This is a genomic window from Kitasatospora sp. NBC_01300, assembly GCF_041435235.1.
GTDB lineage: Bacteria > Actinomycetota > Actinomycetes > Streptomycetales > Streptomycetaceae > Kitasatospora.
Genome location: NZ_CP108408.1, coordinates 4273644 through 4331314, shown reverse-complemented (window position 1 = coordinate 4331314; position 57671 = coordinate 4273644). Strand labels below are relative to the sequence as shown.

The following is a 57671-nucleotide window of genomic DNA, read 5'->3' as shown; positions in this document are numbered from 1 at the left end:
CGGGCGCTGCAACGCCTCGGCCACGAGGCCGAGGGACTGCGGGTGCAGTTCGTCGAGGAGGACGGCGCCCCCGGCCAGATCATCCGCCCGCTCGCCCAGCTCCCGCTCAGGACGCTGGACTTCAGCGGCGAGGCGGAGCCGTCGGAGGCCGCCGAGCGGTGGATGCGGGCCGACCACGCCGACCCGATGGAGGTCACCGACTTCCCGCTGTTCCGCGGCGCGCTGATCAGGCTCGCCCCGGAGCACCACCTGCTCTACCTGTGCATGCACCACATCCTCGCGGACGGCTTCAGCCGCTCGCTGCTCTACCCCAAGCTGTCCAGCGCCTACACCCGGCTGGCCGCCGGCGAGGGCCCGGCCGAGCTGGACGCCGACGCCATGCCGGCCTTCCACCGGCTGCTGGACGCCGAGCGCAAGTACCTCGACTCGTCGATGGTCGAGAAGGACCGCGCCTACTGGACGGACCGCCTCACCTCCGACCGGCACGGCCCGGTGCCCGAGCTGGTCTCGCTCTCCGAGCAGGAGCCGGCCCCCGGCCGGGTCGCGCTGCGCGAGACCGCCCGGCTCTCCCCCGCGACCACGGCCGCGCTGCACGCCCTCGCCCAGGACGGCAAGGTCACCATGCCGGTCCTGATGGTCGCCGCGATGGCCGCCTACACCCAGCGCGTCACCGGGGTCCCGGCGCCGCTGCTCACCCTGCCGGTCACCGGCCGGGTCGGCGCGGTCAGCCGCGAGATCCCCGGCATGCTCGCCAACTACCTGCCGCTGGCCGTCCGGGTGCGCCCGGAGATGACCCGCACCGAACTGCTGCGCGCGGCCTGGGTCGAGGTCGCCGGCACGCTGAAGCACCAGCGCTACCGCGGGGACAGGGTCCGCCGCGACATCGGCCTGCGGATCGACGACCAGCGTGCCTTCGGCCCGTTCATCAACGTGCTCAACCAGGACCCGGAGCTGGCCTTCGGCGACTGCCGCGGGGTCGTGGTCAACCTGTCCACCGGCATCGTCAAGGACCTCATCATGACGGTCCTGAACGCGGACGACGGCACCGTCGAGATCCACCTCGACGGCAACCCCGAGCTGTACGAGCCGGCCGAACTCGCCACCCACCTCGCCCGGTTCGCGACCTTCCTCGGAGCCCTCGCCACCATGCCCGCGGACCGTCCGCTCGGCCAGGTGGGCCTGGGCGCGACCGGCGAACCGCTCGGGCTGCTCGGCGCCTGGGATCCGGCCGCCGCCGCCGACCAGGGCCTGGTCGAGCGGGTCCGCGCCGTCGCGGCCGGTACGCCCGACGCGGTGGCCGTGGCCGACGGCGCCGAGCGGATCGACTACCGCGAACTGGTCGCCCGGGCGGCGGGCCTGGCCGCCCGGCTGACCGCCGCCGGGGTCACCACCGGTTCGGTGGTCGCGATGTTCGCCGAGCCCGGCGTCCCCTTCGTCACCGGCGTGCTGGCCGTCCAGGCCGCCGGCGGTGCCTACCTGCCGCTCGACCCGGCCGCCCCCGCCGCCCGCAACACCGGGCTGCTGGAGGACGGCGGCGCCCGCCACCTGCTGGTCGGCGCCGGGTACGAGGCCCCGGCCGCCGAGCTCACCGCCGGGGCGACCACCGTCCTGCCGCTGACCGACCCGTCCGACTCCACCAGTGGCGCCGAACTCACCGCTGTCGGAGGCGGGTTGGACCTGGCGTACGTGATGTTCACCTCCGGCTCGACCGGCAAGCCCAAGGGCGCGATGGTCCAGCGCTCCGGCATGATGAACCACCTCTGGGCCAAGGTCGGCGACCTCGACCTGGCCGCCGGGGAGGGCGTCGTCCAGAACGCGCCGCTCACCTTCGACGTGTCGGTGTGGCAGATGCTCGCCCCGCTGGTCGTCGGCGGCACCGTCCGGGTCTCGGGGACGGAGATGGCCGCCGACCCGGCCGCCCTGTTCGGGATGGCGCGGGACGAGAAGATCGCCGTGCTGGAGGTCGTGCCCTCGCTGCTGCGCGCCGCCCTGGACGCCTGGGACCTCGACGGCACCGCCCCCGAACTCCCGGACCTGCGCTGGCTGATGGTCACCGGCGAGGCCCTTCCCGCGGACCTGTGCCACCGCTGGCACGCCCGCCACCCGCACGTCCCGATGATGAACGCCTACGGCCCCACCGAGTGCTCCGACGACGTCACCCACGCCGTCATCCGCGCCGGCGACACCCTCACCGCCCGCGTCCCCATCGGCACCGCCGTCCGCAACACCCGGCTGTACGTGCTCAGCGACGAGCTCCAGCCCGTCCCCGTCGGCGTCCCCGGCGAGCTCTACATCGGCGGCGCCGGAGTCGGCCGCGGCTACCTCCACGACCCCGCCCGCACCGCCGGCACCTTCATGGCCGACCCCTACGCCGGACCCGGCACCCGGATGTACCGCACCGGCGACCGCGTCATCCAACGACCCGACGGCCAGCTCGAGTTCATCGAACGCCGCGACCACCAGGTCAAGATCCGCGGCCGCCGCGTCGAGACCGGCGAGATCGAAGCCGTCATCCGCTCGCTGGACACCGTCGCTGACACCGCCGTCGCCGTCCTCCCCGACGCCTCCGGCAACCCCCGCCTCATCGGCTACCTCACCGGCCCCGGCGTCGACCCCGCGCAGGTCCGGGCCGAACTCTCCCAACTGCTGCCCGGCTACATGATCCCGGCGTCCTGGCTCGTCCTCGACGCCATGCCGCTCACCCCCAACGGCAAGCTCGACCGCAAGGCCCTGCCCAAGCCCGCCCTCGCCGAGCAGGACACCCTCCGCGGCCCCCGCACCGAGCGCGAGCGGGTCCTCTGCGACATCCTCGCCGAGGTCCTGGGCACCGGCCGGGTCGGCATCGACGAGGACTTCTTCGCCCTCGGCGGCGACAGCATCCGCTCCATCCAGGTCGTCAGCCGGGCCCACAAGGCCGGACTCACCCTCACCACCCGCGACATCTTCACCCACAAGACCGCCGCCGCCCTCGCCCGGGTCGCGGGCGGCGCGGACCCCACGGCGGCGACCGCGCCCGCCGAGGACGCCGGCGGCACCGGCCCGTACGAACTCACCCCGATCATGGGCCAGTTGCACGACGACACCACCAGCCTCACCGGCCCGGTCGTCAAGTACAGCCAGCACGTCGTCGTCCGGGTCCCCGCCGCCCTGGACGCCGACCTGCTCGACGCGGCCCTGCACACCCTGGTCGACCACCACGACGCGCTGCGCACCCGGGCCACCGAACCCGCCCCCGGCCTGTGGCACCTGGAGGCACTGGCCCCCGGCGCGCTCGCCGGCGTCCGCCTGGTCGCCACCGCCGAGAACGGCGCCGGCAGCGGCGCCGACGACCAGGACGCCCTCGGCTTCGCCGAGCGGCAGGCCGCCGCCGCCCGCGCCCGGCTCGACCCCGCCGCCGCCGTGATGATCCAGGCCGTGCTGATCGGCGCCGCGACCGGCGCCGACACCGCCCTGCTGGTGCTCTCCGCCCACCACCTGGTCATCGACGGCGTGTCCTGGCGGATCCTGCTGCCCGACCTCGCCGCCGCCTGCGAGGCGCTGGCGGCCGGCCGCGCCCCCGCCCTCGACCCGGTCGGCACCTCCTACCGCGCCTGGTCCCAGCTGCTCGCCGCGCAGGCCCGCACCCAGGTCCGCGGCCCCGAACTCGCCCTCTGGCAGTCGATCCTGACCGGCCCCGACCCGCTGGTCGGCACCCACCGGCTCGACCCCGAGACGGACGTCTACGGCACCCAGCGCACCCTGCGCCTGGAGCTCGGCCCCGAGGTCACCGGCCCGCTGCTCACCGACGTCCCGGCGGCCTTCCACGCCGAGGTCAACGACGTCCTGCTGACCGGCCTCGCCCTCGCCGTCGCCGACTGGCGCCGCCGGCACGGCCGCGCCGACTACGCCCAGACCCTGATCGAGCTGGAGGGCCACGGCCGCGAGCAGCTCAGCGACGGCCTCGACCTGTCCCGCACCGTCGGCTGGTTCACCAGCGCCTTCCCGATGCGCCTCGACCCCGGCACGCTCGACTGGGACGAGCTCTGGGCCGGTGGCCCCGCCCTCGGCGCCGCCCTCAAGCGGATCAAGGAGCAGTTGCGCGCGCTGCCCGACCGCGGCGTCGGCTACGGCCTGCTGCGCTACCTCAACCCGCACGCCGCCCGCGCCCTGGCCGGCCACCACAAGCCGCAGATCGGCTTCAACTACATGGGCCGCTTCGACGCCCGCGAGGCCCGCCTCTGGGAGCCGGCCGGCGGCGACGGCGTGGTCGGCACCGGCGCCCACCCCGGCATGCCGCTGCCGCACCTGCTCGACGTCACCCCGGCCACCGAGGACCGGCACGACGGCCCGCACCTGATCGCCAACTGGTCCTGGGCCGGCCGGACCGTCGCCGAGGAGGACGCCCAGGACGTCGCGGCCACCTGGTTCCGCGCCCTCGAACTGCTCGCCCGGCACGCCACCGCCCCCGGTGCGGGCGGCCGCACCCCCTCCGACCTGCCGCTGGTCGCCCTGGCCCAGGACGAGATCGAGGAGTACGAGGCCGAGCTCGCCGAGGCCGGCACCGCCCTCGCCGACGTCCTGCCGCTCACCCCGCTCCAGCAGGGCATGCTCTTCCACGCCGACTACGACACCGCCGCCGGGGGCGGCGCGGACGCGGTCGACGTCTACACCCTGCAGATCGTCGCCGACATCGAGGGCGACCTCGACGCCGACGCCCTGCGCGCCGCCGGACAGGCCCTGCTCGACCGGCACCCGAACCTGCGCGCCGCCTTCCGCGCCCGGGCCACCGGGGAGCCCGTCCAGGTCATCGCCCAGCACGCCGAACTGCCCTGGCTGGACGCCGACCTGACCGACCTGCCGGAGCCCGCCCGGGCCGCCGAGCTGAGCCGCATCACCGAGGCCGAGCGCACCCGCCGCTTCGACCTGGCCGCGCCGCCGCTGCTGCGCTTCGCACTCGTCACCCACGGCGAGGGCCGGCACCGGTTCATCTGGACCAGCCACCACATCCTGGTCGACGGCTGGTCGATGCCGCTGCTCGTCCGCGAGCTGTTCGCGCTCTGCGCGCCCGGCGCGGACGTCGCGCTGCTGCCCGACCCGGCCCCGTACCGCTCGTACCTGGCCTGGCTGACCGCGCAGGACCGCACGGCCGCCCGGGCCGCCTGGCACGAGGTGCTGGCCGACGTCGACGAGCCCACCCTGCTCGTCCCCGCCGACCCGAGCCGCCTCCCGGTGCTGCCCGACGCGGTGCTCGCCGAGGTGCCGCGCGAGCTGACCGCCGCGCTCGCCGGCTGGGCCCGCACCCAGGGCCTGACCGTCAACACCGTGGTGCAGGGCTGCTGGGCGCTGCTGCTCGGCCGGCTCACCGGCCGCCAGGACGTGGTGTTCGGCGCCGTCACCTCCGGCCGCCCGGCCGAGGTCCCGGACGTCGAGTCGATGATCGGCATGTTCCTCACCACCGTGCCGGTCCGGGCCCGGCTGCGCCCCGAGGCCACCCTCGCCGAACTGCTGCACGCCCTCCAGGACCAGCAGACCGCGCTGCTCCCGCACGAGCACCTCGGGCTCGCCGCGATCCACCAGGCCGCCGGCCTGTCCGGCGAGGTCTTCGACACCGTGGTGCTGTTCGAGAACTTCCCGCTGGACGAGAACGGCCTCGACACCGGCGTCGCCGACGGCCCGCGCATCGTCCGCACCGAGGCCCTGGACGCCCGGCACCACCCGCTGAGCCTGGTGGTCCACCCCGGCGACAGCCTGCACCTGCGGCTGGACTACAACCCCGGCCTGTTCGGCCGGGCCGAGGTCGAGCGGGTCTCGGCGATCTTCCAGCACCTGCTGCGGACCGTCGCCGAGCGGCCCGGACTGCCGCTCGCCCAGGTCGACGTGACCGGCCCGGCGGACCTCACCGGCACCGGCACCCCCGGCGAGCTGGGCGGACTGCTCGGCGCCTGGGACCCGTCGATCCCCGAGGAGAGCCTCGGCGTCGTCGAGCGGGTGCGCGCCGTCGCCGCCCGCACCCCCGAGGCGACCGCCGTCACCGACGGCGCCGGCTCGCTGAGCTACCGGGAGCTGGTCGAGGCGGCCGGCGGCCTGTCCGCGGGCCTCGCCGAGGCCGGAGTCACCACCGGCTCGGTGGTCGCGATGCTCGCCGAGCCCGGTGTCCCGTTCATCACCGGCGTGCTGGGCGTGATCGGCGCCGGCGGCGCCTACCTGCCGCTCGACCCGGCCGCCCCCGCCGCCCGCAACACCGGGCTGCTGGAGGACAGCGGCGCCCGCCACCTGCTGGTCGGCACCGGGTACGAGGCGCAGGCCGCCGAGTTCGCCGCCGCCGTCCAGGGCGGGCCGGTCACCGTCATCGGCCTGGAGCAGGCCGCTGGCGCGCGGGCCCTGCCCGACTGCGTGGGCACCGGGCTGGACCTGGCGTACGTGATGTTCACCTCCGGCTCCACCGGCAAGCCCAAGGGCGCGATGGTCCAGCGCTCCGGCATGATGAACCACCTCTGGGCCAAGGTCGGCGACCTCGATCTGGCCGCCGGGGAGGGCGTCGTCCAGAACGCGCCGCTCACCTTCGACGTGTCGGTGTGGCAGATGCTCGCCCCGCTGGTCGTCGGCGGCACCGTCCGGGTCTCGGGGACGGAGATGGCCGCCGACCCGGCCGCCCTGTTCGGGATGGCGCGGGACGAGAAGATCGCCGTCCTGGAGGTCGTGCCCTCCCTGCTGCGTGCCGCCCTGGACGCCTGGGACACCGAGGGCGACGCCCCCGAACTCCCGGACCTGCGCTGGCTGATGGTCACCGGCGAGGCCCTTCCGGCGGACCTCTGCCGACGGTGGCACGCCCGCCACCCGCACGTTCCGATGATGAACGCCTACGGCCCCACCGAGTGCTCCGACGACGTCACCCACGCGATCATCCGCGCCGGCGACACGCTCACCGCCCGCGTCCCCATCGGGACGGCGGTGCGCAACACCCGGCTGTACGTCCTCAGCGACGAACTCCAGCCCGTCCCCGTCGGCGTCCCCGGCGAGCTCTACATCGGCGGCGCCGGAGTCGGCCGCGGCTACCTCCACGACCCCGCCCGCACCGCCGGCACCTTCATGGCCGACCCCTACGCCGGACCCGGCACCCGGATGTACCGCACCGGCGACCGCGTCATCCAACGACCCGACGGCCAGCTCGAGTTCATCGAACGCCGCGACCACCAGGTCAAGATCCGCGGCCGCCGCGTCGAGACCGGCGAGATCGAAGCCGTCATCCGCTCGCTGGACACCGTCGCCGACACCGCCGTCGCCGTCCTCCCCGACGCCTCCGGCAACCCCCGCCTCATCGGCTACCTCACCGGACCCGGCGTCGACCCGGATCTGATCCGCCGCCAACTGGCCGCCCTGCTGCCCGGGTACATGATCCCGGCGTCCTGGCTCGTCCTCGACGCCATGCCGCTCACCCCCAACGGCAAGCTCGACCGCAAGGCCCTGCCCAAGCCCGACCTGGGGGACCAGGAGGAGGCCCGCGCGCCGCGCACCGAGCGCGAGCAGGTGCTGACCGAGATCCTGGCCGAGGTCCTGGGCACCGGCCGGGTCGGCATCGACGAGGACTTCTTCGCCCTCGGCGGCGACAGCATCCGCTCCATCCAGGTCGTCAGCCGCGCCCGCAAGGCCGGACTCACCCTCACCACCCGCGACATCTTCACCCACAAGACCGCCGCCGCCCTGGCCCAGGTCGCCGAGGAGCAGGAGCAGAGCCCCGCCGAGCCCGCCCCGACGGAACCCGAAAGCAGTCTGATCACCCTGTCCGACGAGGAACTGGCCGATCTGGAATTCGAGTTGAATGAGGAACTTTCGTGACTACCGCCCCCAGCACCGGGTCGAAGATCAGCGAAGTACTTCCGCTCTCCCCCCTCCAGCAGGGGCTGCTGTTCCTGTCCTCGTACGACCAGGCCTCGCCCGACCTGTACACCCTCCAGTTCGTCGCGGAGATCGACGGGCCGGGCGCGGGTGACGGCGAGCAGCTCGCCGCCCGGCTGCGCGCGGCCTCGGCCGCGCTGCTGCGCCGGCACCCCAACCTGCGGGCCTGTTTCCGCAACCGCAAGACCGGCGAGCCCGTCCAGGTCGTCCTCAAGGAGACCGAGGTCGAGCCGGAGTGGCAGCTGCACGACCTCACCCACCTGCCCGAGGCCGACCGGGAGGCGGCGGCGCAGCGGCTGACCCGCGAGGACCGGCTGCGCCGGTTCGACCTGGCGCGGCCGCCACTGATGCGGTTCACCCTGATCCGGCTCGGCGCGGGGCACCACCGGTTCCTCTGGTCGGTGCACCACATCGTCATGGACGGCTGGTCGTTCCCGCTGGCCGTCCGCGAGCTGGTGCTGCTCGGCGACGAGGCGGGCGCGGCGGCGCTGCCCGCGCCCGCGCCGTACCGCTCGTTCCTGACCTGGCTGAACGGCCGCGACCGGGACGCCGCGCGGGCGGCCTGGGCGCAGCTGCTGGACGGCCTGGACGGGCCGGTCCGGGCGCTGCCCGGCGCCGGCGACGGCGACTCCCTCGAACTGCCGTCGCTCGTCCGGGGGTTCCTGTCGCCGGAGCGCACCGCGGCGCTCGCCGGCTGGGCGCGCGGCCGGGGCCTGACCCTCAACACCGTGGTGCAGGGCTGCTGGGCGCTGCTGCTCGGCCGGCTCACCGGCCGCGAGGACGTGGTGTTCGGGTCGGTCACCTCCGGCCGCCCGGCCGAGGTCCCGGACGTCGAGTCGATGATCGGCCTGTTCGCCAACACCCTGCCGGTCCGCGCCGACCTGCGCCCGGACCAGCGGGCGAGCGAGCTGTTCGAGGCGCTGGCCCGCCAGCAGCTCGCGATGATGCCGCACGAGCACCTGCCGCTCGCCGAGGCGCAGGCCGCCTCCGGCGTCCAGGGCGAGCTGTTCGACACCGTCCTCGCCTTCCAGAGCTACCCGCTGGACGAGGCCGCGCTGTTCCGCGAGTCGGGCGGCACCGTCAGCACCGCCCAGGTGCTCTCGGCCACCCACTACCCGCTGAGCCTCACCGTCTTCCCCGGCGAGCGGCTGGACCTGCACCTCGCCTACCGGGCCTCGGCCTTCGCCGCGAACCCCACCGCAGGCCCCGCCGAGGACCCCGCCGAGGGCCCGCGGCCGTCCGCGCAGCGCGTCCTGGACCGGCTGGTCCGCGTCCTGGAGCAGGTCGCCGACGACCCGCAGACCCCGCTCGCCCGGCTCGGCGCGCCCGAGCCCGCCGAACTGGCCCGCATCCTCGGCGAGTGGAGCGGTGCCTCGGCCGCCCCCCGGGAGCCCGCGCGGCGCGCCACCGTCGCGGAGCTGTTCGCCGAGCAGGCCGCCCGCACCCCGGACGCCGTCGCGGTCACCGCCCCCGGCGAGGCCGCCCTCAGCTACCGCGAGCTGGACGAGCGGGCCAACCGGCTCGCCCACCTGCTCGCCGCCCGCGGCGCCGGCCCGGAGAGCCTGGTGGCCGTCGCGCTGCCGCGCGGCACCCAGCTGATCGTCGCCGTCCTGGCCGTCCTCAAGGCGGGCGCGGCCTACCTGCCGCTGGAGCCCGGCCACCCGGCCGACCGGATCGGCTACACCCTGCGCGACGCCCGTCCGGCGCTGCTGCTGACCGCCGGCGGCGTGCTGCCCGAACCGCCGGAAGCCCCGGACCTGCCGCGCCCGGACCTGCCGCGTCTGGACCTGGACGCCCCGGAGACGGCCGCCGCGCTGGCCGCCCACCCGGCGACCGCCCCGGACACCGCGGCCACCCCCGAGCACCCGGCCTACGTCATCTACACCTCCGGCTCCACCGGCCGCCCCAAGGGCGTCGTGGTGCCGCACCAGAACGTGGCGCGGCTGCTGGAGGCCACCGACGACTGGTTCGACTTCGGCCCCGGCGACGTGTGGACGCTGTTCCACTCCATCGCCTTCGACTTCACCGTCTGGGAGCTGTGGGGCGCACTGCTGCGCGGCGGCCGGCTGGTCGTGGTGCCGTACGACGTGTCGCGCTCCCCCGACGCCTTCCTGGACCTGCTCGCCGAGGAGCGGGTGACCGTCCTCAACCAGACGCCGTCCGCCTTCTACCAGCTGATGCGCGCCGACGCCGACCGTCCGCGCCCGCTCGCCCTGCGGACCGTGGTGTTCGGCGGCGAGGCGCTGGACATCGGCAGGCTCGCCGACTGGTACACCCGGCACGCCGACGACGCGCCGCGCCTGGTCAACATGTACGGCATCACCGAGACCACGGTGCACGTCTCCTACCAGGAGCTGGACGCCCCGACGGCCGCCGCCGGCGGCGGCAGCGTGATCGGGCGCGGCATCCCGGACCTGCGGGTCTACCTGCTCGACGGCGCCCTGCGGCCCGTCCCGGCCGGCGTGCCCGGCGAGCTGTACATCACCGGCCCCGGCCTGGCCCGCGGCTACCTGCGCCGCCCCGACCTCACCGCGGCCCGCTTCGTCGCCTGCCCGTTCGAGCCCGGCGGCACCCGGATGTACCGCACCGGCGACCTCGGCCGCTGGCGGGCCGACGGCACCCTGGAGTACCTGGGCCGCGCCGACGAGCAGGTCCAACTGCGCGGCTTCCGGATCGAGTTGGGTGAGATCGCGACCGTCCTCGGCCACCACCCCGCGGTCGCCGAGGCCGCCGTGGTCGCCCGCGAGGACCGGCCCGGCGACCAGCGCCTGGTCGCCTACGTGGTGCCCCGCGACGGCGCGGACCCGGCCGGGCTGCGGGAGTTCGCCGCCGAGCGGCTGCCCGAGTACATGGTCCCGGCGGCCGTGGTCCCGCTCGCCGCGCTGCCGCTGACCGCCAACGGCAAGCTCGACCGCCGCGCCCTGCCCGCCCCCGCGTACACCACCTCGGCCCGCGGCCCGCGCACCGCCGAGGAGGAGCAGCTCTGCGGCGTCTTCGCCGAGGTGCTCGGACTCGACCGGGTCGGCGTCGACGACGACTTCTTCACCCTCGGCGGCCACTCGCTGCTCGCCACCCGGATCGTCAACCGGGTCCGCGCCGGACTCGGCGCCGAACTCCAGGTGCGGGACCTCTTCGAGGCCCCCTCCCCCGCCCGCCTCGCCGAACGGCTGGCCGCCGCCGCACCCGGCCGCGCCCCGCTCGCCGCCGGGCCCCGCCCGGCCGTGCTGCCGCTGTCGTACGCGCAGCAGCGGCTCTGGTTCGTCGAGCACCTGGGCGCGCCCGGCGGGCTGTACGCCATCCCGCTGGCGATCCGCCTCTCCGGGCGGCTCGACGTCACCGCCCTGACGGGCGCCCTGCACGACGTGGTCACCCGGCACGAGGCGCTGCGCACCGTCTTCCCGCAGCGCGCGCCCGTCGGGGCACCCGAGGCCACCGGCAGCGGACCGGCCGAGCAGCGGGTGCTCACCCCGGCCGAGGCCGCCGTCCCGCTCCCGGTGAGCGAGACCACCGAGGCGGGCCTGCCCGCCGCCCTCGCCGCCGAGGCCGCGCACGGCTTCGACCTGGAACGCCACCTCCCGCTCCGCGCCCGGCTGTTCCGGCTCGGCCCGGACGAGCACGTGCTGACGATCGTCCTGCACCACATCGCCGGCGACGGCTGGTCGCTCGCCCCGCTCACCCGCGACCTCACCGCGTACTACCGGGCCCGGGTGGCCGGCATCCCGGCCCCACTGCCGCCGCTGCCCGTCCAGTACGCCGACTACGCCCTGTGGCAGCGCGCACTGCTCGGCACGGAGGACGACCCGCGCAGCGAACTCACCCGCCAACTCGGCTACTGGACCGAGACCCTGAAGGGCCTGCCGGAGGAACTGGCGCTGCCCTTCGACCACCCGCGCGGCACCCGGGCCGAGCACCGCGGCGACGTCGTGCGCACCACCGTGCCGCAGCCGGTCACCGCCGAGCTGCACCGGCTCGCCGCCGCCTGGGGCGTCAGCGTCTTCATGCTGCTGCGGGCCGGGCTCGCCGCCCTGCTCACCCGGCTCGGCGCGGGCACCGACATCCCGCTCGGCAGCCCCATCGCCGGCCGCACCGACGAGCGGCTCGACGAGCTGGTCGGCATGTTCGTCAACACCCTGGTGCTGCGCACCGACACCTCCGGCGACCCTGGTCTGCGCGAACTCGCCGAACGGGTCCGGGCCTACGACCTGGCCGCCCACCAGCACCAGGACGTGCCCTTCGAGAAGCTCGTCGAGGTGCTCAACCCCGAGCGCTCGATGGCCCGGCACCCGCTGTTCCAGGTGATGCTCGGCTTCCAGCAGGCCGGCCCGGCCCCGGCGCCCGAGGACGACCCGGAACTCGCCGTGGCCGAGCAGCCGGTGCCCGTCCGGACGGCCAAGTGGGACCTGTTCTTCCAGCTCACCGAGCAGGCCGGCGGCGCGCTCGCGCTCGCCGTCGAGTACCGCACCGACCTGTTCGAGCCCGCCACCGCCCGCCGGATCACCGACGCCTACCTGCGGCTGCTCGCCGCCGCCCTCGCCGAGCCCGCCCGGCCGCTGTCCCGGCTGGACCTGCTCGGGCCCGAGGAGGAGGCCGAACTGCTCGCCCTCGGCACCCACCGGGCCGGCACCCCGCGCAGCACCCTCACCGCCCTGGTGGACCGCCGGATCGCGGCCGCCCCGGACGCGGTCGCGCTGGTCCACACCGAGCCCGGCCACCCCGACCGGCTGCGGCACACCAGCTACGCCGAACTGGACGCCGAGGCCAACCGCCTGGCCCACCTGCTGACCGCGCGCGGCGCCCGCCGGGGCGACCTGGTGGCGCTGCGCCTGGAGCGCGGCCCGGCCGTGGTGAGCACCCTGCTGGCGATCGCCCGCACCGGCGCGGCCTACCTGCCGATCGACCCGTCCTACCCCGACGAGCGGGTCCGCGACATGCTGGCCGACAGCGGCGCCCGACTGCTCGTCACCGAACGGTCCCTGGCCGGGCGGGAGCTCCCCGCCGGGGTCGTCACGCTGCTCCTGGACGCCCCCGAGACCCTGGCCGACCTGGCCGGCCGGCCCGTCACCGCCCCGGTGCCCGCCGCCCCGATCGACCCCGACGACCTGCTGTACGTCATCTACACCTCCGGCTCCACCGGCAAGCCGAAGGGCGTCGCGGTCCCGCACCGCGCCGCCGTCCGCCTGGTCCTGGGCCTGCCGGAGCTGGCGCCGACCGCCGCGGACACCTTCCTCTACTTCGCACCGGTCGCCTTCGACGCCTCCACCTTCGAGATCTGGGGCGCGCTCGCCCACGGCGCCCGGGTGGCGGTCCACCCGCCCGGCCCGGCCGACCCGCAGGCCCTGGAGTCCTTCCTGGCCCGCGCCCGGGTGAGCGTCGCCTTCCTCACCACCCAGTTGTCCAACACCATCGCCGACACCCGGCCGCGCGCCCTGGCCCCGCTGCGGGCGCTGCTCACCGGCGGCGAGGCGCACTCCCGCGACCACCTGGACCGGCTGCGGGCCGCCCTGCCGGACACCACGGTGTTCAACGTGTACGGCCCCACCGAGACCACCACCTTCGCCACCGGCCAGGACCTCGGCCGCGCCGAGGGCACCGTCCCGATCGGCCTGCCGATCGGCGACACCTCCGCGTACGTCCTGGACGAGGCGCTGCGGCCGGTGCCGCGCGGCGTGGTCGGCGAGCTGTACCTGGCCGGCGAGGGCCTGGCCCGCGGCTACCTCGGCCGGCCCGGGCTGACCGCCGCCCGCTTCACCGCCTGCCCGTTCGGCGCCCCCGGCGAGCGCATGTACCGCACCGGCGACCTGGTCCGCTGGGACCGGCACGGCCGGATCGAGTACGTCGCCCGCGCCGACCAGCAGGTCAAGATCCGCGGCTACCGGGTCGAACTCGGCGAGATCGAACGGCTGCTGGCCGCGCACCCGGCCGTCGCCCGGGCCGCCGTCCTGGCCGCCGCCGACGCCGCCGGCCAGCGCCGCCTGGTCGCCTACCTGGTGCCCGCCGACGGCCGGCCGGCCCCCGGACCGGCCGAGCTGCAGGGCCACCTGGCCCGCTCGCTGCCCGGCCACATGGTGCCGGAGAGCTACACCGCGCTGCCGGAACTGCCGCTGAACGCCAACGGCAAGCTGGACGTCAAGGCCCTGCCCGCCCCCGCGGCCACCCCCTCGGCCCGCGCCCCGCGGGCACCCCGCACCGAGCCGGAACGGCTGCTCTGCGCCGCCGTCGAGGAGGTCCTGGGCACGGGCCCGGTCGGCCCCGAGGACTCCTTCTTCGCCCTCGGCGGGGACAGCCTGAAGGCGATCCGGCTGGTCAACGCGGCCGGCCGGGCCGGACTGCCGATCAGCCTCGGCGCGGTCTTCGAGCACCGCACCCTGGAGGCGCTGGCCTCGGCCGCCACCACCGGGGGCGGCGCGGTCGACCTGCTCGGGCCCGTCCTGCCGATCCGGCCCACCGGCGGGCGGCCCCCGCTGTTCTGCGTGCACGGCGGCCTGGGCTTCGCGATCCCGTTCGCGGCGCTCGCCGAGCACCTCGACCCGGAGCAGCCGGTCTACGGCCTCCAGGCCCGCGGCCTGTCCGACGACGGCCCGCTGCCGACCGACCTGGGCGACGTCGCCCAGGAGTACCTGGCCCGGGTGCGCGCCGTGCAGCCGCACGGCCCGTACCACCTGCTCGGCTGGTCCTACGGCGGCGTCGTGGCGCACGAGATGGCCGTCCGGCTGCACGCCGCCGGCGAGCAGGTGGCGTTCCTGGCCAACCTGGACGCCTACCCCGACGACGCCCTCGGGGCCCGGCCCAGCGACGCCGAGTTCCTCGCCGACTTCCTGGCCGAGGCCGGGGTCGACGCGGCGGAGCCGGAACGGCTCACCCCGCAAGGCGTCGCCGCGCACCTGGCCCGCACCGAAGGCCCCCTCGCCGCGCTCGAACCGGGTACGCTGGAACGGCTGCTGGGGGTCATGCGGAACAACCTGGAGCTGTTCCAGCGGTTCACCCCGGGCCGCTTCGACGGCTGCCCGATGACGCTCTTCGTGGCGGCCGGCGGCGATCCCCGCCCCACCCCGGAGGAGCGCGCCCTCAAGGTCAAGAGCTGGGAGCCGCACGTCGGTTCCGCCGTCCTCGCGCACGACGTGGACAGCGGACACCAGCAGCTGCTGCAACCCGCCCCGGCGGCGGCGATCGGCGCGGTCGTCGAACACGCCCTCGCCGCCCTGGCCGCGAGCCCGACCGGCACCCCGACCGGCACCCCGACCACCTGACGCCCGGTCACCCCGGCACGTCCCGCGAACCCGAGATCTGGAGAACAGTCATGGCGAACCCCTTTGACCGCGAAGACGGCACCTTCCTCGTCCTCGTCAACGCGGAGGGGCAGCACTCCCTGTGGCCGTCCTTCGCCGCCGTCCCGGAGGGCTGGTCGGTGACCCTGGAGGCCACCGACCGGGCCACCGCCGTCGCCCACATCGAGGGCAACTGGACGGACATGCGCCCGCTCAGCCTCCAGCAGCAGGGCTGACCGGCCGGGCCCGCGCCCGGAATCCGGAAGAACGCCGCCGGACGGCTCCGACCCCGCCGCCCGCCGCACCCCCAGGGCCTTCGCCCGACGGTGCGGCGGGCGGTCGTTTTATCCCCGGCACCCCTCCCCACCAGGCACGCGACACCCCGCCAGGACCCGTCAGTGAGCGGTCAGTTGGACGTCATCGACCCGTCATCGGGCCTGACTAATTTGCTGCTCAGAGGCCCGGTTTCCGGGCACCCCAGGGCACCCGCGCAGGGAACCCGCGAAAACGGAGGAAAACGAGCATGACGACGGTAGCGCCGGAGCGTCTCACCCGGATCCGCGAAATCATCGCCGAGAACATCGACGTGCACACCGAGTTCGCCGACACCGCGCTGTTCGTCGACGAGCTGGGCGCCGACTCGCTGAAGCTCATCGACGTGCTCAGCGCCCTGGAGATGGAGTACTCCATCGTCATCGACATGAACGAGCTGCCGAAGATGGTGAACGTGGAGGCCACGTACCAGGTGACCGCGACGGCCGCCGGCTGGTGATCGGGGCGGGTTCCGGGACCGGAACCCCCGTCCGCAGGCATCCCACTGCTTAAGGAGTCCCATGTCCACCGCACAGTCACCAGCGGCACCCCGCGCCGGCGTGCCCGCCGACCGCCGCCGGGTCGTCCTCACCGGCCTCGGGGCGATCTCCAGCATCGGCACGGGCGTCGAGGAGTACACCGCGGGGCTGCGGTCCGGCCGCTCCGGTGCGCGGCCGATCACCCGGTTCGACACCGAGGGGTTCGGCCAGAACGTCGCCTGCGAGGTCCCCGACTTCGAGCCGGAGCGCTGGATCCGCAACGTCCCCCTCGACGACATGGGCCGCGCCGGGCAGTTCGCCGTCGCCGCCGCCCGGATGGCCGTGGAGGACGCCGGGCTCACCGAGTCCGACCTCGGCGAGCGCCAGGCCGTCATCAGCGTCGGCACCACCGACGGCGAGGGTCACGACATCGGCGTGCTGGTCGAGCAGGAGCTCGCGGCCGGGGACCCGGAGGCCATGGACCCGGTGCTGTCCCGCCGGATCAACGCCGGCCGGCTCACCACCGTCATCGCCCGCGAGCTGCGGATGCCGAACGTGGAGCCGACCACCATCACCACCGCCTGCGCGGCGGGCAACTACTCGATCGGCTACGGGCTGGACGCGATCCGCTCCGGCGAGGTCGACATCGCGCTGTGCGGCGGCGCCGACGCCGTCTGCCGCAAGGCCTTCGCGCTGTTCAAGCGCTTCGGCGCGCTCACCCCGGACGTGGTCCGCCCGTTCGACAGGAACCGCCAGGGCATCCTGACCGGCGAGGGCGCGGGCATCCTCGTCCTGGAGAGCCTGGAGTCCGCCCTCGCCCGCGGCGCGCACATCTACGCCGAGGTGCTCGGGTACGGCCTCAGCTGCGACGCCGCCCACCCGACCGCGCCGAACCGCGACGGCATCGCGCGCGGCATCCGGCTCGCCCTGGACGACGCCGGGGTCGAGCGGGACGAGATCGACTTCATCTCCGCGCACGGCACCGGCACCAAGGCCAACGACAAGACCGAGTCGGCCGCCATCGTCGACGTGTACGGCGACGCACCGCCGCGCACCGTCGCGGTGAAGTCGATGCTCGGCCACTCGATGGGCGCGGCCAGCGCGCTCGGCGCGATCGCCTGCAGCCTCGCCATCGAGCACCAGTTCATCCCGCCGACCATCAACCACGTGGAGACCGACCCCGACTGCCCGCTGGACGTCGTGCCCAACCAGGCCGTCGACGCGGAGGTCCGGATCGTGGAGAACAACTCCAGCGCCTTCGCCGGCAACAACGCCATCCTGATTCTGGGCACGTACGGAGAGCGAGTCTGACGATGACCACCGCAGCCACCCCGGCGGCCCTGCCGCCGGAGACACTCGTCATCACCGGCTGGTCGGCCGTGTCGCCGTACGGCCTGACCCGCCAGGACTTCGCGTCCGGCGTGCGCGCCGGCGCCAAGACCGCCGTCAAGGCGGACGCCGCGCTCGGCACGCTGCCGTCGCCCGACGTCTGCCTGGTGCCCGGCTTCGACATCAAGGGCCTGCTCGGCCCCACCGGCACCGCCAAGATGGACCGGCTCACCGCGCTGGCCCTGGTCGCCTCCGACGGCCTGCTCAAGGACGCCGACGGCAACCGGGTGGTGGAGACCGACGACCGCACCGGTGTGGTCCTCGGCATCTCGATGGGCAGCCTGGAGAACGTCACCAACTTCCTCAAGCAGTCCTACACCAACGCGCTGCCCTTCCACGTCGACGCCGGCCGCATCCCCTTCGGCAGCCTCAACCACGCCGCCGGCGCCACCGCCATCCGGCACGACCTCAAGGGCCCCAACACCACCGTCGCCGGCGGCCGGGTCAGCGGCCTGCTCGCCCTCAACTACGCGCGGCGCCTGATGGGCCAGGGCCGGGCGACCAAGTACCTGGTCGGCTCCGCCGAGGAGTTCTCCGCCGCGCACGCCTGGATCGAGCACACCGCCGTCGCGGCCGGCGACTCCACGCCGCTGCTCGGCGAGGGCTGCGGCCTGTTCGTGGTCGAGCACGCCGGCACCGCCCAGCGCCCGGCGCTCGCCGCGGTGCTCGCGGTGGAGACCCGCGTCGACATCGACGACGACCCGAAGGCCGCCGTCACCGCCTGCGTGCAGCGCGCCCTGGCCCGCGCCGGCGTCACCGCCGACGAGGTCTGGGCCGCCGTGCCCTGCGCCGCGCCCACCGCGGCCGGCCGGGCCGAGTACGACGCGCTCGCCGCGCTGCTGCCGGCCGAGGCACTGGGCCGGGTCCCGTCCATGGAACTGCTCGGCGACACCAGCGCGGCCTCCGCGTCCTTCCAGATCCAGGCGGTGCTCGGCGTGGCCGAGGCCGACCCGGCGGCCCGGGGCCGGATCGCCCTGGTGTCCGCCGTCGACCGTGACGGCGCGGTGGGCTGCGCCGTCCTGAGACTCTTCGGGGAGCACGCGTGATCGCCCTGGTCAGCGGCGGGTCCCGGGGCATCGGCAAGGCCATCGTGCTGCGCCTGGCCCAGGACGGCTACGACGTCGCCTTCTGCTACCGCTCCAACGCCGACGCCGCCGAGCAACTCGTCAAGCAGGCCGGCGAGTTCGGCACCCGGATCACGGCCACCCAGTGCGACGTGGCCGACCCGGAGCAGGTCCGCGACTGGTACAACCGCACCGAGCGCGAGGTCGGCCCGGTGGACGCCGCCGTCACCTCGGCCGGCATCACCCGGGACCGCCCCGTCATCCTGATGCCGGAGGACGACTGGAACCAGGTCCTGCGCACCAACCTGGACGGCGTGTACCACGTGTGCCGCGCCGCCGCCTTCGCGATGAGCAAGCGCCGCAGCGGATCGATCGTCAACCTGTCCTCGGTGTCCGGCATCTACGGCAACCTCGGCCAGGCCAACTACGCCGCTTCCAAGGCCGGCATCATCGGCTTCACCAAGTCCCTCGCCAAGGAGTGCGGCCCGCGCGGCGTGCGCGCCAACGTGGTCGCACCGGGCCTGATCGCCACCGACATGGTCGGCGACATGTCCGACGCCGCGGTCGAGCGGATGCTGAAGAACGTCGCCCTCGGCCGGGCCGGCAAGCCCGAGGAGGTGGCCGACCTGGTCTCCTTCCTGCTCTCCGACCGCGCCGCCTACATCAGCGGGTCGGTCTTCGAGATCCACGGCGGCGGCACGTTCTGATGGGAGCACGAATGCAGGGGACCCAGGGACTGCGCGACCACTACGACGCGATCGTCGTCGGCAGCGGCATCGGCGGCCTGACCACCGCCGGCTACCTGGCGGCCGACGGGCGCAGCGTCCTCGTCCTCGAACAGCACGACATCGCCGGCGGCAACGCGCACGTGTTCCGCCGCCGGCGCAAGTACGAGTTCGACGTCGGCACGCACTACCTGGGCGACTGCGGCCCCGACGGGCACTTCCCGGCGATCCTGGCCGGCCTCGGCGTCCTGGACCGGGTGCGGTTCCGGCCGATGGACAACGAGCAGGGCTTCGACCGGATCATCACGCCCACCGCGACCGTCGACGTGCCGGCCGGCTGGGACGCCTACCGCGACCGGCTGCGGCAGGCCCTGCCCGAGGAGGCCGACCGGATCGCCGGCTTCCTCGAACTCGCCGAGAACGTGGCCGGCTCGACCCGCGCCGGCCTGAACGGCGTCTCCCTGGTCGACCTGTTCCGCAAGTCCCCGCAGACCATGCGCTGGTCCCGCCGCACCTTCGCCGACGCCCTGGGGCACTTCGGCCTCTCCGCCAAGGCGCGCACGCTGCTCGCGGCGCAGGCCGGCAACTACGGCACCATGCCCGACGGCATCAGCCTGGCCCACCACGCCTCGATGATGGACCACTACCTGCGCGGCGCGTACTACCCCGAGGGCGGCGGCCAGGCGATGGTCGCCGCGTTCGTCGAGGCGCTGGAGGCGCACGGCGGCGAACTGCGCACCCGCTGCGACGTCCGCCGCATCCTGATCGAGAACGGGCGCGCCACCGGCGTCGAACTCACCGACGGGCAGCGGATCTCGGCCCCGCTGGTCATCTCCAACGCGGACTACCGGCGCACCGTCCTCGACCTGTGCGGCGGCGAGGACGCCTTCCCCTCCGAGGTGGTGGCCCGCACCCGCGCGGCGACCATGCGCGGCTCCTTCGTCTCGGTGTACATCGGGCTCGACACCGAACTGCCGGGCCTGCCCAACGCCAACCTCTGGTGGCACGACAGCGACGACATGGAGGGCGCGCACGCCGCCATGCTGGAGCGGTACGCGCGGGACGGCTCGATGGACTCGGTGCCGGCGCTCACCTTCTCCTTCGCCTCCCTCAAGGACCCGGGCGCCGCCGCCGTCTGCCCGCCCGGCCACAGCAACTTCCAGCTCATGACGGGCCTGCCGCCCGGCTACGGGTTCTGGGGCCTGGAGGGCGGCCCGGCCGACGGCGAGCCCTACCGCCGCAACGCCGCCTACCTCGCCCGCAAGCAGCAGCTCACCGAGGTCATGCTGGCCACCGCCGAGAAGGTCATCGGCCCGTTCCGGGAGCGCATCACCCACCTGGAGACGGCCACCCCGCTCACCCACGAGCGCTACATCCGGGCCACCGGCGGCACCCCGTACGGCATGGCCAGCTGGGGCGGCTCCAGCCAGCGGCCGGACGTGCGCACCGAGGTCGAGGGCCTGTACGTGGTCGGCCAGAGCGTGCGCTACGGCAGCGGCATCGCCGCGGTCGCGAACAGCGGCATGGCAGCCGCCTCCGACATCATCGGCCGCGCGCTGCTGCGCGAGGTGTTCGGCGGCGCGGTGCTCGGCGACCCCTCCCGGCTGCCCGACCGCGGCCCGGACTGGGACCCGCTGGTGGTCTCGCGCGGGCGGGCGCGGCAGCGCGCCAAGGGCCTGGCCCGCATCGGCTGACCCCTCCTCCCTCCGTTTCCTCACCCTCCGATCCGCACCCCTCCGATCCGCACCCCTCCGACCAGGAGCACTGTTCCCATGAATCAGGTCCCTCCCTTCGCCGTGGTCTCCGGCGCCCAGGTGCACGAGGCCCTCAACGGGCACGAGGACGAGGTCGTCGCCACGGTCGAGGCCGCGTACCGGCTGCACGGCGAGGGGCAGACGGTCAACCCGGACTCGTACTTCCTGCGCTTCCCCGACCGCCCGTCCTCCCGGATCATCGCGCTGCCGGCCTCGGTCAAGGGCGAGGTCGGCGTGCACGGCATCAAGTGGATCTCCAGCTTCCCGGACAACGTGGCGGCCGGCCTGCCGCGCGCCTCGGCCGTCCTGATCCTCAACGACGCCGAGACCGGCTACCCGTTCGCCTGCCTGGAGAGCTCGATCATCAGCGCGGCGCGCACCGCCGCCTCCGCGGCCCTCGCGGCGGCCCGGCTCGCCGACGCCCGCGGCGAGCGCCCGACCCGGGTCGGCTTCTTCGGCGTCGGCCTGATCGCCCGCTACGTGCACACCTACCTCGCCGCCAACGGCTTCGACTTCACCGCGGCCGGCGTCCACGACCTGTCCGCCGAGCACGCCGAGGGCTTCTCCGACTACCTGCGCCGGGCCGAGGGCGAGGGCGTGGAGATCACCGTCCACGACAAGGCCGAGGACCTGATCCGCTCCAGCGACCTGGTGGTCTTCGCCACCGTCGCCGGCGAGCCGCACGTGACGGACCCGCAGTGGTTCTCGCACAACCCGCTGGTGCTGCACGTCTCGCTGCGCGACCTCTCCCCCGAGATCGTCCTCGACTCGTGGAACGTCGTCGACGACATCGAGCACTGCATGAAGGCCGGCACCTCGCCGCACCTGGCCGAACAGCTCGTCGGCCACCGCGAGTTCGTCGCCGGCACGCTCTACGACGTGCTCACCGGCACGATCGCCCCGCCGTCCGACCGGCCGGTGGTCTTCTCCCCGTTCGGCCTCGGCGTGCTCGACATGGCCGTCGCCAAGCACGTCTACGACCGCGTCCTCGCGGCCGGGCAGCTGCACACCGTCCCGGACTTCTTCCACGAGCTCAAGCGCTACGGCTGAGCCCTCCCCGCCCCGCCCCAGAGGCCCGTCCGCGCTCCCGGCGCCGGCGGGCCTCCGGCCTTTTCCCGCCGCTCCGCCCCCTCCGCTGACGGCCAACTGACGGCACGCTGACCGAACGGCCCCCCGGCCCCCCGACGCCTTGTCCGCGCCATGGACGGCCGCCCAGAATCACCCGCATGAGATCCTTTGCCAACCTGGCCGAGTTCACCGGGGCGACCGGGGAGCACCTCGGCTACAGCGAATGGCTCGACGTCACCCAGCACAGCGTCGACCAGTTCGCCGACGCCACCGGCGACCTCCAGTGGATCCACGTGGACCCGGAGCGCGCCGCCACCGGCCCGTTCGGCGGGACCATCGTCCACGGCTACATGACGCTCGGGCTGCTGCCCGCGATGATGCGCGCGATCTTCGAGATCCACAACGTCGAGCTGGGCGTCAACTTCGGCCTGGACAAGGTCCGCTTCCCCCGCCCGATCCCGGTCGGCGCCCGGGTCCGCGGCGGCGCCAAGGTCACCAGCGTCCGCGAGACCCCGATGGGCCACCTCGCCGCGGTGCGGATGACGGTGGAGGTCGAGGGCCGGCAGCACGCGGCCTGCGTGGCGGACACCCTGTCCCTCTTCGTCGCCGCCCCCGACACCGCCGAGGGCGCATCGGACGGCTTCTGAGCCCGCCCGCCCACGTCACCGCCGACGTCACCGCCGCCGCCAGGTAGAAGAACCTCCCCCTCCGGTCGGGCAAGAGGGGGGTTATTACTACCGATTTCGCCGCGCCGCCCCCGCCAGAATGGTCACACGGCCACCACGGCCGGAGCACAGCGAACGGCACCAGAGAGGAGCGGGTCATGGACCGCACGATGAAGCTCGGGGGAAGCCCCTCGGCGGTCGAGATCAGGGGATTCTCCGTCCCCGCCGGATTCACCGGACTGCGGCGGGCACTGGCCCTCTGCTGGATGTCGGTGGCGGCCTTCGGGCGCTCGCTCGGGGTCACCGGCGCGATCTCCCTGGTCGGCCCCGGCCTCGGCCTGGTGCCGCGGGCCATGGAGCGCGTCCGCGCCCTGGCCGCCCGTCAGCGCGGCCTGTCCGAGCGCTGGTCCGGCGTGCAGATCCCCGGTCCGCCCAGCGGCCTGCCGGCCGCCCCCGAGGGCGCCTCGGGAGCCGTCGCCCGCTACCGCTGGATCATGAGCGACCCGCAGACCAAGCGGGAGTTCACCTGGGTGCTCACCGACCCGATCGTCGGCGGCTTCCTCGCCTTCATGCCGATCGCCGTGCTGCTCAGCGGCTTCTGGGGCATCTTCCTGGCCTTCTTCGGCGTCCCGCTGTCGACCCAGTGGGACGGCCTCTGGTACCAGTTCATCCCGATCGACGGCCAGGCCACCGCGGTGCTGGCCGGCGTCCTCGGCGTCCTGCAACTGCCGCTGGCCCTGTGGATGGCCCCCCGCGCCATCCGCAAGCACGCCCGGTACACCCACTCCATGCTCGCCCCCAGCGAGCAGGAACTGATGGCCAGCCGGATCCAGCACCTCACCACCACCCGCAGCACCGCCGTCGACACGCAGATGGCCGAGATCCAGCGGATCGAACGCGACCTGCACGACGGCGCCCAGGCCCGCCTGGTCGCGATGGGCATGACCCTGGACGCCGCCGAACACCTGCTGGAGACCAACCCGGAGGCCGTCCGGGCCCTGCTCATCGAGGCCCGCCAGTCGTCCTCCAAGGCCCTGGAGGAGATCCGCAACCTGGTCCGCGGCATCCACCCGCCGGTCCTCGCCGACCGCGGACTCGCCGACGCGGTGCGGGCGCTGGCCATGGTCTGCCCGGTCCCCACCGAGGTCGTCGTGGACCTGCCCGGCCGCGCCGAGATGCCCGTCGAGTCCGCCGCCTACTTCGCGATCTCGGAGATCCTCACCAACGTCGCCAAGCACTCCGGCGCCGACCGGGCCTGGATCGACATCCGTTACGATCACGGCATGCTGCGCATGACCGTGACCGACAGCGGCCGCGGCGGCGCCGACGCCACCCGCGGCACCGGCCTGCGCGGCATCGAGCGACGACTCAGCACGTTCGACGGGGTCCTGGCCGTGAACAGTCCCGTCAACGGCCCGACCATGGTGACGATGGAGCTTCCGTGCGTATTGTCCTCGCCGAAGACCACTTCCTCCTGAGGGACGGCCTGATCCGCCTCCTCCAGGCCTACGGACACGAGGTGGTGGCCGCCGTCGACAACGGCGCCGACCTCCTCGCGGCCCTCACCGAGCAGCAGCCGGACGTCGCGGTCGTCGACGTCCGGCTTCCGCCGAACTTCACCGACGAGGGCCTGCGGGCCGTCCTCACCGCCCGCCGCACCATGCCCGACCTCCCGGTCCTGCTCCTCTCCCAGTACGTCGAACCGCTCTACGCCCGCGAACTCCTCGCCAGCGGCGGCCGCGGCGTCGGCTACATGCTCAAGGACCGCGTCACCAACGGCTCCCAGTTCCTCGACTCGATCCGCCGCGTCGCCGACGGCGGCACCGCGATGGACCCCGACGTCATCTCCCAGCTCCTCGTCCGCAAGGAACGCGACGAGAACGTCGGCAGCCTCACCGACCGCGAACGCGAAGTCCTCGAATGGCTCGCCCAGGGCCGCTCCAACGCCGGCATCGCCCAGGGCCTCTTCATCACCGAGAAGGCCGTCGCCAAGCACATCAGCAACATCTTCACCAAGCTCGGCCTGCTCCCCACCGACGGCGACAACCGCCGCGTCCTGGCCGTCCTCGCCTACCTCGACCAGTAACCCGCCCGCCTCCACCGGCCCGTGAGCGGCCGGTTCAGCCGTGGCGGGCGCCCGAGTCCCAGACCCAGGCCGCGATGCCGACCCGGTTGTTCACCTTCAGCTTCCGCTGCACGTGGGTCATGTGGGTCTTCACCGTGCCGGCCGAGATGAACAGCGCCTCCGCGATGTCGGCGTTGGTCAGGCCGTCCGCGACCAGCCGCGCGACCTCCAGCTCACGCGGCGTCAACTGCTCGACCTTGGGCGCCTTCTTCTGCTTCGGGCCGGCCAGGCTCCGCAGCAGCCGGGTGGTGATCTGCGGGCTGATCAGCGAGTCGCCCTCGACGGCGGCGCGCACCGCCTCGATCAGCAGCGGCGCACCGGAACGCTTCAGCAGGAAGCCGTACGCGCCCGCCTTCAGCGCCGAGTGGACGTACTCGTCGAGGTCGAAGGTGGTGACGATGACGACCCGTACGCCCGGGCTCTCCTCGGCCAGCCGGCGGGTCAGCTCCAACCCGTCCATCCGCGGCATCCGGATGTCGGCGAGCAGGACGTCCGGCCGCAGCCTCCGTGCCAGCTCGAGCGCCTCGTCACCGTCGCCCGCGACCGCGAGCACCTCCATGTCCGGTTGCAGGTCGAGGATGTGCCGAAAGCCTTCCCGCACGGTTGCCTGGTCGTCAGCGATCACGATGCGTGTCGTCATGGGCTGATCCTCGCACGGGGTAGCATCCGAGCACATGACAAATCAACTGGCCAGGATCGGACGCCCAGTTGGCACGGCGTTCCTCGCGGCGGTCGCCATCTCGGTTGCGGTGTGGGCGGGTTCACCGGTTTCGACACTGATCCGGGGCTCGACGACGGTGGCGGTGCTGGCCGCCGCGGTCCTGATCGTGTGGCTGCCGGGGCAACCGCGGACCCGGAACCTGGTGACCGTCCCGGTGGCCTGCGCGATCTCGCTGTACGCGACGTTCCGCTACGAGGGCCCCGCCGACAACACCTCCGGGCTCTGGATCCTGGTCGAGTCGGTCGCCCTGCTGGTCACCGTCATGCCCGCGGTGCGCGGGTCCGCTCCGGCGGTCGCCGCCCTGCTGGGGCTGCTCCTGCTGGTGACCGTGACCCTGCTGCCGCTGCGGATCGCGCTGACCCTCGACCCGCCGGCCGGGCCGCGCGAGACCATCGGGCTCTGCGTGGTCTGGGGCCTGGCCGCGGTGGCCGCGGTGGGGGCGTCCTGCTACCTGCGCTCGCTGGACAGCCGGCGCAGGCTGGCGGTCACGGAGGAGCGGCGCGCCCAACGGCTGCACGTCGCCCGGGACCTGCACGACTTCGCCGCGCACGACGTGACCGGGGTGATGGTGCTGGCGCAGGCGGCCCAGATGCTGGCCAAGGAGTCGCCGGAGAAGGCGCTGGCGCTGCTCCCGCAGATCGAGAGCGCCGGCATCCAGGCGCTGAAGTCGATGGACCGGACGATCCGGATCCTCAGCGAGCTGGAGGAGGACCGCCGGCCGGGCCGGGGCGGGGACGAGCCGGCGGCGGACGATCCCGAGGAGAACGCGGCGGCCCGGCCCCACTCGCTGGACGAACTGCCGGACCTGATGGACCGGTTCGAGCGCACCGGGATGATCCCGGCCCGGCTCGAACTCTCCCCCGGCGCCGTGGACGGCCTGCCGGAGCTGGTCGACGCCGTCGGCTACCGGGTGGTGATGGAGGCGCTCACCAACGTCCGCCGGCACGCCCCCGCCTCGCCCAGGGTGACGGTCACCGCCGAGCGGGTGGCCGACGGCGGCGCCCTGCGGATCCTGGTCCACAACGAGGCGGTCCCGGCCGGCACCCGGGCGGACACCGCGGCGGCGGTCGAGCGCGAGGGCGGCGGCACCGGCATCCGGGAGCTGCGTCGGCGGGTCGCGGGGCTGGGCGGCGAGCTCACCGCCGGGGCCTGCGCGAACGGCGGCTGGCAGGTCGCCGTCCTCCTGCCGCTGGACGGCGTCCCGGCCGCCCGCGACGTCGGCGACGGGGCGGGCGGCCGGGCCGGGCACACTCAGGGCACTCTCACCCGCTCGGGCGATCAGTCCTCTCCGGGTTGACCGGCCTCCCTCACCTGATCGGCGGACGGCAGCCGCAGCGAGCCCGCCGCCGCGCCGGCCAGCCCGAGCACCGCCAGGCCGGCGGCGCAGCCGAGCATCGCCTGGGTGCCGCTCAGCCACTGCGAGAGCAGCCCGCCCAGGGCCGCGCCGCCGGCCTGCGCGCCGCCGTTGAACAGGTTGGTCGCCGAACTCAGCCGACCGCGCATGCCGTCCGGGGTGAGCAGGATCTGCTGCGTACCGACGACGGTGTACGCGGTCGGCGCGAGGAAGGCCATGGCGGCCAGGAAGCCGCCCCAGACCAGTGCGCCGCTGGTGACGGACATCAGCGGGACGAGCACCGCGAGCAGCCAGATGATCCCGACCACGGCCTGGTAGGGCGTGATCGAGCGGGAGATCCGCGGCGCCGCGAGCGCGCCGATCAGGCCGCCGACGCCGAACATCGCGGCCATCGTGCCGACCTTCCCCGGCGAGGCCCCGTTCTGCTCGGCGGCCACGATGACGACCAGGTAGAGCGCCTGGAACAGCAGGTTGAGGCCGAGCAGCAGCAGGGTGGTCGAGCGCATGAACGGCTGGCGCACCAGGAAGGCGAAGCCGGCCACGATGTCACGCGGGATGGTCGAGATCGGGGAGGGCTTGCGCTCCTGCTTCGGCAGCCGGACGAACAGCAGCGTCACGAAGGCCACCAGGTGGGCGACGGCGTCGGCGAGGAACGGAACGGCCCGTCCCAGGCCGAACAGGAACCCCCCGCCCGAGGTGCCGACCAGCTGCCCGAGGTGCATCCGCGCGGTGTTCACCGAGAGCGCCGTGGGCAGTTGCCCACGGGTCACCACCAGGGGCAGCGAGGCCCGCTCGGCCGGGTCGAACAGGCTGGTGGCCGCCCCGGCGACGGCCGCGGTGAGCAGCAGCAGCCAGGTGGTGACGTGCCCGGTGGCGGCGGCGAGCGCGAGCAGGCCGAGCATCACCGCCCGGACCAGCACGCAGACCACCATGATCTTCTTGCGGTCCCAGCGGTCCACCAGCGCACCGGCCGGCAGCCCGACGGCCACCTGGGCCACCGCGTTGACCGCGCTCACCGCGCCGGCCACCCCGGGGGAGCCGGTCGTGGCGAGGGCGAGCAGCGGGAAGGCGATGGTGGAGACGTTGAGACCGGTCTCGGAGGCCGTGGTGCCGATCCACAGCAGGTGGTAGACCCGGTTGCGGCGGAGCGGGAGCTCCGGTTCCGTGACGGCCGCCGGGCGGTCGGCGGCGGGTGCCAGCTCGCTCATCCCCGCACCTCCCGGCACTCGTCGGCGATCGCGCGCAGCACGCCGGCGAACTCCGCGGCCAGCCGCTCCACCGTCCCGTGGTGGTGGACGGCCGGGGAGTAGTACCAGGTGAACTCCAACCGCCCGTCGTGGATCCCGCCGACGATCTCCAACACGTGCTCCATCCGGTCGTCCGGGCCGAGGTCCTGGCCGATCGCGCCGTGCACGGTGTGCACGAGCCCGCTGCCGGGCCCGCCGTCGCTGCGGTGCCGGCCGAGGAAGTTGAACACCACGTCCGGGTCCGGCCCGGTGAGCGGGGTGTCCGGGTGCAGGTGGCGCAGCGGGCCGTGGCCCAGGCCCTTGCCGGGGACGGCACGCAGCTGCCGCCGCACGACGCGGGTGAGGGCCCGCCAGTCGTCGCCCTCGGGCACGGCGAGGCGGACGGGGTGCACCGCGGTGAACCAGCCGACCGTCCGGGACAGGTCGACGTCGTCGAGCAGCCGCTCGCGGCCGTGGCCCTCCAGGTCGACGGTGACCTCGTCCTCGCCGGTCCAGCGGGCCAGCACCCGGGCGAGCGCGGCGAGCGCGATCTCCTCGACCCTGGTGCGGTAGACGGTCGGCGCGTGCTCGGCCAGCTGGGCCGAGTCCTCGGCGCCGAGCCGCACCCGCACCTCCCGGCCGCCGCCCACGGTGGCGACGCCGTCGAGGTCGCGGGGCACCGGCCGGGCGGCGCCGACCCCGTTCCAGTGGTCGAGCTCGTGGTCCAGCGCGCCGGAGCGCACGTGCTCGACCAGGCGGGCGGACCACTCCTGGAAGGTGGTGCTCCGCGGGCCGAGGTCGACCGGCCGCCCGGCCGCCGCCTGGGCGTGGGCCGCGTCCAGGTCGTCCAGCAGGATGTTCCAGGACACGGTGTCGACCACCAGGTGGTGGACCGTCAGGAACAGCCGGTCGCGGCGGCGTCCACCGGACTCGAAGAGGACGGCGGCGAGCAGCGGGCCGCGGCCCAGGTCGAATCCGGCCTGGGTGGCGCGGGCCTCCCGGTCCAGCAGCGCGCCCAGTTCGCCGTCGGGGGTGGCGGAGGTGTCCACCACCCGCAGCAGCGGCTCGCCGGCCCGGTAGGGCGGGTTCTCCTGGGCCCAGCCGTCGGCGGTGCGGGTGTAGCGCATCCGCAGCGCGTCGTGGTGCTCGACCAGGGCCTCCAGCGCGGCGGTGAGCGCCGCGCGGTCGGCCGGCGCGCCGAGCTCCAGCAGCACCGACTGGTTGAAGTGGTGCGGGTGGTCGTGGGTGTCGAAGAACCAGCGCTGCACCGGGGTCAGCGGGACGGGCCCGACGGCCGGCGGCCGGCCCTCGGCCGCGCCGTCGCCGATCTCGGTGGCGGCGGCGGCGAGTTCGGTGGCGGCGGCGGCGAGTTCGGCCACGGTCTGGTGCAGGAAGACGTCCTGGGCGTCCAGCCGCAGTCCGGCCCGGCGGGCCCGGGCGACCACCTGGATGCTGAGGATGGAGTCGCCGCCGAGGTCGAAGAAGCTGTCCTCGACGCCGACCCGCTCGACGCCGAGCGTCTGCGCCCAGATCCGGGCGAGCAGTTCCTCCTTCCGGCCGCGCGGCGCCACCCGGGCCGCCACGGCGGTGTCCGGTCCGGTCGGCGCCGGGAGCCGGCGCCGGTCCACCTTGCCGTTGGTGCCGACCGGGAGCTGGTCGAGCACCTGGACGGCGGCCGGCACCATGTAGCCGGGCAGGGCGCGGGCCACCGCGTCCCTGAGCAGCGCGGGCGAGAGCTCGGAGGCGCCCGACCGGGCGCCCGGGGCCACGTACGCGGCCAGCAGCTCGCGGCCGCCCTCCGGCTTGAAGACCACCACGGCGGCGTCCCCGACGCCGGGCTCGCGCAGCAGCACGGCCTCGATCTCGGAGGGCTCGACCCGGTGGCCGCGGACCTTGAACTGCGTGTCGGTGCGGCTGACGAACTCCAGCTCGCCGCCGGCCACCCGGCGGACCAGGTCGCCGGTGCGGTACATCCGGCTCCCGGGCCCGCCGAACGGGTTGGCGACGAACCGCCCGGCGGTCAGGCCGGGCTGTCCGGCGTAGCCGCGGCCGAGCCCGGGGCCGTCGATGTAGAGCTCGCCGGGCACGCCGTCCGGGACCGGCCGCAGGTGGCGGTCGAGGACGTGCAGGCCGACGCCGTTGAGCTCGGTGCCGACCGGCACGGGGGCGCCCGCGTGCAGCTCGCCCGGACTCCACAGGGTGGAGACCAGCGTGGCCTCGCTCGGCCCGTACACGTTGAAGAACTCCCGGCCCTGCGACCAGGTGCGCACCAGGTCGGGCGGGCAGACGTCGCCGGCGGCGGCGACGGTGGGCAGCCGGCCGCGCAGCCGCTCGGCGTCCATCACCGCCAGCAGCGCCGGGGGCAGCACCGCGACGGTGGCGCCGGTCCGGATGATCTCCCCGGCCGGGTCGGGCGCGGGGCGCGGGCTGGTGAGGCAGAGCGCGCCGCCCGCGGTGAGGGTGCAGAACAGGTCGCACACCCCGCCGTCGAAGCTGGCCGGCGCGTACTGCAGCACCCGGCTGTCGGCGGTGATGTCCCAGGCCTCGCGCAGCACCCGGGCGGTCCGGGCGATCGCGCCGTGGCTGATCACCACGGCCTTGGGGCGGCCGGTGGAACCGGAGGTGTGCACCACGTAGGCGACGTGGTCGGCCTCCACCCGGTACGGGGAGCCCGGCTCGCCGGGCAGCGCGGTGCCGGCCGGGGCCGCATCGCCGTCCGACCCGTCCGACCCGTCCGACCCGTCCGACCCGTCCATCCGCAGGACGGTGAACGGCCCCTCGGGGAGCCGCTCGGCCAGGTGCGCCTGGGTGAGCAGCAGCGGGACCGCGGTGCCGCTGATCATCGCGCCGATCCGGTCGGCCGGGTACTGCGGGTCCAACGGCACGTAGCCGCCGCCGGCCCTGAGCACCGCGAGCGCCGCCACCACCATCTCCACCCCGCGGTCGGCGAACACGCCGACCAGGGTGTCCGGGGTGACGCCCCGGGCGACCAGCCGGCGGGCCAGGTGCCCGGCCCGGGCGTCGAGTTCGCCGTACGAGACCTCGGTCCCGTCGTCGGCGACCACGGCCACCGCGTGCGGGCGCTCCGCGGCCCGCCGGCCCACCAGCTCGTGGGCGAGCACGCCGGCTTCCCCGTCCGGGTCCCGGTGCCAGCGCCGGGGTTCCAGCACCAGCTCCTCGGCCGGGACGTAGGGGAGTTCGCGCAGCGGGTCGCCCGGGCGCTCAGAGATGCCGCCGAGCAGCAGGACCAGGGCGTCGGCCATCCGGCGGGCGGTGCTCCGGTCGAACAGGCCGACGCTGTACTGGAGGGCGGCGTCCAGGCCCCGGTCGGTCTCCTGGAACTGGAAGGTGAGGTCGAACGCGGCGCCGCCGGTGGGCAGGCCGAACTCCTCGGTGCGGGCACCGTCGAGGCGCGCCGGGCCGCCCGGGGCGTCCTGGAGGACCACCATGGTCTGGAACAGCGGGGTGCGGCTCGGGTCGCGCTCCGGCCGCAGCGCCTCGACCAGCCGGTCGAAGGGCACGTCGGCGTGGGCGAAGGCGCCGTTGACGGACTCCCGCACCCGGCCGAGGAAGCCGTCGAAGCCCTCCTCCCAGTCCACCTCGGAGCGCAGCACCAGGGTGTCCACGAAGAAGCCGACCACCTGCTCCAGTTCGGGCCGGTCGCGACCGGCCGAGACGGTGCCCACCGCGATGTCGTCCTGGCCCGACCAGTGCGCGAGCACCAGTTGGGTCGCCGCGACCAGCACGGTGAACAGCGTCGCGCCGCCGTCCTGGGCGATCCGCTTGAGCCGCTTGGCGGTCTCCGCGTCCACGGCGAACTCCAGCTGCGCGCCCTCGCGGCCGCGCACCGGCGGCCGGGGCCGGTCGGTGGGCAGTTCCAGCGGCTCCAGGCCGGCCAGCCGCTCCCGCCACCAGTCGAGCAGGCCGCTCCCCTCGCGCTCCCAACGGGCACGCTGCCAGGCCGCGAAGTCGGCGTACTGGACGGGGAGTTCCGGCAGGTCGGCGGTGCCGCCGTGCCGTCGGACGCGGTACAGCTCGGCGAGGTCGCGGACCAGCACGCCGGCCGAGCGGCCATCGGTGACGATGTGGTGCAGGACCAGGGTCAGCACGTGCTCGTCCTCGGCCAGCCGGACGAGGTGGGCCCGGAACAGCGGACCGGTGCGCAGGTCGAACGGGGTGGCGCCGTCGGCGCCGATGGCCGCCCGCAGCCGGTCCTCGCGCTCGTGCGCGGGGTGGCCGGCCAGGTCGGTACGGGCCAGCGCGAAGGGCCGTCCGGCCGGGGCGATCAACTGCCGCCCCTCGCCGTCGACCTGGCCGAAGAGCGTGCGCAGCGACTCGTGCCGGTCGACCAGGTCGGCCAGCGCCAGTTCCAGCGCGTCGGCGTCCAACGGGCCGTGCACCCGCAGGCCCAGCGGCGAGTTGTACTCGGCGCCGGTCCCGCCGAACTGCCCGAGGAACCACAGCCGTTGCTGTCCGAAGGAGAGCGGCGGGGCGCTCTCCCGGCCGACCGGCACCAGCGCGGCGGCGGGCGCCTCCCGCTCGGCGGCGAGCAGCGCGGCCAGCGACCGGACGGTCGGCGCGCTGAACAGGGCGCGCGGGGAGATCCCGGAGTCCAGGTGCTGCCGCAGCCGGGACACCACCCGGATGCTCAGCAGCGAATCACCGCCCAGCTCGAAGAAGTTGTCCTCGGCCCCGATCCGCTCGACGCCCAGCACCTCCGCCCAGATCCCGGCCAGCAGGGTCTCCGCGGCGCCCTCGGGGGCCAGGTACTCGCCGCCGAGGGCGAGGTCCTCGGGCGGCTCGGGCAGCGCCCGGCGGTCGGTCTTGCCGTTGGGCAGCAGCGGGACGCGCTCCAGTCCGACGAAGGCCGAGGGCACCATCGCCTCGGTGAGGCCGGCGGCCAGTCGGGCCCGCAGCCCGGCCGGGTCGATCCCGGCGCCGGGCACGGCGGGCACCACGTACGCCACCAGCCGGTCCCGGCCCCGGTCGCGGCGGGCCACCACGACCGCCTCGGCCACGTCGTCCAGCGCGGTGAGCGCCGCCTCGACCTCGGCGAGCTCGATCCGGAAGCCGCGGATCTTGACCTGGTGGTCGGCCCGGCCGAGGAACTCCAGGACGCCGTCGGCCGTCCAGCGGCCCAGGTCGCCCGGCCGGTACAGCCGGCCGCCCGGGGTGAACGGGTCGGGCAGGAAGTGCTCGGCGGTCAGCTCGGGACGCCGCCAGTAGCCGGCGCTCACGCCGTCACCGCCGATGTGGATGTGGCCGGGCACGCCGACCGGCACCGGCTCGCCCCGCTCGTCGAGGACGTACACCCGGGTGTTGCCGATCGGACTGCCGACCGGCACGTAGGCGGCGAGCCGGGCCAGCCGCTCGGGGGTGGGGACGAACACCGTGGAGTCGACGGTGGCCTCGGTCGCCCCGTAGGCGTTGACCACCACGGTGTCCGGGTGGGCGTGCTCCAGCAGCTCGCGGCAGTCGTCGACGCGCCAGCCCTCCGAGCCGACCGACATCACCTGGAAGGCCGGCAGCCGCTCGCCGCGCCCGCCGACCTCCTCGACCAGTGCCTTGGCGAGCGAGGGGACCAGTTCGATCGCGGTACCGCCGACCCGCTCGACCAGCGCGAGCAGCCGGGCGGGGTCGGTGACCAGGTCGGTCGGCACGACGAGCAGCGAACCGCCGAAGAAGACCGAGCGGAGCAGGTCGGCCAGGAAGAGGTCCACCGAGAGGCTGGTGATGGAGACGAAGCGCAGCCTGCGTTCCGTCAGGTCGTACAGCTCGTCCCAGGCGTCGGCGATGTGGAGCAGGTTCCGGTGGGTCACCACCACGCCCTTGGGCCGGCCGGTGGAGCCGGAGGTGTACACCACGTACGCCGGGTCGTCCGGCCCGGCGGCGACCTCCGGCGGGGTCTCCGGGCCGGTGTCGGCTCCGGACCCGACGGACTCGACGGACTCGACGGTGACCAGGGCGCCGCCGTGGCCGGGCAGCCGGTCGGCGATCGCGGCGTGGCTCAGCACCACCGCCGGCTCGGCGTCCGAGAGCATGAACTCCAGCCGCTCGCGCGGGTACGCCGGGTCCAGCGGCACGTAGGCGGCGCCGGACTTCAGCACCGCGAGCACGGCGAGCACCATGTCGGTGGAGCGTTCCAGGTGCAGTGCCACCCGCTCGCCCGGCCGGGCACCGGCGGCGACCAGTCGACGGGCGAGCCGGTTGGCCCGGCGGTCCAGCTCCCGGAAGGTCAGCGGAGCCCCGCCGTCCGCCTCCAGGACGGCCACCTCGTCCGGGCGGGCAGCGACCTGGGCGTCGAACAGCTCCTGGACCAGTGCCTCGGTGCGGCGCGGGCGCGCGGTGTCGTTCCACTCGACGAGCAGGGTGTGCCGCTCCCGCTCCGTGAGCCAGGGCAGCGCGGCCGGCCCGCGGTGCGGGTCCGCGGCCACGCCCTCCAGCAGGGTGCGCAGCCGGCCGCCGATCCGCTCCACGGTGGCGGCGTCGAACAGCTCGGGATCGTAGGTCAGTTCGATCCGCAGCGCGGTGTCGGCGTGGCTGCTGACGGTGAGCGGCACGGTGCTGCTGTCCGAGGCGCGCAGCACCTGGACGCCCACCCCGTCGCGGCCGGTGGCGCCCTCGGCGACCGGGTAGTTCTCGAAGACCACCACGCTGTCGAACAGCCGCTCCCCGGAGGCCAGTTCGGCGCAGCGCCGGACGTCGGAGAGGGCCAGGTAGTCGTGCGCGGTGCTCTCCGCCTGCGCCGCCTGCAGGGCGCGCAGCCAGGCCCCGAGGTCACCGTCCGCCTCCGGTCCGGCCACCCGGGCCCGGACCGGGACGGTGTTGACGAACATGCCGATGCCGCTCTCGATCCCCGGCACCTCGGGGGTGCGTCCGGAGACGACGGCGCCGAAGACCACGTCCGGCTCGCCGGCGTGCCGCGACAGCAGGATCGCCCAGGCGCCCTGCATCAGGGTGTTGAGGGTGATCCGGTTCTCCCGGCACCAGTCGGCCAGCACCCCGGTGACCGCCGGGTCCAGGGCGAGCTTGTGCGAGCCGACGGCCCGGGTGCGGTGGTCGGCGGCGGGCTGGCGGTCCACCGGCAGCGCGGTGGGCTCGGCGAAGCCGGCCAGCACCTGCCGCCAGTGCGCCAGGGCGGCCTCGCGGTCCTGCCCGGCCAGCCACTCCAGGTACTCGCGGAACGAGGGCCGGCTGACCGGGAGGGCGGCCCGCCCCTCGACGGCGGCGACGTAGTGCTCCAGCACCTCCTCGAACAGCTGGGCGGTGCTCCAGCCGTCCAGCAGCAGGTGGCTGAACGTCCACAGCTGGTGGACGGTCCGGTCGTCGACCCGGGCCAGGACGATCCGCATCAGCGGCCCGGCGGCCAGGTCGATGCCGCGCTCGCGCTCGGCCCGGACCAGCTCGTCCAGCCGCCGGCCGGGGTCGGGGTCCCCGCGCCAGTCGAGCAGCTCGACCGGCGGCTCCAGGTCCGAGCGGATCAGCTGGACCGGCTCGGGCACGCCCTCCCAGCGGACGGTGGTGCGCAGCACGTCGGTGCGCCGGAACACCTCGCGCCAGGCCCCGGCCAGCGCCTCGGCGTCGGCCAGTCCCTCCAGCCGCAGGGCCAGCTGGTCGACGTAGGCGCCGCCGTCCGGGTCGGTCAGGGTGTGGAAGAGCATGCCGCCCTGCAGCGGGGTGAGCGGCAGGACGTCGTCCACGCCCCGGCCGTCGCCGACCAGCCGGTCGAGGGCGGCCTGGTCGAGCCGGGCCAACGGGTGGTCGGACGGCGTGCGGCCGCCGGCGCCGGGCTCGGCGCAGTGCGCGATGACGGCCCGCAGGTGCGCCAGCAGCGACTCGCCGAGCCGCCGGACGGTCTGCGGCCGGTGCAGCGCCCGGGAGGTGAACCAGGACAGCGTGAGCACCCCGTCGGAGACGGCGCCGACCACCTCGATCTGCGCGCTCCGCTCGTGGTCGCCGTCCCACTGCGGCCCGCCGTCGCCCAGGTGGGCGCGGTAGAGGGAGCGGGCGGCGAACGCGCCGTCCAGCTGCCCGTGGTAGTTGAAGGTCACGGCCGGCGCGGCGGCCGGGGTGAAGCCCGCCCGGTGGGCGGCCAGCGCGCCGTGGCCGAAGCCCTTGGCGGGGGCGGCACGCAGTTGCTCCTTCACCGACTTCAGTCGCGCGGCGACCCCGTCGCCGGCCGCCACCGTCAGCGCGACCGGGTGGACGGCGGTGAACCAGCCGACCGTACGGGACAGGTCGGCGCCGGGCAGGACGTCCTCGCGCCCGTGCCCCTCCAGGCCGACCAGCACCCGCTCGCGGCCGGTCCACTCCGCGAGCGCGCCGGCCAGGGCGGTGAGCAGCACGTCGTCCACCCTGGTCCGGTAGACCGACGGGACGTCGCGCAGCAGCGCCTCGGTCTCCTCGGCGGTGAGGGCGAAGTCCGTGCGCTCCGACGAGGCCACCGTATTGGGCCCCGTGCCGTCGGCGGGCAGCTCGAAGGACTCCTCCGCGATCCTTCGCCAGTACGGGAGTTCGGCGTCCAGGCCACCGTCGCGGACGTACTCGGCGAGCCTGGCGGACCAGGCCGCGAACGGGGTGGTCGGGGTGCCGAGGTCGACCGGTCGGCCGGCCCTGGCCTGCTCGTAGCCGGTCGCGAGGTCGTCCAGCAGGATGCGCCAGGAGACGCCGTCGACCACCAGGTGGTGCGCCGTCAGCAGCAGCCGGGGGCCGGCCCCGGCACCCTCGTCGAACAGCACGGCGCGCAGCACCGGGCCGTGCTCGGGGTCGAGGGCGCGACGGGCCGACTCCGCCTCCTCGCGCAGCGCCGCCGCGCGCTCCGGCCCGCCCGGGCCGGCGGTGTCCCGGCGGCTCAGCAGCGGGCCGTCCTGGTGCGCCGCGGCCTCCTGCAGCCAGCCGCCGTCCGCGCGGCGCAGCCGGGTGCGCAGCGCCGGGTGGTGGGCGACCAGGGCCTCCAGCGCCCGCGCCAGTGCGGCCGGGTCGGTGCCGGGAACCAGCTCCAGCAGCAGCGACATGGTGAACCGGGGGATGTCGGCCGCGCCGGCCAGCAGCCGGTGCTGCATCGGGGCCAGCGGCGCCGGCCCCCGGTGCTCGTACGGCTGGACGGTGTCGGCCGCGGTGGTGACGCCGGGGGCGATCCGGGCGATGGTCTGCTTGACCAGGATGTCCCTGGACTGGAGCAGGAACCCGGCGGCCCGGGCCCGGGAGACGGCCTGGATGCTGAGGATGGAGTCGCCGCCGAGGGAGAAGAAGTTGTCCTCGGTGCCGACCAGGTCGGCACCGAGCAGTTCGGCCCAGATCCCGGCCAGAGCCCGTTCGACGTCGGTGCGCGGCGGCACGTAGCCGGTGGCCGGCTCCGGCTCGACGGCGCTCTCCGGCAGGGCCCGGCGGTCGGTCTTGCCGCCGGCGGTGCGCGGCAGCGCCGTCAGGAAGGCGAAGGCGGCGGGGACGAGGTAGTCCGGCAGCAGGCCGTGCAGGTGGGCGCGGAGCGCGGCCGCGCCCGGTACCGCGGCGCTCGGCACCACGAAGGCCACCAGCCGCTGGACGCCGGCCCGGCCGACCCGGGGCACCACCGCGCAGTCGTCCACCGCGGGGTGGGAGCGCAGCGCCGCCTCGATCTCGCCCGGCTCCACCCGGACGCCGTTGATCTTGACCTGGTCGTCGCCGCGGCCGGCGAACTCCAGCCGCCCGTCCGGCGTGCGGCGGACCAGGTCGCCGGTGCGGTACATCCGGGTGCCCGCGGGGCCGAACGGGTCGGCGACGAAGCGCTCGGCGGTCAGTGCGGCCCGGTGCAGGTAGCCGCGCCCGACCGGCAGACCGGCCAGGTAGAGCTCGCCGCGCACGCCGGCCGGGACGGGGCGCAGGTGCGCGTCCAGCACGTAGGCCCGGGTGCCGCGCACCGGCAGGCCGAGCTCCGGCGCGCGGGCGGTGTCCACCCGGGCGGCGAGGGTGTCGACGGTGCACTCGGCCGGCCCGTAGAAGTTGTGGGCGGTCAGCCCCGGGGTCGCGGCCAGCTCGCGCCACAGCTCCTCGCCGACCGCCTCGCCGCCGAGCACCAGCACGGCGGGCCGGTGCGGCGCGGCGGGGGCGAGCAGGCCGGCGTCGAGCACCGGGCGGGCGAAGGACGGCGTGAGCTGGAACAGGTCCACCTGCTCGTGCCGCGCGTAGGCCACCAGGTCGTCGGCGTTCAGCCGGGTCTCGCTGTCCACCAGGTGCAGGGTGTGGCCGTCGGCCACCGCCATCAGCGGGTTCCAGGACGCGTCGAAGGTCGGCACCGTGGTCAGCGCGACCCTCAGCGGGCGGCCCAGCAGGGCCGCCGCGGGCCGGAACAGCTCGTCCCGCTGGCGGGCGAACAGGTTGGCCAGCGAGCGGTGTTCGACCACCACGCCCTTGGGCCGGCCGGTGGAGCCCGAGGTGTGGATGACGTACGCGGCGTCCCCGGGGGCCGGGGCGGCCGCGGGCTCGTCGTGCCCGTCCCGGGCGGCGACGGCGGCGACCACGGCGGGCTCGTCCAGCAGCAGCCGGGGCAGTTCGGCGGGCACCGCGCCGGCCGGCTCCCCGGTGCCGAGCACCAGCGCGGGCCGGATGCCGCGTAGCAGGTCGGCGATCCGCTCGGCGGGCTCCTCGGAGTTCATCGGCACGTACACCGCGCCGGCCTTGAGCACCGCCCAGAGCGCGACCACGAAGTCGGTCGAGCGCGGCAGCACCAGTGCCACCAGGCTCTCCGCGCCGATCCCCAGGGACCGCAGGTGGCGCGCCAACCGGTTGGCCCGGCCGTTGAGTTCGGCGAAGCCGAGCCGCTCGTCCCGGAACACCAGGGCGGGCGCGCCGGGGGTGGCGGCGGCCTGCCGCTCGAAGGCCTGGACCAGGGTGGCGGGGCCGTCGCCGGCGGTGGCGGCGGCCGCGTCCCAGTCGCGGCGCAGCTCGGCCGCCTCCTCGGCGGAGACCAGCGGCAGCGCGCGCAGCGGGGTGTCCGGCCGCTCGCCGACCGCCTCGAACAGGGCGACCAGCCGCTCGCCGAGCGCCCGGACGGTCCGCTCGTCGAACAGCGCGGTGCTGTACGACAGGCCGAAGTCCAGCTCCCCGTCGCGCTCCTCGAACTCCAGCCCGAGGTCGACGGTGGCCTCCCAGCGCGGCAGCTCCAGCTGCTCGACGGCCACCCCGGGCAGGGCGAGCGGGGCTCCGAACGCGTTCTGCAGCACCATCATGGTCTGGAACACCGGGGTGCGGCTCGGGTCCCGGACCGGCTCCAGCAGTTCGACCAGCCGGTCGAACGGCACCTGGTCGTGCTCGAAGCCGTCCAGCACGCCGTCCCGCACCCGGGCGAGCAGCGCCGCGAACGGCTCCTCCTCGTCCACCGCGGTGCGCAGCGCGACGGTGTTGGCGTAGAAGCCGACGGCACGCTCCAGTTCGGGCCGGCCGCGGCCGGTGGTGACGGTGCCGACGGTGACGTCCGGCTGCCCGGAGAGCCGGGCGAGCAGCAGCTGGTAGCCGGCCAGCAGCACCGGGAACAGCGTGGTGCCCTCGCGCCGGGCGAGGTCCCTGAGCCGAGCGGTCGACGCGGCGGGCACGGCCAGCCGCAGCACGGCGCCGGCCGTGTCCCGGACCGGCGGGCGGGGGCGGTCGGTGGGCAGGCCGAGCGGCTCGGCGCCGCGCAGCCGGCTCTCCCAGTAGTCGAGCCCGGCCTTCACGCCGGGCCCGGCCAGCCACTCGCGCTGCCGGAGCGCGTAGTCGGCGTACTGGACCGCGACCGGCTCCGGGCGCGATGTCCGGCCGGCGGCGAACTCCGCGTACGCCGAGCCGAGTTCGTCGAAGAGCACGCCCGAGGACCAGCCGTCGATGACGCTGTGGTGGGCGGTGATCAGCAGCACGTGCCGCTCCGGCGCGGACCTCAGCAGCAGGGCACGCAGCAGCGGGCCCCGCGCGAGGTCGAAGGGTGTCGCGAGCTCGGCCCGTACGGCGGCCGCGACAGCGGGCTCCTCGCCATCAGGTTCCCCGGCACCCGGCTCCCCCGCACCGGGCTTCCCGGCACCTGGCTCCCCGGCATCGGCGGCGGGCTCGGCGAGGCGCAGCACGCCGGCCGCCGCCGGGTGGACGACCTGGCGCACCCGGTCGTCCTCGACCCGGTAGCTGGTGCGCAGCACCTCGTGCCGCTCCACCACCAGGTCCACCGCCCGGGCCAGCGCGTCCCGGTCGAGCGGACCGGTCAGCCGCAGGCCGAATGCGCTGGTGTACTCGCTGCCCTCGGGGGCGAGGCTGCTGAGGAACCAGAGCCGCTGCTGGCCGGAGGAGAGCGGGACCTCCTCCGGGCGCGGACCGGCGCCGATCGCGGCGTCCGCCGCGGCGGCGGGCGCGTCCGGGGCCGCGCCCCGGCCGGCCAGCCGCCGCAGCAGCTTCTCGCGCACCTCGGGCGCCAGCGCCGACAGTCGGTCGGGCCGGGACGTGGGACCGTTCATGCTCATGCTCCTCATGCCTCGCTGCTCGTGCCGGTGTCCGCCAGTCCCTCGGCGGCCAGGATGTCCGCCAGGACCTTGTCCTCGATGAGCGCCGCCAGCTCGGAGACGGTCCGGGCCGTCATCACCTCCCGCGGCGACAGGGAGATCCCGAACGCCCTGCGGACGCTCGCCATCACGCCCAGGCTCCGGATGGAGTCCCCGCCCAGGCCGATGAAGTCGTCGTCCCGGCCGACCTGCGCCACCTCCAGGACGTCCGACCAGATGTCCGCCAGGGCCTGCTCGGTGGGCGTCAGCGGCTCCCGCGACTCCGGTGCCGCGGGCTCGGCGGGCCGTTCCGCGGGTCGGCCGAGCGCCGCCCGGTCGACCTTGCCGTTGGGGGTGAGGGGCAGCGCCGGGACGAAGGCGAAGCCCGCCGGGACCATGTGCTCGGGCAGCAGCCCGGCCAGGAAGCGGCGCAGCTCGGCCGCGTCCGGCGCGTCCGGGCCGCCGGTGGTCACCACGTGCCCGCCGAGCACCCCGTCGGCGACCGTGGCAGCGGCCGCGGCGACGCCCGGGTGGCGGGTCAACGCGCTCTCCACCTCGCCGAGTTCGATCCGGAAGCCCCGCACCTTCACCTGGTCGTCGACCCTGCCCAGGTACTCGATCACGCCGTCGGCACGGCGCCGGGCCAGGTCGCCGGTGCGGTAGAGCCGTCCCCCGGGCGGACCGAACGGGGCGGCGACGAACCGCTCGGCGGTCAGCGCCGGACGGCCCCGGTAGCCGCGGGCCAGGCCGTCGCCGCCGAGGTACAGCTCGCCGGTGACGCCGTCGGGCACCGGGCGCAGCGTGCCGTCGAGCAGGTGGACCCGGGTGTTGCGGATCGGCCGGCCGATCGGGACGGCGCCCGGGGCGAGCGGCTGCCCGGGCTCGGCCCGGTACACGATGCAGCCCACGGTCGCCTCGGTCGGCCCGTACTCGTTGATCACCGCGCTGCCGGGGTGCCGGGCCCGCCAGCCGGCGAGGCTCTCGCCGGGCAGCTGCTCGCCGCCGACCACCAGGTCGGCCGAGCCGGCCGCCACGTCGGGCAGGCACTCCAGCAGCGGGAGGTGACTGGGCGTCGCCTTGACGAAGCCCACCGCGGTGCCGGCGGCGGCCAGTTCGGCGAGCGCGTCCGGCTCCAGCGGGGACACCACGACCGTGCCGCCCAGGGTCAGCGGGGTCCACAGCGCGGTGACGGTGAGGTCGAAGGCGATCGAGGAGTGCAGCAGGGCCGAGGTGCGCAGGCCCGGATACGCGTCGGCGGCGTGGGCCAGGTAGTGCGCCAGCGAGGCGTGCTCGACGACCACGCCCTTGGGGGTGCCGGTCGAACCGGAGGTGTAGAGCACGTACGCGGTGTCCGCCGGGGCGGGTCGCACGACCGCGGTGCGCTCGTACGGGCCCGCCAGGCCCGCCAGGTCCACCAGGTCCACCGGGCAGCCGGCCGGCACCTCGCCGGCCAGGGCAGCCGCGCCCTCGGCGTCCGCCAGCAGCCGCACCGGGCCGCACTCGGCGAGCAGGGCGCCGAGCCGCCGGGCCGGGTGCTGGAGGTCCAGCGGCACGTACCCGGCGCCGGCCTTCCACACCGCGAGCAGGGTCACCACCAGCAGCGCGGAGGGCCGCATGGCGACGGCCACCACGTCCTCGGTGCCGACCCCGGCGGCGCGCAGCCGGGCGGCCAACGCGTCGGAGCGCGCGGCCAGGTCCGCGTAGTCGAGGCGGCCGTCGGGGCCGGTCAGCGCGAGCGCCGCGGGAGTGCGCCGGGCCTGGGCGGCGATCCGCTCCGGCACGGTGGTGCGGTCCACGGCGACCGCGGTGTCGTCGCCGGTCAGGTGCCGCCCCAGCTCGTCCTCGGTCAGCCAGGGCAGGTCCACCAGCCGGGTCGGTGCGTCCCGCTCCGGCTCGGCCATGCCGCCCAGCAGCAGACCGAGCCGGTCGGCGAAGGTCCGCACCGTCCGCTCGTCGAACAGGGCGGGGTCGTAGGCGAACGAGAAGGTCAGCCGCTCGGTCGGGTAGACGCCCACCGCCACCGGGTAGTTGGTGGTCTCGGCGTCGGCGCTCACGTCGCGCAGGGCGAGGCCGCCGACGGTGAGCGCGGCGTCGTCCACCGGGTAGTTCTCGAAGACCAGCACGCTGTCGAAGAGCCTGGCCGGGGCGGCGATCCCGCTGCCGGCCTGGATCGCGGTGAGCGGCAGGTGCTCGTGCACGCGGGCCCGCACCTGCTCCTGCTGGAGCTCGCGCAGCCAGGGCCCGAGCTCGGCCCGCGGGTCCGCGAGGGCGCGGACCGGCAGGGTGCCGATGAACAGCCCGACCATGTCCGGTGCGCCGTCGAGGTCGTTGGGACGGCCGGAGACGGTCGCGCCGAAGCACACGTCGCCCTGCCCGGACAGCCGGGACAGCAGCAGCGCCCAGGCGCCCTGGACCACCGTGTTCACGGTGACCTGCCGGTCCCGCGCGGCCCGGTAGACCCGGGCGGACAGCTCCGCCGGCAGTTCCACCCGCAGCCGCGCGGAGGACCTGACCCGGTGCTCGCCGGTCGGCCTGCGGTCGAAGGGCAGCGGGGTGGCGGCGGTCAGGCTCGCCAGCCGCTCGGTGAAGTACCGCTGCGCCTCGCCGGTGTCCCGGGCGAGCTGCCAGGCCACGTAGTCGCGGAACGGCGGCCGCTCGACGGCGGCGGACGGCCGGCCGGCGCGCAGCGCCGCGTACTCGGCGAACAGGTCGGAGAGCACCTGGTAGAGGCTCCAGCCGTCCAGCAGCGCGTGGTGGAAGGTCCACAGCAGGTGGAGCGAGCCGCCGTCCAGCCGGGCCGCGGTGAGCCGGGTGAGCGGGCCGCCGGCCAGGTCCACGCCGAGCGCGCGGTCGGCGGCGAAGAGCCGCTCCAGCGCCTCGGCCCGTCCGGCCTCGTCCAGTCCGCTCCAGTCCAGCACGGTCAACGGGGTGGGGACGGTCCGCAGCACCCGCTGGACGAACCCGCCGGCCCCGGTGTCGGCGACCGTGGTGCGCAGCACCGGGGTTCGGTCGACGATGCCGCACCAGGCGCGTTCCAGCAGGTCGACGCGGTCCACGCCGTCCAGCACGAAGGCGAACTGGGCGAAGTAGGCGTCCTGACCGCCGGTCTCGGCGGCGGCCTCCAACGAGTGGAAGAGCATGCCGGCCTGCATCGCGGTGAGCGGGTAGAGGTCCGCCACCGCCCGGCCGTCACCGGCCAGCCGGTCCACCGCGGCCTGGTCCAGCCGCAGCAGCGGGAAGTCCGAGGGGGTCCGGCCGCCGGCTCCGGGCTCGCCCGCGTGCGCGGCCAGCGCGCGCAGCGCGTCGGCGGTGGCCTCGGCGAGACGCCGTACGGTGGCCTCCTCGTACACCTGGTCGGAGTACTGCCAGAGCAGCTCCAGGGCGCCGCCGTCGCCGAGGACGGCGATGACGTCGAGCAGGTGGGGACGGACCGACTCCGGGGACTGCCGCAGCCACATCCGCGGCCGGGTGCCCGCCTCGAACGGGCCGCCCTCGGGCAGTTCCTCGAAGCGGCCGAGGTAGTTGAAGCTCACCTCGGGCGCGCGGTCGCGCTCGGCGCGGTGGGCGGCCGCGTCGCGCAGCGCGCCGTGGCCGAGGCCGCCGCCGGGGACGTCCCGCAGCCGCTGCTTGACGGACTTGAGCACGGCCGGCCAGCCGGCGGCCGGGTCGGGCAGGTCGAGGGCGACGGGGTACACGGCGGTGAACCAGCCGACGGTGCGGGACAGGTCGGTGCCGTCCCGCTCGACCCGGCCGTGGCCCTCCAGGTCCACCAGCACCTTCGGCAGGCCGGTCCAGGCGGCCAGCGCGGTGCCGAGCGCGCTCAGCAGGACGTCGTCCGGGCCGCCCTGGTAGCGGGCCGGGAGCTCCCGGAGCACCGCGTCCGTCTCGGCGGCGGTCAGCCGGACGGTCAGTGTGCGGGTCGAGGCCGCGGTGTTGGCACCGGCCCGGTCGCGCGGCAGCCGGGGCGTCGCCGGGTCCGGCACGCCGTCCCAGTACGCCCGCTCGGGCTCGAACTCGCCGGCGGCGGTGCGGGTTTCGAGGTCGAGCGCCCAGGCCCGGAACGAGGTGGTCTTGGCGCCGAGCCGCACCTCCCGGCCGACCGCGGCCTGCCGGTAGGCGTCGGCGAGGTCCTCCAGCAGGATGCGCCAGGAGACGCCGTCGACCACCAGGTGGTGGGCCGCCAGCACCAGCACGTCCGGCCGCCCGGTGTCACCACGCAGCAGGGTGGCGCCGAACAGCGGGCCCTCGGCGAGGTCGAACTCCTCGGCCCGCTCGGCCACGTCGTCGATCCGGCGGTCCTGCTCGTCGACCGGCAGGCCGGCCAGGTCGACGACGTGCAGCAGGGGGCCGCCCCGGCCGGGCGCGTGGTGGCCGACGGTCCCGGTGAAGCGCAGCCGCAGCGCGTCGTGCTGCGCGAACAGGGCGCGCAGCGCCCGCTCCAGGACCGACTCGTCGACTCCGGGGGCCAGTTCGACCCGGACGGTCTGGTCGAAGTGCCCGGGCCGGGCCGGGTCGGTGCCGTGGAACCAGCGCTGGACCGGGGTGAGCGGCAGCTCGCCCTCGACCGGGCCCTGTTCGGCGGCGGGCGCCTCGTCCCGGGCCCAGACCGCCACGGCGGCGAGTGCGGCGACGGTCTGATGCCGCATCACGTCGCCGGAGCGCAGGGCGAGCCCCTCGGCGCGGGCCCGGGCGGCGACCCGCATGGTGAGGATGGAGTCCCCGCCCAGCTCGAAGAAGTTGTCCTCGACGCCGACCCGCTCCACGCCGAGCAGCCGGGCCCAGGTCCGCGCGAGCAGCCGCTCCTTCTCGTCGCGCGGCGCCAGGTGGGCCCGCCCGGCGTCGGCCTCGGGCACCGGCAGGGCGGCCCGGTCGAGCTTCCCCGCGGCGTTGCGCGGCAGCGCCGGCAGCGTGACGAAGGCGGACGGCACCATGTACGAGGGCAGGTGCTCCGCCAGTGCGGCGCGCACCCCGGCGGTGTCCGCGCCCTGCTCGGCGTCCCGGGGCACCAGGTAGCCGACCAGGCGCTTGGAGCCCGCGCCGTCCGGCAGGGCCAGGACGGCGGCGTCGGCCAGCTCCGGCAGCCGCAGCAGGGCGGCGACGATCTCGCCGGGCTCGATCCGGAAGCCGCGCACCTTGACCTGGTCGTCTGCCCGGCCGAGGAACTCCAGCACGCCCTCGGGCAGCATCCGGGCCAGGTCGCCGGTGCGGTAGAGCCGCTCGGCCGGGTCGAAGACCGCGGGGCCGAACCGCTCGGCGGTCAGCTCGGGCCGGCCCAGGTAGCCGATCGCCAGGCCGTCGCCGGCCAGGTACAGCTCGCCGGGCACGCCGTCCGCCACCGGCCGGCCGTCCTGGTCCAGCAGGTGGACCCGGGTGTTGGCCAGCGGGCGGCCGATCGGCACCGAGGCCCGCTCCAGGTCCCGCTCGGTGATCCGGTGGGTGGTGGCGAACACCATGGACTCCACCGGTCCGTAGCCGTTGACCAGGCGCAGCCCGGGGTGGCGGCGCAGCACCCGGCCGACGTGCTCGACCGAGACGGCCTCGCCGCCGGTCAGCACCTGGCGGAGCGTCCCGAAGATGCCCGGGTACTCCTCGGCCATCACGTTGAACAGGCTGGAGGACAGCCACAGGGTGGTGACGCCGTGCCGCTCGACGAGTTCGGCGATCGCCTCCGGCTCGGGCGTGGGGGCCGGCTGGAGGACGCAGCGGGCGCCGTGCAGCAGCGCGCCGAACAGCTCCAGGGAGAACGCGTCCCAGGAGATCGGCGCCGACTGCAGGACCACCTCGTCCGGCCCGAACCGGGCGTAGTCGGTGCCGACGAAGGTGCGCACGGTGGCGCGGTGGGCCGCCAGCACGCCCTTGGGCCGACCGGTGGAGCCGGAGGTGAACATCACCGTCGCCGGGTCCTCGGCGCTGCCCGGGACGGCCGGGTCGGAGTCGTCCTCGGCGTCGGTGGCCGGGTCGGTGAGCGACAGCAGGACCGGGTCGCCCGCGGCGGGCCAGGCCGCCCGGACGGTCGCCTCGGCGTCGGCCCCGACGAGCGCGACCGGCGCGGCCAGGTCCTCGATCATCAGCCGCAGCCGCTCGACCGGCAGGCCGGTGTCGAGCAGCGCGTAGGCGCCGCCGGCCTTGAGCACCGCCAGCAGCCCGACGACCATCCCGGGCGAGCGCCGGGCGCAGACCGGGACGAGCGTGCCGCGCCCGACCCCGGCGGCCGCCAGTCGGCGGGCCAGCCGGTTGGCCCGGGCGTTGAGCTCGCCGTAGCGGACTTCGGTCTCCTCGTGCACCAGGGCGACGGCGTCCGGGCGGAGCCGGGCGACGTGCTCGAACAGCTCGTGGACCCGGGCCTCGCGCGGGTAGGTGGTCCCGGTGTCGTGCCAGTCGGCCCGGGCCCGCCGGGCCCCGGCGTCCTGCGCGCCGACCAGGGCGAGCTCCCCGGCGGGCGTGCCGGCGTCGGCGACGGCCGACCGGAGCAGGCCGAGCAGGTGGTCCGCCAGCCGGGCCACCGTGGCGGCGGTGAACAGGTCGGTGCTGTACTCGATGCCGGCGCCGAGCGTGTCGCTGTGGTTCCAGAACTCGAAGAGCAGGTCGAACCGCGAGGAGGAGCGCGGGAGTTCGGCCTCGGCCAGGTCGAGCCCGGCGGCCGCCGCCCCGGGGCGCAGCAGCGGCTCCTGGTAGGTGACGGCGGTCTGCACCAGCGGCATCCGGCCCGGTTCGCGGACCGGACGCAGCGCCTCGACCAGCCGGTCGAACGGCACCTCGCCGTGCTCGACCGCGACCAGGGTGGACTCCCGTACGGCGTCGACGAGTTCGCCGAACGGCCGGGCGGGGTCGAGCCCGGTGCGCAGCGGCACCAGGTTGGCGAAGAAGCCCTGGGTGTCGTCGTCCACGCCGTCGCGGCGACCGGCGGTGGCGATGCCGAGGGCGAAGTCGCGCTGGCCGCTGTGCCGGGCCAGCAGGACGTGCACGGCGGCGGTCAGCGTCATGAAGACGGTGGCCCGGCGGGCCCGGGACAGGGCGCGCAGCCCGGCGGCCAGCTCGGCCGGGACGCGGAACCGGTGCAGGGCGCCGGCGCCGGTGCGGGCCGCCGAGCGCGGCCGGTCGGCGGGCAGGTCGAGCGGCGGCAGGTCGGCGAGCCGCTCGCGCCAGTACGCGATGTCGGCGTCCCAGGCGCCGGCCCGGGCCCGGTCGCGCTGGTCGGCGGCGTGGCGGGCGAACTGGTCGGGCGCCGGCGCCACCGGGCCGAGCGGCCCGCGCACGGCCCGGCCGTACAACTCGAAGAGCTCCCGGAGCAGGGCGCGGGTGGACCAGCCGTCGGTGACGATGTGGTGCTGGTCCAGCACCAGCACGTGCCGCTGCCCGGGCAGATGGATCAGCAGGGCGCGCAGCAGCGGCCCGGCCACCAGGTCGAACGGACGGGCCGTCGCCTCGGCGAGCAGTCGCTCCTGCTCGTCCGCCGCCTTCCCGGCCGACAGCGCGGTGAGGTCGACCACGTCGAGCGCGGGCTCGCCGGGCTCGTGCACCACCTGGACGCCGCCGTGCTCGCCGGCCCGGAAGGTGGTGCGGAGCACCTCGTGCCGGGCGAGCACCGCGCCCAGGGCGGCGCGCAGCGCCTCGTCGTCCAGTTCGCCGGTCAGCTCGATGCCGACCGCGGCACCGTACCCGGCCAGGGCCGGGGCGGCGTCGTGGAGGAACCAGAGGCTCTCCTGGGCGAAGGACATCGGCACGGTGCCGCCGTGGCCACCCGGCGCGCCGTCGCGCGCGACGGCCCCGGCCGGGGCGGGGGTGTGCCCGGCCGGTCCGACCAGGGCGGCGACCGCGCCCGCGGTCGGCGCGGCGAACAGCTCGCGCAGGCTCGGCGCGGTGCCGAACTCCGCCTTCAGCCGGGCCAGGACGCGGGCGCCCAGCAGCGAGTCGCCGCCGAGGTCGAAGAAGTCGTCGGTGGTCCCGACCCCGGTGGTGCCGAGGGCCTCCTCCCAGATCCGGACCACGGCCTCCTCGACCGGGCCGTCCGCCGGCACGTGGGCGACCCCGCGGCCGGTCCAGTCCGGCGCGGGCAGCTCGGCGCGGTCCACCTTTCCGGAGGGGTTGAGCGGGAAGTGCCCGACCGGGACCACCGCGGAGGGCAGCAGGTGCTCGGGCAGGGTGCGGCGCAGGTGGGCGGCGAGCTCGGCCCGGGTGGGCGCGGCCAGGCCCGCCTCCGCGCGCACGTGGACGACCAGTCGGCGGTGGCCGCGCTCGTCCTCGGGTGCTCCGGCGGCGGCCTCGGCGACGGCCGGGTGGGTCAGCACGGCGGCCTCGACCTCGCCCAGCTCGACCCGGAAGCCCCGGATCTTGACCTGGTCGTCGGTCCGGCCGCGGTAGCGCAGCACGCCGTCCGCGGTCCACTCGGCGAGGTCGCCGGTGCGGTAGAGGCGGCCGCCGGCCGGTCCGTACGGGTCGGCGACGAAGCGCTCGGCGGTCAGACCGGGGCGGCCCAGGTAGCCGAGCGCCAGCCCGTTCCCGGCCACGTACAGCTCGCCGACGGCGCCGGGGGCGACCGGCCGCAGCCGCTCGTCGAGGACGTGCACCCGGGTGCCGGTCACCGGGCGTCCGATGTCGGGGGCGGTGCCGTCCCCGGGGATCGGGTCGCTCATGGTGGCGCAGACGGTGGACTCGGTCGGCCCGTACCCGTTGACCATCAGCCGGCCGGGCGCCCAGCGGGCCGCGACCGCGGCGGAGCAGGCCTCGCCGGCCGTGACGACGGTGACACCGGCCGGGACCGCCCCGTCCGGCAGGGTGGCGAGCACCGCCGGCGGCAGGGTGACGTGGGTGATCCGCAGTTCGGCCAGCAGGTCGGCGAAGCCCGGACCGGGCACCAGCCGCGCGGCGTCGGCCAGGACCAGCGTGCCGCCGGTGAGCAGCGCCATGGAGAGTTCGAACACCGAGGCGTCGAAACTGGGGCTGGCGAACTGCAGCACCCGGGAACCGGGGCCGGCCGCCAGCCGGGCGACGTGCTGGGCGGTGAGGGCGGCGAGGCCGTGGTGGGGCACGGCCACGCCCTTGGGGCGCCCGGTGGATCCGGAGGTGTAGATGACGTACGCGGCGTCCAGCGGGTGTCCCGGCCCGACCTTCCCGGCCGCGGCCGGGTCGGTGTCCGGGCAGCCCGCCAGCGCCTCGGCGACGGCCGGGTCGGCGAGGTCCAGCACGGCCGACGCGCCGGCGGCGGCCCGGACCGAGCCGGCGCCGTTGGTGAGCAGCAGCCGCGGCGAGGCGTCGGCGAGGACGTAGGCGACCCGCTCGGCCGGGTAGGCCGGATCGACCGGCAGGTAGGCGGCGCCGGCCTTGGTGGTGGCGACGGCCGCCAGCACGAGGTCCGCGCCGCGGGCCATGCCGAGCGCCACGATGCTGCCGGGGCCGACGCCCCGGTCGATCAGCAGGTGCGCCAGCCGGTTGGTCCGGCTGTCCAGCTCGGCGTACGAGAGGGTGCCGGCCCCGGACACCAGCGCGGGCGCCCCCGGGGCCCGCCCGACCTGCCGGCGCAGCAGCTCGGGCAGGGTTGCGGCGGCGGGCGCCGGCGGTCCCGCGTGCCACCCCGCCGCCTCCGCCGACGCCGGGTCGGTGCCAGTGATGAGCCGTGCGTCCGGGGAAGCCGCCTCGTGCGACATGGTCGTCTCTCCTGCCCTTCGGTCTGCTCTGCCCGTTCAGCCGCCCGGCCGTCCGGTCCGACGACGGCTTCGGACTCCCGCGGGTCGCGGGAGTCCGGAACACGCTGGTTACTGCCGTGTGCCGCCGCTCACCACCGGGCCGCCAGGCGCCCGCCGACCTGCATGCGGTCGATCCGCCCGGTGACCGGGTCCCGGTGGAAGCGGCCGGTGTAGCCGGTCCGCTCGGTGGTCAGCTCGACGACCGAGAACGCCAGGTCCGACCGGACGGCGAGCCGGGCGAACGGTCGGCCTCCCTGGTCGAGCCGCAGGCCGTCCGGGTCGCGGACCAGGCGGTACTCGGTGGCGCCGTTGCGGTAGGTCCCCGCGCAGTCGGCGAGGAGGTGGTCGGGGGCCGGCGGCGCGTCGCCGCGCAGCCGGGTGAAGGGGTGGCTGCCGACCTCGACCCCGGCCTCGCGCAGTTCGGCCAGCAGGTCGTCCCAGAGCGCGAGTCCGGTGCCCGCGTTGGTGGTCAGCGCGACGACCGTGCCCTCCTGCGGGTCGACCCGCAGGTGGCAGGAGGTGCCGTCGCCGGTGCCGTCGTGACCGACCCAGGTCCGGCCGTCCGGGGCCAGGTAGTGCGCGAGGCCGAGGCCCCAGGCGTCGGCCAGGCCGAACGCGTCGGTGTTCGGCTCGATCCGGCGCATCGCCTCGGTGACCCGGGGCGGCGGCAGCAGCGGCCCTCGCGGGCGCACCGGTTCGTCCGCGAGCAGGGTGCCGAACCGCAGCAGGTCCGCGGCGGCGAGCGCGAGCGCTCCGGCCGGCGCCTCCACCGGCGGCAGCAGCTGGGCCACCGGGCGGGCGGTGCCGTACGCCGGCTGCGCGGCGTGCCCGGGGACGTGCCCGGCGGCGGCGCCCGGGCCGGTGACGAAGGCCGCGCGGATGCCGAGCGGACGCAGCAGGACCGAGGTGACGGCCTCCTCCCACGGCATGCCGAGGGCCAGTTCGGCGACCCGCCCGGCCGCCACCAGCCCGACGTTGGAGTAGGAGAAGGCCGTGCCCGGCGGGCAGACCACGGCCGCCGCGGCCTCCCTGAGGTACTGGTCGCGGTCGGCCGGCGGCTGCTCGGCGGGGTGGCTCCCGGGCAGTCCGCCGGTGTGGGTGAGCAGGTGCCGCAGCGTCAGTTCGCTCCCGAGCGCCCCGGGCAGCGCCGCGAACTCGCGGAACTGCCCGCCGAGCGGGGCGTCCGGGTCCGCCTCGCCCTCGTCCGCCAGGGTCGTCAGCAGCGCGGCGGTGAACGGCTTGGTGAGCGAGCCGACCGGGAACCGGGACTCCGCGGTGACCGGCCGGCCGCTGTCGCAGCGCTCCTCCCCGGCCGCCACGACCGAGGTCACGCCCCGGTGCAGGAGGGCGAGTTGGGCTCCGGGGACGGTGTGCCGGCGGATCAGTCGGTGCAGCAGCCGGCCGAGCCCGCCGGCACTGGCCGGGTCGACGCTCCTGGTGGGGGGTGCCGAGGTGGTCGTCATGGTGTCGGGGTCACTCCAGCTCGAAGACGACGGAGGCGGCGGGCGACTCGATCCGCTGCTCGCCGGCCAGCTTCCAGCCGGTCTCCTCGAACACCCCGTACCACTCGTCCACGGTGGGCACGTACACGCCCATCAGGTCGTGGGCGGACTCGAAGCCGAGGTTGAACAGCGGGATCTCGCGGTCCGGGTAGCCGACCGTGCGGGTGGTGTCGCCCAGCAGGAAGCGGCGCACGTTGGGGAACCGCTCGCGCAGGGTGCGCATCGACTTGACGGCGTTCTCCCGGGGCCAGAAGTCGTGGCCCATCATGAAGCAGGTGAGCAGCTCGACCTCCGCGAAGACGGAGTGCGGGGCCAGGTCGCGGGCGTCCGCCTGGAGGGCGGTGATGCGGTCGGACAGGCCGGCCCTGGCCACCTCACGAGTGGTCATCTCGACGGCCGGGAGGCCGATGTCGAGGCCGAGGCCGCGGGTGCCCGGGTAGCGGTTGGCGAGCTGGATGAGCCGCTCGCCGCTGCCGCAGCCGAGGTCGGCGGCGACCTTGAAGTCGAACGGCAGCCGGTCCATCGCGGCCCAGAACGCCGGGTCGAACGAGAACGAGGACAGCTCGCGGCAGGCGTAGCCGATGGCCGCGCCGTCGCGGTGGTGGAAGGAGCCGACCCGGTTCTCTTTTCGGAGCACCGAGGGCATTTCGGTGTAAAGGCCGGAGCAGCCCCGGCTGAGCCAGTGGAAGTACGACCGGTAGGTGTTCACCTCGTCGAAGAGCGGGCCGGGGCTGATCGTGCCGCCGTCTCGGGTGACGACCCCGACCGAGGCGAGCGCCTGGAACATCCCGCGGGACGCGACCGGGTCCAGCCCGAGCTTTTCCGCCAGTTCCTCCGCATCCAGAGAGGCGGCGCCGTTCAGCTCGTCGAGCGCGCCCACCTCCCAGGCTGCGGCAATTGCCCAGGATGCCACCGCCGAGTTGTAGATGTCGGCCGATGTCAGTTTTGCCCCGGGTATCGCCACTTCAGTGATCGACATGGATGCCTCCTGTTCGGTTTCCGGCAGGTGACATCAGTTTCGACCGGAACCAACGGCAGGCTCCAGCTCCTTAAGCAGGGCACGATAACCGCAGGTCAGCGCGATTTAGCGGCCCTTCACGGGCATTCGGCGAAGCGAAGTCGAAGGGTCCGTTTTCCGATTTAAGGCCTGGCTTAACGAGCTTGTCAGCACGCCGAACCGCTTCCCAGCATGAGCGGTGCCAGTACCAGTGCCAGCTCCACACCAGTTCAGGGAGAGACGAATGGGCAACCCGTTCGAGAATGCCGACGGCACCTTCCGGGTTTTGGTCAACCAGGCGAACCAGCACAGCCTCTGGCCGGACTTCCTCGACGTTCCAGACGGTTGGTCGTCGACGTACGGACCGGACTCCAGAGAGGACTGCCTGCATTACATCGAGAGCAACTGGAACGACCTCCGTCCACGCCCCATCGCGTCCTGACCGGAAATCCCCAGGGCGCACCGACGCGAAAGAAAGGAAAGCGGTGTCCACGCTGCGGTTGCACGATGAAGAGCGCGACGAGATCGCGGTTCTCGCCGATGAATTCCTGGAGTCCCTGAACGGCGACCAGGACCCCTCGCGGATGTCCGCGGCCGCCACCGGCGCCGCCCAGCGGCTGCCGGAGCGGCTGCGGACCTTCCTCGCCGCGACCCGCACCGGCGGGGAGGCCATCACCGTGGTCTCCAACCTTCCGGTCCGGGCCGATCTGGAGCCCACCCCGCTCGGCTGGGAGCCGGCCGCCAAGCTCGGCGCGGGCTGGCACGAGGAGGGCGTGCTGGCCCTGGTCGGCGCCGGACTCGCCGAGCCGTTCGGCTGGACCAGCCAGCAGGCCGGCCGGCTGGTCCACGACGTCTGCCCCACCCCCGAGGACGACAACTCGCTGACCAGCGCCAGCAGCACCAGGGAGCTCAACTTCCACACCGAGGACGTCTTCCACCCCTGCCGCAGCGACTACGTGGCCCTGCTGTGCCTGCGCAACCCCACCCGGGTGGGCACCACCTACGTCCGCGCCGAGGCGCTCGACCTGCCTCAGGACGTCCGCGAGGTGCTGTTCCAGGAGCGCTTCCTGTTCCTCCCGGACGACTCCCACAACCTCGGCTCGCTGCCCGACAGCGCCGGCGACGGCTCGCAGCTCGGCGCCGTGCTGTTCGGCCCCCCGGACGCCCCCTACCTGCGCTTCGACATCGACTTCATGCGCCCGCTGCCCGGCGACGCCGCGGCCGCCGAAGCCGTGGAGACCGTCCAGGCCGTCCTCGGCGAGCACGTGGAGCGGATCTCGCTCGCCCCCGGCGACCTGGTCTTCGTCGACAACTTCCGGGTGGTGCACGGCCGGGAGTCCTTCCGCTGCCGCTTCGACGGCACCGACCGCTGGCTCAAGCGGGTCAATCTCACCCGCGACGCCCGGCGAATCAGCGCCGTCACCGGAAAGCGGACCGTGCTGATCTGAGGCCGGAGCCGACGGCCCGCGACAACCGCTTCCGAACGCCCCTTCCCCGCCCGCCCGGCACGGCCTTCACCGGCCCGTACCGGGCGGGCGCTCTTTCCCCGGGGAATTCGTATAGTGAACCCCCGGTCCACCCCTGTCCGTTCATCCGCACCGCCCCGGCCGAAAGAACGAGAGCACGTCCTCGGCCAAAGGAACGAGACGCCCCGCCGATCTCTCCCGAAAGGCGGATGTTGCGGCCCCTGCCCCGCCGGGAGCATGACGGGTATGAAAATGTCGACCGCCAAGCTGGCCTGGGTGGCCCCGATCTCCGCACTGGCCATCGCGCTCACGGGCTGCGGTGTGAGCGACGACCTGGACGCCCAACCCCGCAACGATTCCAAGGACTTCGGCTTCCAGGGCACGCACCTCACCGTGGACACCGACAAGGATGTGACCCTGGTGCCCGCCGACGGCACCACCCTGAGGGCCGACCGCAGGCTCGCCGGCCAGGCCGCGAAGGACGGCAACGCCGCCTGGACGCTGGAGGGCGAGACCCTCAAGCTGTCCGGCAAGTGCAGCGGCATAGTCCTCAACTGCAAGGCCCAGTACACCGTGCACGTCCCCAAGGGCGTGGCCGTGACCGTCCAGGGCAGCGGATCGGCGGGCGTCACCGCCAAGGGCGTCGACGGCAAGCTCGACGTGAAGACCGAGCAGGGCTCGGTGGACCTCGACGGCCTCGTCGCGCCGCTCACCGTCCGCACCGACAAGGGCAAGGTCGACGCGAGCGGCCTCTCCTCCGCCGACGTGGACGTCGCCAACGAGAACGGCAGCGTGAAGCTGACCTTCGTCAAGGCGCCCGACAAGGTCAAGGCCGCGTCCGACACCGGCAGCATCACCGTGCGGGTCCCCGAGGACGGCACCCGCTACCACGTCGAGGCCAAGGCCGGCTCGTCCAACCCCCACGTGGAGGTCGACGAGGACCCGAACTCCGCCCACGCCATCACCGTCGCCTCCAAGGTCGGCGTCGTCCGCGTCAACACGAAAGACTGAGCGATGGAACTCCAGATCACCGATCTGACCAAGGAGTACCGCGGCGGCAAGCGCGCGGTGGACTCCTTCTCGTTGACCCTGCGCCCCGGCGTGCTCGGCCTGCTCGGCTCCAACGGCGCCGGCAAGTCCAGCCTGATGCGGATCCTGGCCACCGTCACCAAGCCGACCTCCGGCCAGGTGTTCTGGAACGGCACCGACATCGCCGAGAACCCCGGCCCGCTGCGCCGCACCATCGGCTACCTGCCGCAGGACTTCGGCGTCTACCCGCAGCTGACCGCCCGCGAGTTCCTCTCCTACCTGGCCTCGGCCAAGGGGCTGCAGGGCCGTTCCGCGAACGCCCGGATCACCGAGCTGCTCGACCTGGTCAACCTCTCCGGAGCCGCCAAGCAGCGGCTCGGCTCGATGTCCGGCGGCATGCGCCAGCGGGTCGGCATCGCCCAGGCGCTGCTCAACGACCCCCAGCTGCTGATCGTCGACGAGCCGACCGTCGGCCTCGACCCGGAGGAGCGGATGCGGTTCAGCAACCTGCTCACCGGCCTCGGCTCCGAGCGGATCGTGATCCTCTCCACCCACATCGTCTCCGACGTGGCGGCCACCGCCGACCGGATCGCCATCATGGGCAAGGGCCGGCTGATCCACCACGGCACCCCGGAGGAGCTCCTGCGGCTCGCCGAGGGCTCGGTCTGGGAGCTCACCGTGGCCTCCGACCAGATCCCGGCCCTGCGCTCGCGGTTCGTCCTCGGCGGCACCACCCGCACCCCGCAGGGCGTCCGCGCCCGGGTGATCTCCCCGCACGCGCCCGCCCAGCACGCCGAGCCGGTCCCGCCGGGGCTCGACGACGCCTACCTGCTGCTGACCTCCGCCCCGGCTCCCGCCGTCCCGCAGACGGTGGTGCGCTGATGGCGGGCACCGTCACCGCGCTCGCCCTCGCCGACTTCCGGGAGCGCCGACGCCGCCCCGCCTACCTGGTGGTCCTGCTCGGCACGCTCGCCCTGGGCCTGCTGGCCGCCCCGGTCGGCTCCTCGACCTGGCAGGTCTTCCAGATCAGCGGCTACCGGGGCCTGTACACCAGCGGCTACGTCGGCACCGTCACCGCGCTCGGCGGCGCCGTCTGGTTGGCGCTGGCCGGCTTCAACATCACCCGCGGCACCGTCCCCAAGGACGAGCGCAACGGCGTCGGCCAGATCCTCGCGGCCACGCCGATGACCCGGCCCTCGTACCTGTTCGGCAAGTTCTGCAGCAACCTGCTGGTGCTCGGCTCGATGCTGTTCGCCCTCGCGGTGACCGCGTTCGGCGTGCAGCTGGTCAAGGGCGAGTCGTACCACGTCGACGTCGTGCGCCTGCTGCTGCCCTTCGTCCTGATCACGCTCCCGCTGCTGGCCCTCGTCGCGGCCTGCGCGGTGCTCTTCGACACCCTGCCGGGCCTGCGCGGCGGCGTCGGCGCGCTGATCTGGTTCGTGGTCTGGCTGGTCGGCATCATGGCCTCCCAGGCCTCCGGCGCGTACGACCTGCTGAGCATGGAACGGATCAGCGAGTCGATGCGCCGGGCGATCTCGGCGGCCGGGCACCCGGCCGAGGCGGTGCGCTTCGGCGTCGGCCTCACCTCCGACGACAAGACCCCGGTCACCTTCGACTGGCAGGGCCTCGGTCTCGGCGACCTGGGCGGCGGACTGCTGGCCAACGCCGCGCTGCTGGTGGCCGGTTCGCTGGTGGCCGCGCTGCTGGCGGTGCTCTGGTTCCGCCGCTTCGACCCGTCCGCCGCCATCGGCGCGGTCGGCGCGCTGCTCCCGGGCGCCAAGGGCGCGGCCGACCGGACCGGTGCCGAGCACGCCGACCACGCCCACCACGCCCACCACGCCGAGGAGCCGGCCACCGGCGCGGGCACCTCCTTCGGCCTCGACCCGTCCCTGTTGACGCCGCCCCGGATGGGCTCGTCCTTCCTGCCCACCCTGGTCGGCGAGGTGCGCGTCCTGCTCCAGGGCATGCGCTGGTGGTGGCTGGGCACGCTGGCCCTGGCCGTGCTCGCCGCGTCCGTCCCGAGCGGGAACGTCCTCCACCCGGTGCTGCCGCTCACCGTGCTCTGGCCGGTGCTCATCTGGTCCCGGATGGGCAACCACGCCGGCGCCGGGAGCATCGACGACCTGCTCGCCGCCTGCCCGGCCGCGGGCCGCCGGCTGCTGGCAGGGCTGCTCGCCGGGATCGCCGTGGCGCTGGCCGTCACCGCGGTGCCGATCGTCCGGCTGATCGCCTCCGGCGACACCGGCGCGGCGGTCGCCGCCCTGGTCGGCGCCCTGGTGGTGCCCGCCCTGGCGATGCTCTGCGGGATCGTCAGCCGCGGTCCCCGGCTGTTCCAGGCGCTCTACCCGCTGCTCTGGTACGCGATGTTCAACCGCATCCCCGAGGTCGACTTCCTCGGTGTGGCGGAGGGCAAGGGCCCGGGCACGGCCGCGGTGGCCGCCGCCGCGGTGCTCCTGGCCGCGCTGGCCCTCGGCGTGGACTCCGTACGGCGCG

General features: G+C 75.0%; 24 protein-coding genes (2 of these 24 cut by a window edge). 18 read left to right on the top strand and 6 right to left on the bottom strand.

Annotated elements, in window-relative coordinates; all coding sequences use genetic code 11:
- From OG556_RS19225 to OG556_RS19170, 12 genes are all read left to right on the top strand, one after another.
- Positions 1-7815: the 3' portion of an amino acid adenylation domain-containing protein gene (locus OG556_RS19225; RefSeq protein ID WP_371518140.1), read on the top strand. 147 nt of this gene lie to the left of the window's left edge; only the last 7815 of its 7962 coding nucleotides appear in the window; the start codon falls outside the window, past its left edge; the stop codon is at positions 7813-7815.
- On the top strand, positions 7812-15122 hold the full coding sequence (locus tag OG556_RS19220; protein ID WP_371518139.1) for an amino acid adenylation domain-containing protein: 7311 nt from the start codon (positions 7812-7814) through the stop codon (positions 15120-15122). Before OG556_RS19225 ends, OG556_RS19220 begins: the two co-directional genes overlap by 4 nt.
- 50 nt (positions 15123-15172) lie before the next feature.
- Positions 15173-15376 carry an MbtH family protein gene (locus OG556_RS19215; protein ID WP_063348727.1) on the top strand — a complete coding sequence of 68 codons (204 nt, stop codon included), beginning with the start codon at positions 15173-15175 and terminating at the stop codon, positions 15374-15376.
- 287 nt (positions 15377-15663) lie between these two features.
- Entirely contained in the window at positions 15664-15912 is a 249-nt protein-coding gene (locus tag OG556_RS19210; RefSeq protein ID WP_063348726.1) for an acyl carrier protein, read from the top strand.
- A 61-nt stretch (positions 15913-15973) separates the two neighbouring features.
- Complete coding sequence (locus tag OG556_RS19205; protein WP_371518138.1) at positions 15974-17242, top strand: beta-ketoacyl synthase; 1269 nt, start codon at positions 15974-15976, stop codon at positions 17240-17242.
- A 2-nt stretch (positions 17243-17244) separates the two neighbouring features.
- The gene (locus tag OG556_RS19200; RefSeq protein WP_107452908.1) at positions 17245-18366 is read left to right on the top strand and encodes a beta-ketoacyl synthase N-terminal-like domain-containing protein; all 1122 of its coding nucleotides are present in this window, start codon (positions 17245-17247) and stop codon (positions 18364-18366) included.
- Positions 18363-19091 carry a 3-oxoacyl-ACP reductase FabG gene (fabG, locus tag OG556_RS19195; RefSeq protein WP_350882080.1) on the top strand — a complete coding sequence of 243 codons (729 nt, stop codon included), beginning with the start codon at positions 18363-18365 and terminating at the stop codon, positions 19089-19091. Before OG556_RS19200 ends, fabG begins: the two co-directional genes overlap by 4 nt.
- Positions 19092-19102: 11 nt before the next feature.
- A complete protein-coding gene (locus tag OG556_RS19190; protein ID WP_371518137.1) occupies positions 19103-20803 on the top strand; it encodes a phytoene desaturase family protein in 1701 nt (566 codons plus the stop codon).
- Positions 20804-20881: 78 nt separating this feature from the next.
- Entirely contained in the window at positions 20882-21913 is a 1032-nt protein-coding gene (sbnB, locus tag OG556_RS19185; protein WP_371518136.1) for a 2,3-diaminopropionate biosynthesis protein SbnB, read from the top strand.
- A gap of 176 nt (positions 21914-22089) precedes the next feature.
- Positions 22090-22578: a MaoC family dehydratase gene (locus OG556_RS19180; RefSeq protein WP_371518135.1), complete on the top strand. Its 489-nt coding sequence runs from the start codon at positions 22090-22092 to the stop codon at positions 22576-22578.
- Positions 22579-22754: 176 nt separating this feature from the next.
- Positions 22755-24074 carry a sensor histidine kinase gene (locus OG556_RS19175; protein ID WP_371518134.1) on the top strand — a complete coding sequence of 440 codons (1320 nt, stop codon included), beginning with the start codon at positions 22755-22757 and terminating at the stop codon, positions 24072-24074.
- Positions 24038-24682, top strand: coding sequence for a response regulator transcription factor (locus OG556_RS19170; protein WP_063348719.1), 645 nt, complete (start codon positions 24038-24040; stop codon positions 24680-24682). The genes OG556_RS19175 and OG556_RS19170 overlap by 37 nt, the downstream gene beginning before the upstream one ends.
- 34 nt (positions 24683-24716) lie before the next feature.
- Here the strand turns inward: OG556_RS19170 and OG556_RS19165 are convergent, their stop codons facing one another.
- Positions 24717-25361, bottom strand: coding sequence for a response regulator (locus OG556_RS19165; RefSeq protein WP_371518133.1), 645 nt, complete (start codon positions 25359-25361; stop codon positions 24717-24719).
- Between the two features lie 34 nt (positions 25362-25395).
- Here OG556_RS19165 and OG556_RS19160 point away from each other — a divergent pair, with 34 nt between their 5' ends.
- Positions 25396-26739 (top strand): sensor histidine kinase, encoded by a 1344-nt coding sequence (locus OG556_RS19160; RefSeq protein ID WP_371518132.1) that lies wholly within the window; start codon positions 25396-25398, stop codon positions 26737-26739.
- Here OG556_RS19160 and OG556_RS19155 read toward each other — a convergent pair.
- From OG556_RS19155 to OG556_RS19135, 5 genes are all read right to left on the bottom strand, one after another.
- Positions 26721-28004: an MFS transporter gene (locus OG556_RS19155; protein ID WP_371518131.1), complete on the bottom strand. Its 1284-nt coding sequence runs from the start codon at positions 28002-28004 to the stop codon at positions 26721-26723. The genes OG556_RS19160 and OG556_RS19155 overlap by 19 nt on opposite strands.
- Entirely contained in the window at positions 28001-40477 is a 12477-nt protein-coding gene (locus OG556_RS19150) for an amino acid adenylation domain-containing protein (protein WP_371518130.1), read from the bottom strand. The genes OG556_RS19155 and OG556_RS19150 overlap by 4 nt, the downstream gene beginning before the upstream one ends.
- 11 nt (positions 40478-40488) lie before the next feature.
- Entirely contained in the window at positions 40489-50145 is a 9657-nt protein-coding gene (locus OG556_RS19145; RefSeq protein ID WP_371518128.1) for an amino acid adenylation domain-containing protein, read from the bottom strand.
- Positions 50146-50273: 128 nt separating this feature from the next.
- Positions 50274-51647, bottom strand: coding sequence for a serine hydrolase domain-containing protein (locus OG556_RS19140; protein ID WP_371518127.1), 1374 nt, complete (start codon positions 51645-51647; stop codon positions 50274-50276).
- A 10-nt stretch (positions 51648-51657) separates the two neighbouring features.
- Complete coding sequence (locus OG556_RS19135) at positions 51658-52665, bottom strand: cyclopropane-fatty-acyl-phospholipid synthase family protein (protein WP_371518126.1); 1008 nt, start codon at positions 52663-52665, stop codon at positions 51658-51660.
- Positions 52666-52927: 262 nt separating this feature from the next.
- On the opposite strand from OG556_RS19135, the gene OG556_RS19130 reads away from it, so the two are divergent.
- The 5 genes from OG556_RS19130 to OG556_RS19110 form a co-directional block, all read left to right on the top strand.
- The gene (locus OG556_RS19130) at positions 52928-53125 is read left to right on the top strand and encodes an MbtH family protein (protein WP_371518125.1); all 198 of its coding nucleotides are present in this window, start codon (positions 52928-52930) and stop codon (positions 53123-53125) included.
- A 43-nt stretch (positions 53126-53168) separates the two neighbouring features.
- Positions 53169-54131, top strand: coding sequence for a TauD/TfdA family dioxygenase (locus tag OG556_RS19125; RefSeq protein ID WP_371518124.1), 963 nt, complete (start codon positions 53169-53171; stop codon positions 54129-54131).
- A 264-nt stretch (positions 54132-54395) separates the two neighbouring features.
- Complete coding sequence (locus OG556_RS19120) at positions 54396-55160, top strand: DUF4097 family beta strand repeat-containing protein (RefSeq protein WP_371518122.1); 765 nt, start codon at positions 54396-54398, stop codon at positions 55158-55160.
- 3 nt (positions 55161-55163) lie between these two features.
- Complete coding sequence (locus tag OG556_RS19115; RefSeq protein WP_371518120.1) at positions 55164-56060, top strand: ABC transporter ATP-binding protein; 897 nt, start codon at positions 55164-55166, stop codon at positions 56058-56060.
- Positions 56060-57671: the 5' portion of an ABC transporter permease gene (locus OG556_RS19110; protein ID WP_371518118.1), read on the top strand. 11 nt of this gene lie beyond the right edge of the window; the window shows 1612 of its 1623 coding nt (coding positions 1-1612); the start codon lies at positions 56060-56062; its stop codon lies beyond the right edge, outside the window. The genes OG556_RS19115 and OG556_RS19110 overlap by 1 nt, the downstream gene beginning before the upstream one ends.

Coding starts and splice junctions, on each gene's coding strand:
- OG556_RS19215 (WP_063348727.1), top strand. CDS start 15,173: ATGGCGAACCCCTTTGACCGCGAAGACGGCACCTTCCTCGTCCTCGTC.
- OG556_RS19210 (WP_063348726.1), top strand. CDS start 15,664: ATGACGACGGTAGCGCCGGAGCGTCTCACCCGGATCCGCGAAATCATC.
- OG556_RS19205 (WP_371518138.1), top strand. CDS start 15,974: ATGTCCACCGCACAGTCACCAGCGGCACCCCGCGCCGGCGTGCCCGCC.
- OG556_RS19200 (WP_107452908.1), top strand. CDS start 17,245: ATGACCACCGCAGCCACCCCGGCGGCCCTGCCGCCGGAGACACTCGTC.
- OG556_RS19190 (WP_371518137.1), top strand. CDS start 19,103: ATGCAGGGGACCCAGGGACTGCGCGACCACTACGACGCGATCGTCGTC.
- sbnB (WP_371518136.1), top strand. CDS start 20,882: ATGAATCAGGTCCCTCCCTTCGCCGTGGTCTCCGGCGCCCAGGTGCAC.
- OG556_RS19180 (WP_371518135.1), top strand. CDS start 22,090: ATGAGATCCTTTGCCAACCTGGCCGAGTTCACCGGGGCGACCGGGGAG.
- OG556_RS19175 (WP_371518134.1), top strand. CDS start 22,755: ATGGACCGCACGATGAAGCTCGGGGGAAGCCCCTCGGCGGTCGAGATC.
- OG556_RS19165 (WP_371518133.1), bottom strand. CDS start 25,361: ATGACGACACGCATCGTGATCGCTGACGACCAGGCAACCGTGCGGGAA.
- OG556_RS19160 (WP_371518132.1), top strand. CDS start 25,396: ATGACAAATCAACTGGCCAGGATCGGACGCCCAGTTGGCACGGCGTTC.
- OG556_RS19155 (WP_371518131.1), bottom strand. CDS start 28,004: ATGAGCGAGCTGGCACCCGCCGCCGACCGCCCGGCGGCCGTCACGGAA.
- OG556_RS19150 (WP_371518130.1), bottom strand. CDS start 40,477: ATGAACGGTCCCACGTCCCGGCCCGACCGACTGTCGGCGCTGGCGCCC.
- OG556_RS19145 (WP_371518128.1), bottom strand. CDS start 50,145: ATGTCGCACGAGGCGGCTTCCCCGGACGCACGGCTCATCACTGGCACC.
- OG556_RS19140 (WP_371518127.1), bottom strand. CDS start 51,647: ATGACGACCACCTCGGCACCCCCCACCAGGAGCGTCGACCCGGCCAGT.
- OG556_RS19135 (WP_371518126.1), bottom strand. CDS start 52,665: ATGTCGATCACTGAAGTGGCGATACCCGGGGCAAAACTGACATCGGCC.
- OG556_RS19130 (WP_371518125.1), top strand. CDS start 52,928: ATGGGCAACCCGTTCGAGAATGCCGACGGCACCTTCCGGGTTTTGGTC.
- OG556_RS19120 (WP_371518122.1), top strand. CDS start 54,396: ATGAAAATGTCGACCGCCAAGCTGGCCTGGGTGGCCCCGATCTCCGCA.
- OG556_RS19115 (WP_371518120.1), top strand. CDS start 55,164: ATGGAACTCCAGATCACCGATCTGACCAAGGAGTACCGCGGCGGCAAG.